General features: G+C 57.3%; 53 protein-coding genes and 1 pseudogene (1 of these 54 only partly in view). 37 read left to right on the top strand and 17 right to left on the bottom strand.

Features of this window, described 5'->3' with window-relative positions:
* From ENTCL_RS20675 to psiE, 4 genes are all read left to right on the top strand, one after another.
* Positions 1-566: the 3' portion of a YjbF family lipoprotein gene (locus tag ENTCL_RS20675; RefSeq protein WP_013368088.1), read on the top strand. 73 nt of this gene lie to the left of the window's left edge; 566 of the gene's 639 nt are visible here — the last part of the coding sequence; its start codon lies beyond the left edge, outside the window; its stop codon occupies positions 564-566.
* Positions 563-1303 carry a capsule biosynthesis GfcC family protein gene (locus ENTCL_RS20670; RefSeq protein WP_013368087.1) on the top strand — a complete coding sequence of 247 codons (741 nt, stop codon included), beginning with the start codon at positions 563-565 and terminating at the stop codon, positions 1301-1303. Before ENTCL_RS20675 ends, ENTCL_RS20670 begins: the two co-directional genes overlap by 4 nt.
* Positions 1300-3399: a YjbH domain-containing protein gene (locus ENTCL_RS20665; protein ID WP_013368086.1), complete on the top strand. Its 2100-nt coding sequence runs from the start codon at positions 1300-1302 to the stop codon at positions 3397-3399. Before ENTCL_RS20670 ends, ENTCL_RS20665 begins: the two co-directional genes overlap by 4 nt.
* Before the next feature lie 128 nt (positions 3400-3527).
* Entirely contained in the window at positions 3528-3938 is a 411-nt protein-coding gene (gene psiE, locus ENTCL_RS20660; protein WP_013368085.1) for a phosphate-starvation-inducible protein PsiE, read from the top strand.
* Between the two features lie 82 nt (positions 3939-4020).
* On the opposite strand, the gene malG is transcribed toward psiE, so the two are convergent.
* Together malG and malF are read right to left on the bottom strand one after the other, a co-directional pair.
* Entirely contained in the window at positions 4021-4911 is an 891-nt protein-coding gene (malG, locus tag ENTCL_RS20655; RefSeq protein WP_013368084.1) for a maltose ABC transporter permease MalG, read from the bottom strand.
* Positions 4912-4924: 13 nt separating this feature from the next.
* The gene (gene malF, locus ENTCL_RS20650; protein ID WP_013368083.1) at positions 4925-6454 is read right to left on the bottom strand and encodes a maltose ABC transporter permease MalF; all 1530 of its coding nucleotides are present in this window, start codon (positions 6452-6454) and stop codon (positions 4925-4927) included.
* Between the two features lie 43 nt (positions 6455-6497).
* Here malF and ENTCL_RS24205 point away from each other — a divergent pair.
* Positions 6498-6572, top strand: a pseudogene (locus ENTCL_RS24205) (hypothetical protein); the annotation flags it as partial.
* Between the two features lie 15 nt (positions 6573-6587).
* Here ENTCL_RS24205 and malE read toward each other — a convergent pair.
* Complete coding sequence (malE, locus tag ENTCL_RS20645; protein WP_013368082.1) at positions 6588-7778, bottom strand: maltose/maltodextrin ABC transporter substrate-binding protein MalE; 1191 nt, start codon at positions 7776-7778, stop codon at positions 6588-6590.
* 370 nt (positions 7779-8148) lie between these two features.
* Between malE and malK the strand changes: the two genes are divergently transcribed.
* The 5 genes from malK to ubiA all read left to right on the top strand — a co-directional run bounded on the left by malK (position 8149) and on the right by ubiA (position 13280).
* Positions 8149-9258 carry a maltose/maltodextrin ABC transporter ATP-binding protein MalK gene (gene malK / locus ENTCL_RS20640; RefSeq protein ID WP_013368081.1) on the top strand — a complete coding sequence of 370 codons (1110 nt, stop codon included), beginning with the start codon at positions 8149-8151 and terminating at the stop codon, positions 9256-9258.
* Between the two features lie 47 nt (positions 9259-9305).
* On the top strand, positions 9306-10646 hold the full coding sequence (locus ENTCL_RS20635) for a maltoporin (protein WP_013368080.1): 1341 nt from the start codon (positions 9306-9308) through the stop codon (positions 10644-10646).
* Between the two features lie 111 nt (positions 10647-10757).
* Positions 10758-11714 carry a maltose operon protein MalM gene (gene malM, locus ENTCL_RS20630; RefSeq protein WP_013368079.1) on the top strand — a complete coding sequence of 319 codons (957 nt, stop codon included), beginning with the start codon at positions 10758-10760 and terminating at the stop codon, positions 11712-11714.
* A gap of 186 nt (positions 11715-11900) precedes the next feature.
* Positions 11901-12398 (top strand): chorismate lyase, encoded by a 498-nt coding sequence (gene ubiC / locus ENTCL_RS20625; protein WP_013368078.1) that lies wholly within the window; start codon positions 11901-11903, stop codon positions 12396-12398.
* A 12-nt stretch (positions 12399-12410) separates the two neighbouring features.
* Positions 12411-13280 carry a 4-hydroxybenzoate octaprenyltransferase gene (gene ubiA / locus ENTCL_RS20620; protein ID WP_013368077.1) on the top strand — a complete coding sequence of 290 codons (870 nt, stop codon included), beginning with the start codon at positions 12411-12413 and terminating at the stop codon, positions 13278-13280.
* Between the two features lie 35 nt (positions 13281-13315).
* On the opposite strand, the gene plsB is transcribed toward ubiA, so the two are convergent.
* Entirely contained in the window at positions 13316-15736 is a 2421-nt protein-coding gene (plsB, locus tag ENTCL_RS20615; protein WP_013368076.1) for a glycerol-3-phosphate 1-O-acyltransferase PlsB, read from the bottom strand.
* A 129-nt stretch (positions 15737-15865) separates the two neighbouring features.
* Between plsB and ENTCL_RS20610 the strand changes: the two genes are divergently transcribed.
* The 3 genes from ENTCL_RS20610 to dinF all read left to right on the top strand — a co-directional run bounded on the left by ENTCL_RS20610 (position 15866) and on the right by dinF (position 18340).
* Positions 15866-16234 carry a diacylglycerol kinase gene (locus ENTCL_RS20610; protein ID WP_013368075.1) on the top strand — a complete coding sequence of 123 codons (369 nt, stop codon included), beginning with the start codon at positions 15866-15868 and terminating at the stop codon, positions 16232-16234.
* A gap of 109 nt (positions 16235-16343) precedes the next feature.
* Positions 16344-16952 carry a transcriptional repressor LexA gene (gene lexA, locus ENTCL_RS20605; protein WP_013368074.1) on the top strand — a complete coding sequence of 203 codons (609 nt, stop codon included), beginning with the start codon at positions 16344-16346 and terminating at the stop codon, positions 16950-16952.
* 68 nt (positions 16953-17020) lie between these two features.
* On the top strand, positions 17021-18340 hold the full coding sequence (gene dinF, locus ENTCL_RS20600; RefSeq protein WP_013368073.1) for an MATE family efflux transporter DinF: 1320 nt from the start codon (positions 17021-17023) through the stop codon (positions 18338-18340).
* A 33-nt stretch (positions 18341-18373) separates the two neighbouring features.
* Here the strand turns inward: dinF and zur are convergent, their stop codons facing one another.
* Positions 18374-18889 (bottom strand): zinc uptake transcriptional repressor Zur, encoded by a 516-nt coding sequence (gene zur, locus ENTCL_RS20595; protein WP_013368072.1) that lies wholly within the window; start codon positions 18887-18889, stop codon positions 18374-18376.
* A 114-nt stretch (positions 18890-19003) separates the two neighbouring features.
* On the opposite strand from zur, the gene ENTCL_RS20590 reads away from it, so the two are divergent.
* The 3 genes from ENTCL_RS20590 to pspG all read left to right on the top strand — a co-directional run bounded on the left by ENTCL_RS20590 (position 19004) and on the right by pspG (position 21066).
* Positions 19004-19492: a cupin domain-containing protein gene (locus ENTCL_RS20590; protein ID WP_013368071.1), complete on the top strand. Its 489-nt coding sequence runs from the start codon at positions 19004-19006 to the stop codon at positions 19490-19492.
* 192 nt (positions 19493-19684) lie between these two features.
* Positions 19685-20683, top strand: coding sequence for a tRNA dihydrouridine(20/20a) synthase DusA (gene dusA / locus ENTCL_RS20585; protein ID WP_013368070.1), 999 nt, complete (start codon positions 19685-19687; stop codon positions 20681-20683).
* Between the two features lie 140 nt (positions 20684-20823).
* Positions 20824-21066 (top strand): envelope stress response protein PspG, encoded by a 243-nt coding sequence (gene pspG, locus ENTCL_RS20580; protein WP_013368069.1) that lies wholly within the window; start codon positions 20824-20826, stop codon positions 21064-21066.
* 179 nt (positions 21067-21245) lie between these two features.
* On the opposite strand, the gene ENTCL_RS20575 is transcribed toward pspG, so the two are convergent.
* Complete coding sequence (locus ENTCL_RS20575; RefSeq protein ID WP_013368068.1) at positions 21246-22229, bottom strand: quinone oxidoreductase; 984 nt, start codon at positions 22227-22229, stop codon at positions 21246-21248.
* A gap of 61 nt (positions 22230-22290) precedes the next feature.
* Here ENTCL_RS20575 and dnaB point away from each other — a divergent pair, with 61 nt between their 5' ends.
* The 5 genes from dnaB (at position 22291) to ENTCL_RS20550 (ending at position 27578) form a co-directional block, all read left to right on the top strand.
* Entirely contained in the window at positions 22291-23706 is a 1416-nt protein-coding gene (gene dnaB, locus ENTCL_RS20570; RefSeq protein ID WP_013368067.1) for a replicative DNA helicase, read from the top strand.
* A gap of 16 nt (positions 23707-23722) precedes the next feature.
* Positions 23723-24802 carry an alanine racemase gene (alr, locus tag ENTCL_RS20565; protein WP_013368066.1) on the top strand — a complete coding sequence of 360 codons (1080 nt, stop codon included), beginning with the start codon at positions 23723-23725 and terminating at the stop codon, positions 24800-24802.
* A 120-nt stretch (positions 24803-24922) separates the two neighbouring features.
* On the top strand, positions 24923-26116 hold the full coding sequence (gene tyrB / locus ENTCL_RS20560) for an aromatic amino acid transaminase (protein WP_013368065.1): 1194 nt from the start codon (positions 24923-24925) through the stop codon (positions 26114-26116).
* Between the two features lie 253 nt (positions 26117-26369).
* The gene (gene aphA / locus ENTCL_RS20555) at positions 26370-27086 is read left to right on the top strand and encodes an acid phosphatase AphA (protein ID WP_013368064.1); all 717 of its coding nucleotides are present in this window, start codon (positions 26370-26372) and stop codon (positions 27084-27086) included.
* Positions 27087-27224: 138 nt separating this feature from the next.
* On the top strand, positions 27225-27578 hold the full coding sequence (locus tag ENTCL_RS20550) for an MmcQ/YjbR family DNA-binding protein (RefSeq protein WP_044612197.1): 354 nt from the start codon (positions 27225-27227) through the stop codon (positions 27576-27578).
* A 3-nt stretch (positions 27579-27581) separates the two neighbouring features.
* Here ENTCL_RS20550 and uvrA read toward each other — a convergent pair whose 3' ends face one another.
* Complete coding sequence (uvrA, locus tag ENTCL_RS20545) at positions 27582-30404, bottom strand: excinuclease ABC subunit UvrA (protein ID WP_013368062.1); 2823 nt, start codon at positions 30402-30404, stop codon at positions 27582-27584.
* A gap of 248 nt (positions 30405-30652) precedes the next feature.
* Between uvrA and ssb1 the strand changes: the two genes are divergently transcribed.
* From ssb1 to ENTCL_RS20510, 7 genes are all read left to right on the top strand, one after another.
* Positions 30653-31189 (top strand): single-stranded DNA-binding protein SSB1, encoded by a 537-nt coding sequence (gene ssb1, locus ENTCL_RS20540; RefSeq protein WP_013368061.1) that lies wholly within the window; start codon positions 30653-30655, stop codon positions 31187-31189.
* 234 nt (positions 31190-31423) lie between these two features.
* Entirely contained in the window at positions 31424-31894 is a 471-nt protein-coding gene (locus ENTCL_RS20535; protein ID WP_013368060.1) for a PTS sugar transporter subunit IIB, read from the top strand.
* 5 nt (positions 31895-31899) lie between these two features.
* Positions 31900-32682: a PTS mannose/fructose/sorbose/N-acetylgalactosamine transporter subunit IIC gene (locus tag ENTCL_RS20530; protein WP_013368059.1), complete on the top strand. Its 783-nt coding sequence runs from the start codon at positions 31900-31902 to the stop codon at positions 32680-32682.
* 1 nt (position 32683) lies between these two features.
* On the top strand, positions 32684-33496 hold the full coding sequence (locus ENTCL_RS20525) for a PTS system mannose/fructose/sorbose family transporter subunit IID (protein WP_013368058.1): 813 nt from the start codon (positions 32684-32686) through the stop codon (positions 33494-33496).
* The gene (locus ENTCL_RS20520) at positions 33496-33933 is read left to right on the top strand and encodes a PTS sugar transporter subunit IIA (protein ID WP_013368057.1); all 438 of its coding nucleotides are present in this window, start codon (positions 33496-33498) and stop codon (positions 33931-33933) included. Before ENTCL_RS20525 ends, ENTCL_RS20520 begins: the two co-directional genes overlap by 1 nt.
* A complete protein-coding gene (locus tag ENTCL_RS20515; protein WP_013368056.1) occupies positions 33923-34636 on the top strand; it encodes a GntR family transcriptional regulator in 714 nt (237 codons plus the stop codon). Before ENTCL_RS20520 ends, ENTCL_RS20515 begins: the two co-directional genes overlap by 11 nt.
* 3 nt (positions 34637-34639) lie before the next feature.
* Positions 34640-35335: a 6-phosphogluconolactonase gene (locus ENTCL_RS20510; protein WP_013368055.1), complete on the top strand. Its 696-nt coding sequence runs from the start codon at positions 34640-34642 to the stop codon at positions 35333-35335.
* 28 nt (positions 35336-35363) lie between these two features.
* Here ENTCL_RS20510 and ENTCL_RS20505 read toward each other — a convergent pair whose 3' ends face one another.
* The gene (locus ENTCL_RS20505; RefSeq protein WP_013368054.1) at positions 35364-36908 is read right to left on the bottom strand and encodes an MltF family protein; all 1545 of its coding nucleotides are present in this window, start codon (positions 36906-36908) and stop codon (positions 35364-35366) included.
* A 126-nt stretch (positions 36909-37034) separates the two neighbouring features.
* On the bottom strand, positions 37035-37316 hold the full coding sequence (locus ENTCL_RS20500) for a YjcB family protein (protein WP_013368053.1): 282 nt from the start codon (positions 37314-37316) through the stop codon (positions 37035-37037).
* Positions 37317-37784: 468 nt separating this feature from the next.
* Between ENTCL_RS20500 and ENTCL_RS20495 the strand changes: the two genes are divergently transcribed.
* The gene (locus tag ENTCL_RS20495; protein ID WP_013368052.1) at positions 37785-39371 is read left to right on the top strand and encodes an EAL domain-containing protein; all 1587 of its coding nucleotides are present in this window, start codon (positions 37785-37787) and stop codon (positions 39369-39371) included.
* Here the strand turns inward: ENTCL_RS20495 and soxS are convergent.
* The gene (gene soxS / locus ENTCL_RS20490; protein ID WP_013368051.1) at positions 39356-39685 is read right to left on the bottom strand and encodes a superoxide response transcriptional regulator SoxS; all 330 of its coding nucleotides are present in this window, start codon (positions 39683-39685) and stop codon (positions 39356-39358) included. The two genes, ENTCL_RS20495 and soxS, sit on opposite strands and share 16 nt — an antisense overlap.
* Positions 39686-39770: 85 nt before the next feature.
* Here soxS and soxR point away from each other — a divergent pair, with 85 nt between their 5' ends.
* Entirely contained in the window at positions 39771-40229 is a 459-nt protein-coding gene (gene soxR, locus ENTCL_RS20485; protein ID WP_013368050.1) for a redox-sensitive transcriptional activator SoxR, read from the top strand.
* A 107-nt stretch (positions 40230-40336) separates the two neighbouring features.
* Here soxR and ENTCL_RS23295 read toward each other — a convergent pair whose 3' ends face one another.
* Positions 40337-40621: a hypothetical protein gene (locus ENTCL_RS23295; protein WP_071841431.1), complete on the bottom strand. Its 285-nt coding sequence runs from the start codon at positions 40619-40621 to the stop codon at positions 40337-40339.
* A gap of 206 nt (positions 40622-40827) precedes the next feature.
* Here ENTCL_RS23295 and ghxP point away from each other — a divergent pair, with 206 nt between their 5' ends.
* Positions 40828-42177 (top strand): guanine/hypoxanthine transporter GhxP, encoded by a 1350-nt coding sequence (gene ghxP / locus ENTCL_RS20480; protein ID WP_013368049.1) that lies wholly within the window; start codon positions 40828-40830, stop codon positions 42175-42177.
* Positions 42178-42578: 401 nt separating this feature from the next.
* Positions 42579-45080, top strand: a complete 2502-nt coding sequence (locus ENTCL_RS23290) for an autotransporter outer membrane beta-barrel domain-containing protein (RefSeq protein WP_013368048.1) — start codon at positions 42579-42581, stop codon at positions 45078-45080.
* A gap of 94 nt (positions 45081-45174) precedes the next feature.
* On the opposite strand, the gene ENTCL_RS20470 is transcribed toward ENTCL_RS23290, so the two are convergent.
* Positions 45175-45606 carry a hypothetical protein gene (locus ENTCL_RS20470; RefSeq protein WP_013368047.1) on the bottom strand — a complete coding sequence of 144 codons (432 nt, stop codon included), beginning with the start codon at positions 45604-45606 and terminating at the stop codon, positions 45175-45177.
* A gap of 97 nt (positions 45607-45703) precedes the next feature.
* On the opposite strand from ENTCL_RS20470, the gene cadR reads away from it, so the two are divergent.
* Complete coding sequence (cadR, locus tag ENTCL_RS20465) at positions 45704-46099, top strand: Cd(II)/Pb(II)-responsive transcriptional regulator (RefSeq protein ID WP_013368046.1); 396 nt, start codon at positions 45704-45706, stop codon at positions 46097-46099.
* Positions 46100-46271: 172 nt separating this feature from the next.
* Positions 46272-47918 carry a Na+/H+ antiporter gene (locus tag ENTCL_RS20460; RefSeq protein WP_044612028.1) on the top strand — a complete coding sequence of 549 codons (1647 nt, stop codon included), beginning with the start codon at positions 46272-46274 and terminating at the stop codon, positions 47916-47918.
* 33 nt (positions 47919-47951) lie between these two features.
* Here ENTCL_RS20460 and ENTCL_RS20455 read toward each other — a convergent pair whose 3' ends face one another.
* Positions 47952-48839 (bottom strand): LysR family transcriptional regulator, encoded by an 888-nt coding sequence (locus ENTCL_RS20455; RefSeq protein ID WP_013368044.1) that lies wholly within the window; start codon positions 48837-48839, stop codon positions 47952-47954.
* Between the two features lie 102 nt (positions 48840-48941).
* Here ENTCL_RS20455 and ENTCL_RS20450 point away from each other — a divergent pair, with 102 nt between their 5' ends.
* Positions 48942-49352, top strand: a complete 411-nt coding sequence (locus ENTCL_RS20450) for a CidA/LrgA family protein (protein ID WP_013368043.1) — start codon at positions 48942-48944, stop codon at positions 49350-49352.
* Positions 49345-50034, top strand: coding sequence for an LrgB family protein (locus ENTCL_RS20445; protein ID WP_013368042.1), 690 nt, complete (start codon positions 49345-49347; stop codon positions 50032-50034). The genes ENTCL_RS20450 and ENTCL_RS20445 overlap by 8 nt, the downstream gene beginning before the upstream one ends.
* Before the next feature lie 35 nt (positions 50035-50069).
* On the opposite strand, the gene actP is transcribed toward ENTCL_RS20445, so the two are convergent.
* From actP to acs, 3 genes are all read right to left on the bottom strand, one after another.
* A complete protein-coding gene (gene actP / locus ENTCL_RS20440) occupies positions 50070-51719 on the bottom strand; it encodes a cation/acetate symporter ActP (RefSeq protein ID WP_013368041.1) in 1650 nt (549 codons plus the stop codon).
* Positions 51716-52030 (bottom strand): DUF485 domain-containing protein, encoded by a 315-nt coding sequence (locus tag ENTCL_RS20435; RefSeq protein ID WP_013368040.1) that lies wholly within the window; start codon positions 52028-52030, stop codon positions 51716-51718. The genes actP and ENTCL_RS20435 overlap by 4 nt, the downstream gene beginning before the upstream one ends.
* A 138-nt stretch (positions 52031-52168) precedes the next feature.
* On the bottom strand, positions 52169-54127 hold the full coding sequence (gene acs, locus ENTCL_RS20430; RefSeq protein ID WP_013368039.1) for an acetate--CoA ligase: 1959 nt from the start codon (positions 54125-54127) through the stop codon (positions 52169-52171).
* A 413-nt stretch (positions 54128-54540) separates the two neighbouring features.
* On the opposite strand from acs, the gene gltP reads away from it, so the two are divergent.
* The gene (gene gltP, locus ENTCL_RS20425) at positions 54541-55854 is read left to right on the top strand and encodes a glutamate/aspartate:proton symporter GltP (RefSeq protein ID WP_013368038.1); all 1314 of its coding nucleotides are present in this window, start codon (positions 54541-54543) and stop codon (positions 55852-55854) included.
* Between the two features lie 39 nt (positions 55855-55893).
* Here gltP and ENTCL_RS20420 read toward each other — a convergent pair whose 3' ends face one another.
* Complete coding sequence (locus ENTCL_RS20420; RefSeq protein ID WP_013368037.1) at positions 55894-56562, bottom strand: tetratricopeptide repeat protein; 669 nt, start codon at positions 56560-56562, stop codon at positions 55894-55896.
* Between the last annotated feature and the right edge of the window lie 99 nt (positions 56563-56661).

Genomic DNA, 56661 nt, shown 5'->3' with positions numbered 1-56661 from the left:
AGTCGCTGTGGAACAGCGTGTTCGGCGTTCCGGGCGTACAGCTGACCTATGATGATATCCGGAACATGCCGTACGCCAGCCAGTATATGCAGCTCAACGGCGGCCCCCAGCTGTTCGTCGCGCTCGCCTTTTCTGAGCAGGGCCAGCAGAAATGGATGACCCAGGATCGGGCCGTGGTCGTCACGCAGCGCGGACGGGTGGTGAAAACGCTCCAGCTGCAGGACAACCTGCTGGAGGTGACCAACCTGAACAGCGATCCGCTGGCGGCGCCGAACCGGATCGTCGATGGCGCAGGCTGGACGCGCACGATGGGCTGGACTGAACACCGGCAGGTGCGCTACGCCGTAGCCCGCTCGACGTTCCGCTGGGACGGCGCCGATACCGTGACGCTGGCCGGCGACAGCACCGCGGTTCGGGTGCTGGACGAGGCGGTCTCAACCGATGAGGCGCGCTGGCATAACCGCTACTGGGTCGACGGCGACGGCCAGATTCGCAAATCAGAACAATACCTTGGCGCGGGATTTTTCCCGGTGAAAACCCTCCTCATCAAGGCGGCAAAGCCATGAATAAACTCCCTGCGCTCTTCCTGACTCTGGGCATGGCCGCTGCGCCGTCGTGGGCCTCCGGCACGGTGGACGTTTATATGAACGGCGCGACGCAGCCGAAGACGCTCGCCGACGCCGCGCGCCTTATCGATCTCGTGGAGCAGCCCAGGCTGGCAGGCAGCTGGTGGCCGGGCGCGGTGATTGCCGCACAGCCGCAAACCGCCGTTGCCCTCCAGCAAAAGCAGGCGCTGCTCTCCCGGCTGGCGACGCTTGCCGCCCGGTCGAACGGCGACGATGCCGCCGCGATAAACGCCCTGCGCCAGCAGCTGCAGGCGGTGCGCGTCGTGGGCCGCCAGTTTATCAGCCTCGATCCGGACCAGGTGCGGGCCGGGCAGCTGAACAACCCGCCGCTGGAGGGGAAATACAGCCTGTGGGTCGGCCCGCAGCCTGGCACCGTCACCCTCTTTGGCCTCATCAGCCGCCCAGGCAAGGTGGCCTTCACGCCGGGACGCGATATCGCCAGCTATCTCGATGACGTCAGCCTGCTGAGCGGCGCCGGGCGCAGCGATGCCTGGGTGATTTACCCCGACGGGCGTACGGAGAAAGCGCCCGTTGCGTACTGGAACAAGCGCCATGTCGAGCCGATGCCGGGCAGCACCATTTTTGTCGGGTTTGCCGACGCACTGTGGACGACGCAGTACGACGAACTGAACGCCGATGTACTTCGCGCCCTCGCACAGCGGATACCTGAAGAATGATGAAAACACACGCTTTTTATAGCCTGCTGGCGCTGTGCGTGAGCGCTGCCTGTCATGCCGAAACGTACCCGGCGCCCATCGGCCCATCGCAGTCGGATTTCGGCGGCACGGGGCTGCTGCAAACGCCCACCGCCCGCATGGCGCGCGAAGGGGAGTTCAGCCTGAACTATCGTGACAACGACCAGTACCGCTTTTACTCTGCGTCGGTTCAGCTGTTTCCGTGGCTGGAGACCACGCTGCGTTACACCGATGTGCGCACCAAAAAATACAGCAACGTGGAGGCGTTTTCCGGCGATCAAACCTATAAGGACAAAGCGTTCGACCTCAAGCTGCGGCTATGGGAAGAGGGCTACTGGCTGCCGGAAGTGGCGATCGGCGCGCGGGATATCGGCGGGACGGGGCTGTTTGACGGGGAATATATCGTCGCCAGCAAGGCCTGGGGACCGTTCGACTTTACGCTGGGCATGGGATGGGGATATCTCGGCACCAGCGGCAACGTCAAGAATCCGTTCTGCAGCTACGACAGCAAATTCTGCTACCGCGATAACCGCTACAGGCAGGCGGGATCATTCGACAGCAGCCAGATGTTCCACGGCCCGGCGGCGCTGTTCGGCGGCATTGAATACCAGACGCCCTGGCAGCCGCTGCGCCTGAAGCTGGAGTATGAAGGCAACGACTACAGCCACGATTTTGCGGGTAAGATCGATCAGAAGAGCAAGTTTAACGTCGGCGCCATTTACCGGGCGGCTGATTGGGCCGACGTTAACCTCAGCTACGAGCGCGGCAACACCCTGATGTTCGGCGTCACTCTGCGCACTAACTTCAATACGCTGCGGCCGTCGTATAACGACAGCCCAAAACCGGCGTACCGGCCGGAGCCGCAGGATGCCATTCTCCAGCACTCGGTAGTGGCAAACCAGCTGGCGCTGTTGAAATACAACGCCGGGTTCGCCGACCCGCAAATCCAGACGCAGGGCGACACCCTGTACGTGACCGGCGAGCAGGTAAAATACCGCGATTCCCGCGAAGGGATTGATCGCGCCAACCGCATTATCATGAACGACCTGCCGGACAATATCCGCACCCTCCGCGTGACGGAGAACCGCCTCAACATGCCGCAGGTGACGACCGAAACCGACGTCGCCAGCCTGAAGCGCCACCTGGAGGGCGAGCCGCTCGGCCAGGAAACGCCGCTGGCGCAAACGCGCGAGACGCCGATCGTGCCGGATAAAACCGAGCAGGGCTGGTATATCGACAAGTCGCGTTTCGATTTCCGCGTCGACCCGGTGCTGAACCAGTCTTTCGGCGGCCCGGAAAGTTTTTATATGTACCAGCTGGGGGTGATGGGGACCGCCGACTGGTGGGTGACCGACCATCTGCTGACCACCGGCAGCCTGTTTGCCAACATCGCCAACAGCTACGACAAGTTTAACTACACTAACCCGCCGAACGATTCGCAGCTCCCCCGCGTGCGTACGCATGTGCGTGAGTATGTGGAAAACGATATCTACGTGAACAACCTGCAGGCCAACTATTTCCAGTATCTGGGGAACAACGTCTACGGCCAGGTGTACGGCGGGTATCTTGAGACCATGTTCGGCGGCGTGGGGGCGGAGGTGCTGTACCGCCCGGTGGACAGCAACTGGGCCTTTGGCATCGACGCCAACTACGTCAAGCAGCGCGACTGGCACAGCGCCCTGGATATGATGAAATTTACCGACTACAGCGTGAAAACGGGCAATCTGACCGCCTACTGGACGCCGTCGTTCGCCCAGAACGTGCTGGTGAAAGCCAGCATCGGCCAGTATCTGGCAGGCGACAAGGGCGGTACCCTTGACGTCTCGAAGCACTTTGACAGCGGGATCGTAGTGGGAGCCTATGCCACCATTACCAACGTGTCGGCGCAGGAGTATGGCGAAGGCAATTTCACCAAAGGGGTGTATGTTTCGGTACCGCTGGATCTCTTCACCTCCGGGCCAACCCGCAGCCGCGCGAATATTGGCTGGACGCCGCTGACCCGCGACGGCGGCCAGCAGCTCGGGCGTAAGTTCGACCTTTACAGCATCACCAGCGATAAGAGTATGAACTTCCGCTGATGCGGCGCCCTTCTCCTTTTCAGGGAGAGGGGCGTCATCCGTGCTGAACAAAATATAAGCAAAAAATATAGATATCTGTCACATTTTTGCGTTATACAGGACTCTCGCCACTGCGAATGAGGTGCTGTATGACGTCGCTATCTCGTCCACGCGTAGAGTTTATCTCCACCATCCTGCAGACGGTGCTCAACCTCGGTTTGTTGAGCCTTGGCCTGATCCTGGTCGTTTTCCTCGGTAAAGAGACGGTGTATCTTGCGGATGCGCTGTTCGCCCCTGAGCAAACCAGCAAATACGCGCTGGTGGAAGGGCTGGTGGTCTACTTTCTCTATTTCGAATTTATCGCGCTGATTGTGAAATACTTTCAGTCCGGCTTTCACTTCCCGCTACGCTACTTTGTCTATATCGGGATCACCGCTATCGTGCGGCTGATCATCGTCGATCACAAATCCCCGCTTGATGTACTGATCTACTCCGCGGCGATCCTGCTGCTGGTGATCACCCTCTGGCTGTGCAACTCCAAACGGCTGAGACGAGAGTAAAAAAATGGCGCTCCAGGGAGCGCCGAACAACAGTCACAAGTTGGGATAAGTTGAGGATAACAGTGGCATATAACGATGAGGGTTAACCTTTAACACCGCCTGCGGTCAGGCCGTTGACCAGCCAGCGCTGCGCCAACAGGAAGACGATGGTGATCGGGATAGCGGACAATACCGCGGCCGCCGCGAAATCGCCCCACAGGTAGTTCTGCGGGTTGAGGTATTGCTGCATACCGACTGCAAGCGTGTAGCTGTTGACGTCGCGAAGCAGCAAAGATGCGACCGGCACTTCGGTAATGGCCGCGATAAACGACAGGATAAACACCACCGCCAGAATCGGCACCGACAGCGGCAGCAGCACCAGACGGAAAGCCTGCCACGGCGTCGCGCCGTCCAGCGCGGCAGCCTCTTCCAGCGAACCGTCGATGGTTTCGAAATAGCCCTTGATCGTCCAGACGTGCAGCGCAATGCCGCCCAGATAGGCGAAGATCACCCCGCCGTGGGTGTTCAGGCCGATAAACGGCAGATACTGGCCGAGACGGTCGAATAACGCGTACAGCGCCACCAGCGACAGCACCGCCGGGAACATCTGGAAAATCAGCATGCCTTTCAGCAGCGTCGCCTTACCCGGGAACTTCATGCGGGCGAAGGCGTAGGCGCAGGTGGTGGACAGCGCGACGATGCCGGTGGCGGTAATACCGGCGATTTTGACCGAGTTCCACAGCCACAGCAGCACCGGGAAGGGCGGCGGCGTCACGCGGCCGTCCGCATGCTCGACGCTAAAGCCCAGCGCCAGCCGCCAGTGCTCCCAGGAGATTTGCTCCGGGATCAGGCTGCCGGTGGCGAAGTTGCCCTCGCGCAGCGAAATGGCGATCACCATCAGCAGCGGGAACATAATTGCCGCGATAAACAGCAGCAGCAGCAGGTGCGTAATGAAAAGGCGCAGCTTCTGTGATTTGGGTTGTACCATTGCCATGTTCTGTGCCTCCTCAATCAAATTTCATGCGCGTGGCTTTCAGGTTCACAATCGCCAGCGCTCCGACCAGCAGGAAGATCAGCGTGGCGATCGCCGCCGCGAGGCCGAAATCCTGGCCGCCGCCGCCTTCAAAGGCGATACGCCAGGTGTAGCTCACCAGCAGGTCGGTATAGCCCGCCGGGGTGGTGGTGCCGAGCCGGTCCGGCCCGCCGTTGGTCAACAGCTGGATCAGCACGAAGTTATTAAAGTTAAAGGCGAAGCTGGCGATCATCAGCGGCGTCAGCGGCTTGATCAGCAGCGGCAGCGTAATTTTGAAGAAGTTCTGAAACGGACCTGCGCCGTCCATTGCCGACGCTTCATACAGGTCGTCCGGAATCGCCTTCAGCAGCCCCATGCACAGGATCATCATGTACGGGTAGCCAAGCCAGGTATTGACGATGACGATCATCGAGCGGGCGGTGGTCGGATCGCTGAACCAGGCGGGTTTAATGCCGAACAGCGCGCTCAGCATCATGTTGATTTCCCCGAAGCTCTGGTTGAATAACCCTTTGAAAATCAGGATCGAGATAAACGACGGCACCGCATAGGGCAGAATCAGCAGCACGCGGTAAATCGCTTTGCCTTTGAGCGCCTCCCACTGCACGACGCAGGCCAGCACCATGCCGACGGCAACGGTCAGGAGTACGGTCAGCAGCGAAAACACCACCGTCCAGGCGAAGATAGCGATAAACGGTTTCTGAATACCCTCATCGGTAAAGACGCGCATAAAATTTTTCCAGCCGATGGTGACGGTATAGCCCGGGCTGAGCTTCTCGCCGCCCTCCAGCGCCTGGTAGTAGCCGATATCGTCGTTCGGGCGGTATTTCGCCCCGGTCTGGTTATTGGTCAGCAGACCATCAGCCGCCTGGGTGTACAGCGGCCGCGTGCCGGAAAACTGGCGCAGCGAGCTCATCACCACTTTGCTGCCGTCAGGCAGTACGGCGGTGAGCAGGTTCAGCGCCTGGCGGTTCTGGGTGATGATGCGCAGCGTCGCGCGCTCGCCTGCGGGCAGAGAATCTGCCTCTTGCAGCGTGATTTTCTGCTCGCCGCCAAAGGCAAAGGGCGCAGAAAGGAAGTTTTTTCCGCTGTCGCCGTCGGTCAACGCCAGCCGCCATTCGTGACCCGCCGGGTATAGTCCGAAGTTGAAGGATTTCCCGGCCTGATAGGAGCGGTCGAGAAGCACCTGCTGGGCGCGCTCAAAGGTGAGCTGGTTGGTGCTGCTGTAGTTGGTAAACGCGATGGCGATAGTGCAAATCAGCGGGAACAGGACGAACAGCCCCATCCCGGCTATGCCCGGGTAAACGTAGCGCCAGGCGTAGGCTTTACGGTTGGCGAAAATATACAGGCCAACAGAGCTTAAAATCAGCGTCATGATGGCGAACAGGTACTCCCCCTGGGCGTACATTAAAGCAACAAGGTAACACACCAGCAGGCCAAGCAGAGCCATGACTGACCACTTCATCGCGTCGCTTTGCCACCAATGTTTCTTTTTAATGACATCCATGGGGATCGTCCTCTACAACGGTGAAAACTTCCTGGCCGGAGATGTGCCTGATGGTGCTGCGCTTATCAGGCCTACGGTGTGGGGTAGGCCGGATAAGGCATTTACGCCGCCATCCGGCACATGCTCAGCGGCATTACTTAGTAATGCGACCCTGCGCGTCCTTCAGCGCGGCGTCGACGGTCTGACGACCGCTGGCGGCGTTGATCACGGCAGTTCGGGTGGCATACCAGAAGGCCGCCATCTGCGGGATGTTCGGCATGATTTCACCCTTCTGGGCGTTCGCCATGGTGGCGGCGATGCGCGGATCTTTCTCCAGTTGTTCCTGGTAGGACTTCAGCGCGACGGCGCCCAGCGGTTTATCCTTGTTCACCTCTTCCAGGCCCTGGTTGGTCATCAGATAGTTTTCCAGGAACTCTTTTGCCAGTTCTTTGTTCGGGCTGGCGGCGTTGATGCCGGCGCTCAGCACGCCGACGAACGGCTTAGACGCTTTGCCTTTGAAGGTCGGCAGCAGCGTGACGCCATAGTTCACCTTGCTCTTGTCGATGTTGGACCACGCCCACGGACCGTTGATGGTCATGGCGGTTTCGCCCTTGTTGAACGCCGCTTCCGCGATGGAGTAGTCGGTATCCGCGTTCATGTGTTTGTTCTTGATAAGGTCAACCAGGAAGGTGAGGCCCGCTTTCGCGCCCGCGTTATCCACGCCGACGTCTTTCACGTCATATTTGCCGTTGGCAAACTTGAACGCATACCCGCCGTCGGCGGCAATCAGCGGCCAGGTGAAGTACGGTTCCTGCAGGTTGAACATCAGCGCCGATTTACCTTTCGCCTTCAGCGTCTTATCCAGGGCAGGAATCTCTTCCCAGGTTTTAGGCGGGTTTGGCACCAGGTCTTTGTTGTAAATCAGGGAGAGCGCTTCAACCGCAATCGGGTAGGCGATAAGCTTGCCGTTGTAGCGTACGGCGTCCCAGGTGAACGGATAGAGCTTGTCCTGGAAGGCCTTATCCGGCGTGACTTCCGCCAGCAGGCCGGACTGCGCGTAGCCGCCAAAGCGGTCATGGGCCCAGAAGATAATGTCCGGGCCGTCGCCGGTCGCGGCGACCTGCGGGAATTTCTCTTCCAGCTTGTCCGGGTGCTCAATGGTGACTTTGATACCGGTGTCTTTCTCAAATTTCTTACCTACCTCGGCAAGGCCGTTATAGCCTTTATCGCCGTTGATCCAGATGACCAGCTTTCCTTCTTCAATCTTTGCAAGGGCAGAGGCGGAAAACATCATCGTGGTCAGTGCAGACAGCGCCAGGATGCGTGCGCCAGTTTTGATTTTCATATATCCCGTCCTTTATGGTGTGTGCTCGTGGATACACAGAGGTGGTTTAACGCAGCCCAGTCTCCTTAATTGACAACCTCTTTCCATCCTCCTCGCCTCTACGCCCCACCCGCGCGTTGTGTGATCTCCGTTGCATAAAATGCAGTTATGAGTTCTGGCGCACACAAAAACGCGCCGATTTTTGCCGTCTGCATCACGAATTTCGTTCGCTGCCGCGCTGTCCAGGGGCAGGCGCGCCCCTCTCATCCTCCCGTCTCCTCCCCCATCAAAAACCCGGGGGGCGGAGGATTCATCAGGCAGCTCAATCCCGCATAGTCAGCCCATCTTGAATGTTTCCGTTGGTGACAGGTTGTAACGAAGGGAGAGGGGCATGGCGAGCGTACAGCTGCGAAACGTAACGAAAGCCTGGGGGGATGTGGTGGTGTCGAAAGACATCAACCTCGACATCCACGAAGGGGAGTTCGTGGTCTTTGTCGGGCCATCAGGGTGTGGGAAATCCACGCTGCTGCGAATGATCGCCGGGCTGGAAAACATCACCAGCGGCGACCTGTTTATCGGCGAAAAGCGGATGAACGATGTTCCGCCCGCAGAACGCGGTATCGGCATGGTCTTCCAGTCCTACGCGCTCTATCCCCATCTTTCGGTGGCGGAAAACATGTCCTTCGGCCTGAAGCTGGCCGGGGCGAAAAAAGAGCTTATCAACCAGCGGGTAAACCAGGTCTCCGAGGTGCTGCAGCTGGCGCATCTGCTGGAGCGCAAACCGAAAGCGCTGTCGGGCGGCCAGCGTCAGCGCGTGGCCATTGGCCGTACGCTGGTGGCGGAACCCCGCGTTTTCCTGCTGGATGAGCCGCTGTCCAACCTCGACGCCGCGCTGCGCGTACAGATGCGCATTGAGATCTCCCGCCTGCATAAGCGCCTTGGCCGCACGATGATCTACGTCACCCACGATCAGGTCGAAGCGATGACGCTGGCGGACAAAATTGTGGTGCTCGACGCCGGTCGCGTCGCCCAGGTCGGTAAGCCGCTGGAGCTCTATCACTATCCGGCGGATCGCTTTGTCGCGGGGTTTATCGGTTCGCCGAAGATGAACTTCCTGCCGGTCAAAGTCACCGCTACCGCCATTGAGCAGGTGCAGGTGGAGCTGCCGAACCGTCAGCAAATCTGGCTGCCGGTCGACAGCAACGGCGTGCAGGTCGGCGCCAACATGTCGTTAGGCATTCGTCCTGAACATCTGCTGCCCAGCGACATTGCGGATGTCACCCTTGAGGGCGAGGTGCAGGTCGTCGAGCAGCTCGGCCACGAAACGCAAATTCATATCCAGATCCCCGCCATCCGTCAAAACCTGGTCTACCGCCAGAACGACGTGGTGTTGGTACAAGAGGGGGCCACATTCGCCATCGGTTTGCCGCCAGAACGCTGCCATCTGTTCCGAGAGGATGGCACGGCATGTCGTCGGTTGCACAAAGAGCCAGGCGTTTAAGCCACCCAATTAAAGATAAAGAAAAAACAACGATCTCAGGAGATAGAATGATGATTACTCTGCGCAAACTTCCACTGGCGGTCGCCGTTGCGGCAGGCGTTATGTCTGCTCAGGCGTTAGCCGTCGACTTCCACGGCTACGCACGTTCCGGCATTGGCTGGACCGGCAGCGGTGGTGAACAGCAGTGTTTCCAGGCGACGGGCGCTCAAAGTAAATACCGTCTTGGTAACGAATGTGAAACGTACGCCGAGCTGAAACTGGGCCAGGAGGTCTGGAAAGAGGGCGATAAGAGCTTCTACTTCGACACCAACGTGGCGTACTCCGTCGCGCAGCAGAACGACTGGGAATCAACCAGCCCGGCGTTCCGCGAAGCGAACGTTCAGGGGAAAAACCTGATCGACGCGCTGCCAGGCGCCACCATCTGGGCCGGTAAGCGTTTCTACCAGCGTCATGACGTTCACATGATCGACTTCTACTACTGGGATATCTCCGGTCCGGGCGCGGGTCTGGAAAACGTCGATGTCGGCTTCGGTAAGCTCTCTTTCGCGGCCACCCGCTCTTCTGAGGCCGGCGGCTCTTCCGCATTCGCCAGCGACAATATCCGTGATTACACCTCCAGCACCGCCAACGACGTCTTCGACGTGCGTTTAGCGCAGATGGAAATCAACCCGGGCGGCATGCTGGAGTTCGGCGTGGACTACGGTCGCGCTAACGAGCGTGATAACTACCATATGGTTGACGGCGCCTCCAAAGACGGCTGGATGTTCACCGCCGAGCATACCCAGAGCATGCTGAAGGGCTACAACAAGTTCGTGGTGCAGTACGCCACTGACGCCATGACCTCGCAGGGCAAAGGCCAGGCGCAGGGCTCCGGCGTAGGGATTGATGGCGATAAATTTGCTTACGACATCAACAACAACGGTCACCTGCTGCGTATCCTCGACCACGGCGCGATTTCCCTGGGCGACAAGTGGGACCTGATGTACGTCGGCATGTACCAGGATATCGACTGGGACAACAACAACGGCACCAAGTGGTGGACCGTCGGCGTACGCCCGATGTACAAGTGGACGCCAATCATGAGCACCCTGCTTGAAGTCGGCTACGACAACGTCAAGTCGCAGAACACCGGCGACACCAACAGCCAGTACAAAATCACCCTCGCCCAGCAGTGGCAGGCTGGGGACAGCATCTGGTCCCGTCCGGCGCTGCGCGTCTTTGCGACCTACGCCAAGTGGAACGAGAAGTGGGGCTACGACTACAACGGCAACTCCGCCTCTAACCCGAACTACGGCAAAGCGGTCTCCAACGGCTTCGACGGCGGCTCCTTTGGCCGCGGCGACAGCGATGAGTGGACCTTCGGCGCCCAGATGGAAATCTGGTGGTAATCCGTCGTTAACCTGATGTGCTGACCTGAAGAGGGGCGTCAGCCCCTCTGATTCTGGCGTCGCGTGCTATTGCCTGGCTAACGCGCCGTTCGACATTCTGAGGTGATAACAATGAAAATGAAGAAAAGTCTCGTCGCCCTCTGCCTTTCAGCAGGCTTGCTGGCCTGCGTTCCGGCAGTCGGTCTCGCGGATGTGAATATCGTTCCGCAGAACACCAGCGCGGCGCCGTCAATTCCGACGGCGGCGCTACAGCAGCTTATCTGGACCCCGGTGAACCAGGCCAAAGACCAGACCACGACGCTCGCCACCGGCGGCCAGTCGCTGAATATCGCCGGGATATCCGGCCCGGTGGCGGCATACAGCGTACCGGCCAATATCGGCGAGCTGAACCTGACGCTGACCAGCGAAGTCAATAAGCAAACGAGCGTATTTGCGCCGAACGTGCTGATTCTCGACCAGAACATGGCGCCATCGGCGTTCTTCCCGAACAGCTACTTTACCTATCAGGAACCTGGCGTGATGAGCGCCGACCGTCTTGAGGGCGTCATGCGCCTGACGCCGGCGCTGGGGCAGCAGAAGATTTACGTACTGGTGTTTACGACGCCGCAGGATCTCCAGCGCACCACGACGCTGCTCGACCCGGCAAAAGCGTACGCCAAAGGAACCGGCAACGCGGTACCGGATATTCCGGACCCCATCGCCCGCCACGTGACCGACGGCAAAGTGACGCTCAAGGTGAAAACGTCCAACGGCTCCAGCGTGCTGGTCGGCCCGCTGTTCGGCTCCTCGGGGTCGGCCCCGGTGACCGTCGGCAATACCGCCGCGCCGGCGTACAGCGCGCCGGTGGCGGCCGCGACCGCTGCACCGGTGGCCGCTGCGGCACCTGCGCCTGCGGCGAAGAGCGAACCGATGCTCAACGACACGGAAAGCTATTTTAACGCCGCCATCAAACAGGCCGTCGCAAAAGGCGATATCGATAAAGCGCTGAAACTCCTGAACGAAGCCGAACGTCTCGGTTCGACCTCGGCGCGCGCCACCTTTATCAGCAGTGTAAAAGGCAAGGGGTAACCGTCTCCCCGCAGTGCTGATGTTTAGGCCATGCCTTTCGGTGCGTCCATTCGGACGCACCCTTTTTTCTGGCGCAGCGGCAGGTGTTGTACCTCTGTTGCGCTATTGATCGTATATTAACGTTTCACCCTTCCGCGAAGGCGTTTCTACGATACAATGCGTTTAGTTATGTATCGGAGAGCCAGTATGTCACACCCTGCGCTGACGCAACTGCGTGCGCTGCGTTACTACGACGAGATTCCTGAACTCGATGCCCAGCTGCGCGACTGGCTGTTGCTGGAAGATTCCATGACCAGGCGTTTTGAGCAACAGGGTAAACGCGTCACGGTCACGCTCATTCGTGAAGACTTCGTAAACCGCGACGAGATTGCGCAAGAAGCGGCGCTGCTGCCCGTTGACGAGCGCTACTGGCTGCGCGAAATTTTGCTTTGCGCCGACGATGAGCCCTGGCTTGCCGGGCGGACCGTGGTGCCGGCGTCGACGCTGTGCGGCCCGGAGCTGGCGCTGCAGAACCTCGGGAAAACGCCGCTCGGACGTTACCTGTTTACCTCATCGACCCTGACCCGAGATTTTATTGAGATTGGCAAGCATGCAGAGCTCTGGGGACGCCGTTCCCGCCTTCGGCTGAGCGGAAAACCGCTGCTGCTGACGGAGCTGTTTTTACCTGCATCACCGTTGTACTGAGAGGAAGTAAAGATGGAGTGGAGTCTGACGCAGAACAAGTTGCAGGCCTATAACCGCCTGATGCGTACTGACAAACCGATTGGCACGCTGCTGCTGCTATGGCCCACCCTGTGGGCGCTGTGGGTGGCGACGCCTGGCGTACCGCCGCTGTGGATCCTCGCCGTGTTTGTCGCCGGCGTCTGGCTGATGCGCGCCGCGGGCTGCGTGGTCAACGACTACGCGGATCGCAAATTTGACGGCCACGTGAAGCGCACCGCCAACCGCCCGCTGCCCCGCGGCGACGTCAGCGAGAACGAGGCCCGGGCGCTGTTCGTGCTGCTGGTGCTGCTCTCTTTTCTGCTGGTGCTGACGCTTAACCGCATGACCATTCTGCTGTCGGTAGCGGGCCTGGCGCTGGCCTGGGTTTACCCGTTCATGAAGCGCTACACCCACCTGCCGCAGGTGGTGCTGGGGGCGGCGTTCGGCTGGTCGATACCGATGGCCTATGCGGCGGTGAGCGAATCATTGCCGCTGAGCTGCTGGCTGATGTTCCTGACCAATATCTGCTGGGCGGTAGCGTATGACACCCAGTATGCGATGGTGGACCGCGATGACGACCTGAAGATAGGCATCAAATCGACGGCCATTCTGTTTGGCGAAAGCGATAAGCTTATCATCGGTATTTTGCAGGTTGCCGTGCTGGCGATGATGGCGACAGTGGGCTGGCTGAGCGGGCTTAACGGGGCGTTTTACTGGTCTGTGTTCGTGGCGGGCGCGCTGTTTGTCTATCAGCAAAAGCTGATCAAAAACCGCGAGCGCGACGCCTGCTTTAAGGCCTTTATGAACAACAACTATGTCGGGCTGGTGCTGTTTATCGGCCTGGCGATGAGCTACTTCAGCTAATAAAAAGGCCCTCTCGCTGAGAGGGCCTTTTGCGTTTACGCGTCCTGCGACGCGCTCTCGATAGTCAAACGCACGTCGGAGGTAATCAGCTCCGCCAGCATCTGATAGACCTTCATCGTCTCTTCCGGCTCCGCATCGCCTGTATCGCTGATATAGCCCTCGTCGCGCAGCGTCAGCACCAGCGTGCTGAATACCGCTTTATCGAAGAACTCCGGCGCGTTGATGCCGTGCAGCACCGACAGGCGCTGCGCCACCGTGCGGCTCTCTTTTTCCAGCGTGCTGCGGTTGATGGACGGGTTAGCGCTCAGCAGCCAGAAGGTGATCGCATAGCGCTGCAGCGTCTCGCGAGCGCCTGCGGCCAGCAGCTGCAGGGAGCGGGAGTGCGACGGGTTGATCCGCACCTCGTCATCATGCAGCGAGATAAGCTCCTGGCGCTGCATTTCCGCAATCAGCATGTCGATAACGCCCGCCAGCTCCGCGGTGTCCCAGCGCAGGAACAGCTCGGCTTTCAGCATCGGATAGAGCGTTTCCACATGGCGCAGCATGCTTTCGCGGGAAATGTGGCGATGCTGGGTGACGATAGCCGCCAGCAGCGACGGCAGAATCAGCATATGCGCGATGTTGTTGCGATAGTAGGTCATCAGCACCGCCTGCTCGCGCGGCAGAATGATGATATCGCCGATGGTGTCTTTCTCGACTTCGAACTTGTTCATCTGCAGCGCGTGATCGATAAGCGCGCTGGCGGTCGCCGTCGGAACCGTGGAGTCCGTCGAGTATGGCACGTTGCGCATCAGCTGCAGATAGCACTCCAGCTGCTGCGTCAGCTGCTCGCGGGTCAGCGAACGCTGGCGGGAGGCGAGCAGGGCGGTACAGCACAGGTTCATGGCGTTCGCCGCCCCGGCGTTGTTGATACGCACCATCAGATCGGCGGCAATGCTGTTGACCGTCGGGGTCAGCCAGGCCGGACGAATGGCTTCAATCGGGTCGATAGACTCGCGCCACTCCGGAACGTGGTGGTTGAGCCAGGTCATCAGTGGCATAGGTTCGCCGAAGTTGACGTAGCCCTGGCCGAGGTTGCGCAGCTTGCTTAAGCCGCGCAGCATCTGCGGCAGGCTCTCTTTCTCTTTCGTCGCGCCGCGCAGTTCTTTGGCGTAGGTGCCCACTTCCATCACGTGTTCGTAGCCGATGTAGATAGGCACGAGGGTGATTGGGCGGGTGCCGCCGCGCAGCATCGCCTGGATGGTCATAGACAGGGTGCCGGTTTTCGGATCCAGCAGACGCCCGGTACGGGAGCGGCCGCCCTCGACAAAATACTCCACGGAGTAGCCGCGGCTGAACAGCTCGCCCAGATACTCGCGAAAAACGGTGGAGTAGAGCTTGTTGCCCTTAAAGGTGCGGCGAATAAAGAACGCGCCCAGGCGGCGGAAAATCGGCCCGGCGGGCCAGAAGTTCAGGTTGATGCCGGCGGCGATATGCGGCGGCACCAGCCCCTGGTGATAGAGCACGTAGGAGAGCAGCAGGTAGTCCATATGGCTGCGGTGGCAGGGCACATAGACAATCTCGTGGCCGTCGTGGGCCAGCTGGCGCACGCGCTCGGCGTTATGGACGTTGATCCCCTGGTACAGACGGTTCCAGGTAAAGCCCAGCACGCGGTCGGTCAGGCGAATCATCTCATAGGAGAAGTTGGCGGCGATCTCTTCCATCAGCGCCACGGCGTTTTGCTGCGCTTTCTCATGGGAGATTTTCTTGCTGCGCGCTTCGTCTTCTACGGCGCGGGCGATGGCTTTCGACGCCAGCAGCTTATTGAACAGGTCCTGACGCGCCGGCAGGCGCGGGCCTACTGCCGCCAGACGCTGACGGGCAAAGTGCATACGCGCGACGCGCGCCAGCTTCTGGGCTATCGTTTTATCAGTGCCGTGTTCGGTGGCCATCCAGCGCAGCGACACCGACGGCGAGAAGCGGACAAAGCTGTCGCGGCCAAGCCAGGTGACGGCGAAGAATTTCTGGATGCCGTTGAGTATGCGCAGCGGCGGGTTGACCTCGCCTTTTTCACGACCCGGCGAGCGGCCGAACATTACCGAAACCGGCACCATCTGCACGTCCAGATTCGGATTGCTGCGATGCAGATCCAGGTAGTCATGGAACAGCTTGATGGACTCTTCTTTCGGCGTGTACCAGGTAAACACGCGCGGTCCGCCATGGATGAAAATATGACGCGGCAGCACGGTGCCGTCGATTTCCAGCGGTTCCAGCGGGTCGGGGAGGTCGTGCGCCAGGCATTGGGCGCGCAGCGTCAGTAGGTCCGCCTTCGAGTTATACGGCAGAACGTACATAATAGGGCGTGACGTATCGAGCCCAAGCTCCGGGGCAGGTTCCGCCGGAATGGACTTGCTTTTTACCAGCACGCTTAATGGTAAATTCAGTAATTTGTAGTAAATTCGTGGCCAGCCAGACATAAACGATGTAAAGCCTCTGGTTAATCATGCAAATGCGCCGCAAGGATAACAGAAAGTGCGCAGGATTTCTGTTCTACCGCGTTTGATGCAAAGTGACATTGACGCTAAATATGAAAAAAGGGTTTTTTGATGGCAAATGATACCACCGGGCTTACCCGAATCATCAAAGCGGCAGGCTATTCCTGGCAGGGATTCCGCGCCGCGTGGAAAAACGAAGCCGCATTCCGTCAGGAGGGCACCGTGGCCGTCATCGCCGTCATTATCGCGTGCTGGCTGGATGTCGACGCCATTACGCGCGTGCTGCTGATTGGCTCTGTGCTTCTGGTGATGATAGTGGAAATTCTCAATAGTGCGATTGAAGCGGTGGTCGATCGCATCGGTTCCGAACGCCATGAGCTGTCGGGGCGCGCTAAGGATATGGGGTCGGCGGCGGTGCTGCTGTCGATTTTTATCGCCCTCATCACCTGGGGCACGCTTCTCTGGCCACATTTGCGATAAGGCTCGTGGAATTGCGCAAACGTCTGGTTTTTTATGCGTTTTGTGGTTCCAAATTCGCCGTTAACTGTATATACTCACAGCATAACTGTATATACACCCAGGGGGCGGAATGAAAGCGTTAACGACCAGGCAGCAAGAGGTGTTTGATCTCATCCGGGATCACATCAGCCAGACGGGGATGCCACCCACGCGTGCGGAAATCGCGCAGCGTCTGGGGTTCCGCTCCCCGAACGCTGCTGAAGAGCATCTGAAAGCGCTGGCGCGTAAAGGCGCAATTGAAATCGTTTCCGGCGCTTCCCGCGGGATCCGTCTGCTGACGGAAGAGGAAGAAGGGCTGCCGCTGGTGGGGCGCGTCGCCGCGGGTGAACCGCTGCTGGCGCAGCAGCACATTGAGGGTCACTACCAGGTCGACCCGGCGATGTTCAAACCCAGCGCGGACTTCCTGCTGCGCGTAAGCGGCATGTCGATGAAGGATATCGGCATCCTCGACGGCGATCTGCTGGCGGTACATAAAACGCAGGACGTGCGTAACGGCCAGGTCGTCGTCGCGCGTATCGACGATGAAGTTACCGTGAAGCGTCTGAAAAAGCAGGGCAGCGTCGTGGAACTGCTGCCGGAAAACAGCGAGTTTTCCCCGATTGTGGTCGATCTGCGTCAGCATAATTTCTCCATCGAAGGACTGGCGGTCGGCGTGATTCGCAACGGCGAGTGGCTGTAATTTCCTCCCTTCTCCGGCGGCGCTTTTCCTGGCGCCGCCGCGATTTCTGATCACCACAGGTTTTCTCCATGTCGCTGTTTACCCCTGCGGATAAAGCGTTATGGCGCCTCGCGCTGCCGATGATTTTCTCCAACATCACCGTACCGCTGCTTGGCCTGGTGGATACCGCCGTGATCGGCCATCTCGACAGCCCGGTGTACCTGGGCGGCGTTGCCATTGGCGCAACGGCGACCAGTTTCCTGTTTATGCTGCTGCTGTTCCTGCGTATGAGCACCACGGGATTAACCGCTCAGGCGTTTGGTGCGCGAGACCCTCTGCGCCTGGCGCGGGCGCTGATCCAGCCGCTGCTGCTGGCGCTGGGCGCCGGGGCGGCGATCGTCCTGCTGCGTACGCCGCTGATTGAGCTGGCGCTGCATATTGTGGGCGGCAGCGATGCGGTGCTGGAGCAGGCCAGACGCTTTCTTGAAATCCGCTGGCTCAGCGCCCCGGCCTCTCTGGCTAATCTGGTGCTGCTTGGCTGGCTGCTCGGCGTACAGTACGCCCGGGCGCCGGTTATCCTGCTGGTGGTGGGCAACGTGCTTAACATTGCGCTCGACCTCTGGCTGGTGATGGGGCTGCATATGAACGTGCAGGGCGCCGCGCTGGCGACCGTCTGCGCCGAGTACGCGACCTTCTTCATCGGTCTGCTGATGGTACGGCGGGTGATGACCCTGCGCGGCATCAGCGTGACGATGCTGAAAACGACGTGGCGCGGCAACTTCCGTCGCCTGCTGGCGCTCAACCGCGACATCATGCTGCGTTCCCTGCTGCTGCAGCTGTGCTTTGGCGCGTTGACGGTGTTCGGCGCGCGCCTGGGCCCCGATATCGTAGCGGTCAATGCGGTTCTGATGACGATGCTGACCTTTACCGCCTACGCCCTCGACGGCTTTGCCTTTGCGGTGGAGGCCCATTCAGGACAGGCCTACGGCGCCCGCGACGGCAGCCAGCTGCTGCACGTGTGGAACGCGGCCTGCCGACAGGCGGGCATTGTGGCGCTGGCGTTTGCCGGGGTCTATGCCATCGCCGGCGAGCACATCGTCGCCCTGCTGACCTCGCTTGCGGAACTGCGCCAACTGGCGGACCGCTACGTTTTCTGGCAGATGGTGCTGCCGGTGATCGGCGTCTGGTGCTACCTGCTGGACGGCATGTTTATCGGCGCCACGCGAGGGGCGGAGATGCGTAACAGTATGGCGATTGCGGCGGTGGGGTTTGCCCTGACGCTGCTGAGCGTCCCGGCGCTCGGCAACCATGGGCTATGGCTGTCGCTGACCGTCTTTCTTGCCCTGCGCGGGATGTCGCTGGCATGGATCTGGCGTCGGCACTGGCGGCGCGATAGCTGGTTTTCGTAACGGGCTGGCGGTGGCGCTACGCCGCCGCAGGCCTTAGCGCGGCTTTTTCTTAACCTGAATGGTGTGGTCGTGCCCGCAGCAGTCCTGAGAACGGCAGGCTTCCACTTCAACGCACTGCGCGCACAGGCCATGCGCTTCAATCACGTTGTGGCGCAGCGCAAACCCCATGCGGGCGGCCAGCATATGCATAATGTCTTCCACGCCCTCAGCGGCTTCCTCTTTCACCACGCCGCAGCGGTCGCAGATAAACATGGCGGAGGTATGAGACGGCTTATCGAAGAGGTGGCACAGCACATAGCTGTTAGTGGACTCCACCTTATGGACAAAGCCTTGCTCCAGCAGAAATTCCAGCGCACGATACACCGTCGGGGGCTTTGCCTGCGGCTCGCTGACTTTGAGCAGATCGAGGAGATCGTAAGCGCTGATGGCGCCCTGCTGCAGGCTCATCAAGCGTAGAACTTCGAGACGCTGCGGTGTCAGACGCACGCCGCGTTGAGCGCACAGCTTTTCAGCCTGTGCGAGCAGGTCCTGCGATGGGGTCTTTTCCATGAACGTCCTCAGATCGGTGGAAGTAAACCCTTACTTTATCATGTTATCCCAAAAACACCGAGAACCCGCCGGGTGTGCTATACCTGACGCATCTCAACATCCAGGAATAAAGTCATGAAAAGACCGGACTGTATTCGCCACTGGCGTGAACTGGAAGACGCGGATGATTCGCGCTATGCCGACAGCCGTGAGCTGATGTCCATCGGCGCGCCGCTGGCGCGTCGGCTTGGGCTGATGCGTCTTGGTATTCATCATGAGCGCCTGCCGCCGGGGCGCCGCACCTCGTATCCCCATGCGGAAAGCGACGAGGAAGAGTTTATCTACGTGCTGGAGGGGCGTCCGCAGGCATGGATCAACGGCTATCTCTGGCAGCTGGAGCCGGGCGACAGCGTCGGTTTTCCGGCGGGAACCGGGGTGTGCCATACCTTCATCAACAACACGCTGGAGGAGGTGCGGCTTCTGGTCGTGGGGGAGGCGAACAAAAAATATAACCGGATTTATTACCCGCTGAATCCGGAGTATGCCGCGACCCGGGAAGACCGCTGGGTGGATCATCCGCCGCAGTTTTTTGGCCCTCATGACGGGAAACCGTCGCGAAAGTAAGCGTGAAGGCAAAGCTGATGCCGGGCATTTCTGCAGAAATGCCCGGCTTGTTCAGGACCGGGCGGCTTTAATTCAGGTTTACCTGAGGCTGATCGGCTGATCCTGGCGCTACCTGTAGAGACGTAAATCGTATCCTTTTTGAGCCTGTGCTATAGTAGCGCCCCTTTTTTACCGGATGCTTATTACTTCGCCATGCTGCCAGAAACACAATCCCCCGTTTTTCCTGCACACCGCTTCTCTGTTGCGCCGATGCTCGACTGGACGGACAGGCATTGTCGTTACTTCCTGCGCCTGCTGTCGCGCCAGACGCTGCTGTACACCGAGATGGTCACCACCGGGGCGATCATTCACGGGAAAGGCGATTATCTGGCCTATAGCGAGGAGGAGCATCCGGTTGCGCTGCAGCTCGGCGGCAGCGATCCGGCGGCGCTGGCACAGTGCGCGAAGCTTGCGCAGGCGCGCGGGTACGATGAAATCAACCTCAACGTCGGCTGCCCGTCGGACCGCGTGCAGAACGGCATGTTCGGCGCCTGCCTGATGGGCAATGCGCAGCTGGTGGCGGACTGCGTGAAGGCGATGCGCGACGCGGCGTCGATTCCGGTGACGGTCAAAACCCGTATCGGCATCGACGATCAGGACAGCTACGAATTCCTCTGCGAATTTATTAACACCGTTTCCGGCCGCGGCGAGTGCGAGATGTTTATCATCCATGCCCGCAAGGCCTGGCTGTCCGGGCTAAGCCCGAAAGAGAACCGGGAGATCCCGCCGCTGGATTACCCGCGGGTCTATCAGCTGAAACGCGATTTTCCGCACCTGACGATGTCGATTAACGGCGGCATCAAATCGCTGGCCGAGGCGAAGGCGCATCTGCAGCATATGGACGGCGTGATGGTTGGCCGCGAGGTGTACCAGAACCCGGGCATACTGGCGACGGTGGATCGCGAGATTTTCGGCGCCAGCGCGGCCGATGCCGACCCGATCGCCGTGGTGCGTGCCATGTACCCGTATATTGAGCGCGAGCTGAGCAACGGCACTTACCTGGGACATATCACCCGCCACATGCTGGGCCTGTTCCAGGGAATTCCGGGCGCGCGGCAGTGGCGCCGCTACCTCAGCGAAAACGCCCATAAAGCCGGCGCGGACATCAACGTGCTGGAGCAGGCGCTGCAGCTGGTGGAAAACCGTCGTTAATTTTTCACCACTTAATCGTCAAATTCACCACGCCTTGCGAATATCTGCGAGGCGTTTTTCTTGATATTCAATATGTTAACTTTGGCACGGTTCTTGTAATAGCTCATCCATAAGCGATTTATCAAGGTTGGGAGAAAACCATGCTGGAGCTACTGTTTATTATTGGGTTTTTTGTCATGCTGCTGGTGACGGGCGTCTCTCTGCTGGGGATTCTCGCCGCTATGGTGGTGGCGACGGTGGTGATGTTTGTCGGCGGGCTATTTGCGCTTACGCTCAAGCTGCTGCCGTGGCTGCTGCTGGCGGTGGCGGCGGTATGGGTGATTCGGGCGATTAATGCGCCGAAGGCGGCACGTTATGAGCGTAATGACCGCTGGCGTTACTAAGGTATTGCGGGATGCGTCACAACATGAGAATTTTGCGCCGGGCGGCGTAGGCAGGTCGTCATAAATCTGTCACTATCACCGCGCTAACAAATTCATCGAGCTGTACCCTACATACAGCCGAACTATAAAAAGTAAGGGCTTCCTCCGGGAAGCCCTAAACTTTTCTATCCGCCCGTTCCTCAGGGCAGCAGCAGGCTCGAGCCTTGCGTCGCCCGGCTTTCCAGCACCTCATGGGCCTTTTTCGCCTGCGCCAGCGGGTATTTCTGCGCGTCGGCGACATCAACCCTGATAACGCCGCTGGCGATCAGCGAGAACAGTTCGTTACTGGCCTCCGCCAGCTCTTCGCGGGTGGTGATATAGCCTTGCAGGGAAGGGCGCGTGACGTACAGCGAGCCCTTCTGGTTCAGAATGCCGAGGTTAACCCCGGTGACCGCGCCGGAGGAGTTGCCGAAACTCACCATGAGTCCGCGCCGCTGCAGGCAATCAAGCGACATTTCCCAGGTATCCCTGCCCACGGAGTCATACACCACGCGCAGCTTTTTACCGCCGGTAATCTCTTTTACCCGTTCCGCCACGTTTTCGTCGCGGTAGTTGATCACCTTCCATGCGCCCGCCTGCAGCGCCCGCTGCGCCTTCTGCTCAGACCCGACGGTGCCAATCAGCTTCGCGCCCAGCGCTTTTGCCCACTGGCAGGCGATAAGCCCCACGCCGCCCGCCGCCGCATGGAACAGGAACGGCTCGTTCGGCTGGATCTCGTAGGTTTTGCGCAGCAGATAGAACACCGTCAGCCCTTTGAGAAACGACGCGGCGGCCTGCTCGAATGAGATAGCCGACGGCAGGATGGCCGCTTTATCCGCCGGCACGTTATGAACAGAGCTGTAGGCGCCAAGCGCCGACTGGGCGTACACCACGCGGTCGCCGGCTTTGATGTGCTTCACGCTGCTGCCGACCTTGCTCACGACCCCGGCGGCTTCGGTTCCCAGACCGCTTGGCAGCGATGGCGGTGGATAGAGGCCGCTGCGGATATAGGTATCGATATAGTTGATGCCGATAGCCTTATTTTCTACCTGAATCTCGTGTTCGGTGGGATCTGCGGGGGTAAACTCGACGGCGTTTAAAACTTCCGGGCCACCATGCTTGTGAAATTCAATTCGTGTTGCCATGATTCCTCCAGAAATGTGGTAATCTTTCGACCCATTCTTTATCTCGGTAACTCCATTCACTATGGCAGGAAATAAACCCTTCAACAAACAACAGACTGAACCCCGCGAACGCGATCTGCAGGTCGCCGGGTTGAAAGTACCGCCGCACTCGATTGAAGCGGAGCAGTCGGTGTTGGGCGGTTTAATGCTGGATAACGAACGCTGGGATGATGTCGCCGAGCGCGTCGTCGCTGACGATTTCTACACGCGCCCGCACCGCCATATCTTCACCGAAATGGGCCGTCTGCAGGAGACCGGCAGCCCCATCGATCTCATCACGCTCGCTGAATCGCTGGAGCGTCAGGGACAGCTCGACAGCGTCGGCGGTTTCGCCTATCTGGCGGAATTGTCAAAAAACACGCCAAGTGCGGCGAACATCAGCGCCTACGCCGATATCGTCCGCGAACGTGCCGTTGTCCGTGAAATGATCTCCGTGGCGAATGAGATCGCCGAAGCGGGCTTTGACCCGCAGGGGCGCACCAGTGAAGATTTGCTCGACCTTGCAGAGTCTCGCGTCTTCAAAATCGCCGAAAGCCGCGCCAATAAAGACGAAGGCCCGAAGAATATCGCCGAGGTGCTGGATGCCACCGTTGCGCGCATCGAGCAGTTATTCCAGCAGCCGCACGATGGCGTGACTGGCGTTAACACCGGCTATGACGATCTCAATAAAAAGACCGCAGGCTTACAGCCGTCGGATTTGATTATCGTCGCCGCGCGTCCGTCGATGGGGAAAACGACATTTGCGATGAACCTCGTTGAAAATGCGGCGATGTTGCAGGATAAACCGGTGCTTATCTTCTCGCTGGAGATGCCATCAGAACAGATTATGATGCGTTCTCTGGCGTCGCTCTCGCGCGTGGATCAGACCAAGATTCGTACCGGCCAGCTGGATGACGAAGACTGGGCGCGTATCTCCGGCACCATGGGCATTCTGCTGGATAAGCGTAATATATACATTGATGATTCCTCCGGCCTGACGCCTACGGAAGTGCGCTCCCGCGCGCGCCGTATCGCGCGCGAACACGGCGGGATTGGGCTTATCATGATCGACTACCTGCAGCTGATGCGGGTACCGTCGCTGTCCGACAACCGTACCCTGGAAATCGCCGAAATCTCCCGCTCGCTGAAGGCGCTGGCGAAAGAGCTGCAGGTCCCGGTGGTGGCGCTGTCGCAGCTGAACCGCTCCCTGGAGCAGCGTGCCGACAAGCGTCCGGTCAACTCGGATCTGCGTGAATCAGGCTCCATCGAGCAGGATGCCGACCTGATTATGTTTATCTATCGTGATGAGGTGTATCACGAGAACAGCGATCTGAAAGGCATCGCTGAAATCATTATCGGTAAGCAGCGTAACGGCCCAATCGGTACGGTACGTCTTACCTTTAACGGACAATGGTCGCGCTTCGATAATTATGCCGGTCCTCAATATGATGATGAGTAATTTCTAAGGAATTCAAATGCAAGCGGCAACAGTTGTTATTAACCGCCGCGCTCTGCGACACAACCTGCAACGTCTGCGTGAACTGGCGCCCGCCAGCAAGCTCGTTGCGGTCGTGAAAGCGAACGCCTATGGACACGGTCTTCTGGAGACCGCGCGAACGCTCCCCGATGCCGACGCCTTTGGCGTCGCCCGTCTGGAGGAGGCGCTGCGCCTGCGCGAGGGGGGAATCACGCAACCCATCCTCCTGCTCGAAGGATTCTTTAATGCCGGCGATCTGCCGGTTATCTCGGCACAGCGCCTGCATACCGCGGTGCATAACCTGGAGCAGCTGGAAGCGCTGGAGCAGGCGACGCTGCCGGAACCGGTCACCGTCTGGATGAAGCTGGATACCGGCATGCACCGCTTAGGCGTACGCCCGGAAGAGGCTGAGGCTTTTTATCAGCGCCTGAGCCAGTGCCAAAACGTGCGTCAGCCGGTCAATATCGTCAGCCACTTCGCCCGCGCCGACGAACCGGAATGCGGCGCGACCGAACGCCAGCTCGACGTGTTTAACACCTTCTGCGACGGCAAGCCGGGTATGCGTTCTATCGCCGCTTCCGGCGGTATCCTGCTGTGGCCGCAGTCGCATTTCGACTGGGTCCGTCCGGGTATTATCCTGTACGGCGTTTCGCCGCTGGAGGGCAAACCCTGGGGGCCGGATTTCGGCCTGCAGCCGGTGATGTCCCTGACCTCAAGCCTTATCGCCGTACGTGAGCATAAAGCCGGTGAGCCGGTCGGCTATGGCGGCACCTGGGAAAGCGCGCGCGATACGCGCCTTGGCGTGGTGGCGATGGGCTACGGCGATGGCTACCCGCGCGCGGCGCCGTCGGGCACCCCGGTGCTGGTAAACGGCCGTGAAGTGCCGATCGTCGGCCGCGTGGCGATGGATATGATCTGCGTCGACCTCGGGCCGCAGGCGCAGGACAGAGCGGGCGACCCGGTCGTGCTGTGGGGCGAAGGGCTACCGGTCGAGCGGATAGCGGAGCTTTCGAAAGTGAGTGCTTACGAACTTATCACGCGCCTGACGTCGCGGGTGGCGATGAAATACGTCGACTAATCCTGGCATTTACCCTCTCCGGCCTGGGGAGGGTATTCACCCCCAACATCCTCTCGATCTTCTCCCGTATCCGGTTTATTGTGGTATTCACCTGCCTTCTGTAAATCTGGAGAACCTCTCGTGTTTCAAAAAGTTGACGCCTACGCGGGCGATCCCATCCTTTCCCTGATGGAGCGTTTTAAAGACGATCCCAGAAGCGATAAGGTCAATCTCAGCATTGGCTTGTACTACAACGAAGACGGCATTATCCCGCAGCTGCAGGCGGTCGCGCAGGCGGAAGCCCGCCTCAACGCCCAGCCGCACGGTGCGTCGTTGTATCTGCCGATGGAAGGGCTGAACGCCTACCGCCATGGTATTGCTCCGCTGCTGTTTGGCGACGATCACCCGGTTCTTCAGCAGCATCGCGTCGCCACCATTCAGACGCTCGGGGGCTCCGGCGCGCTGAAGATCGGCGCTGATTTCCTCAAACGCTACTTCCCGAACTCGCGGGTGTGGGTCAGCGACCCGACCTGGGAAAACCACATCGCTATCTTTGAAGGGGCTGGATTCGAAGTAAGCACTTACCCTTGGTTTGATGCAAAAACCAACGGCGTTCGCTTCGACGCGCTGCTGGAGAAACTGAACACCCTGCCGGAACAGGACATTGTGCTGATGCATCCGTGCTGCCATAACCCAACCGGCGCCGACCTGACGGACGCGCAGTGGGATGCGGTCACCGGCGTGCTGAAGGCCCGCAATCTGATCCCGTTTTTGGATATTGCCTATCAGGGGTTCGGCGACGGTATGGCCGAGGATGCGTACGCCATCCGCGCGATTGCCCGCGCCGGGCTGCCGGTGCTGGTCAGCAACTCGTTTTCTAAAATTTTCTCGCTGTACGGCGAACGCGTCGGCGGCCTGTCCGTGGTCTGTGAAGACAGCGATACCGCGGCTCGCGTGCTGGGACAGCTGAAGGCGACGGTGCGTCGGAACTACTCCAGCCCGCCGAGTTTTGGCGCGCAGGTAGTGTCGGCGGTGCTGGGCGACGCGGCGCTGAAGGCGACCTGGATTGCCGAAGTCGAGGCCATGCGCGTCCGTATTCTGGCCATGCGCCAGGCGCTGGTCGAGGTGCTCCGTGAGGCGGTGCCGCACGGCAATTTTGATTACCTGCTCAAACAGCGCGGCATGTTCAGCTACACCGGACTGAGCGCCGCTCAGGTGGATCGCCTGCGCGAAGAATTTGGCGTCTATCTGATCGCCAGCGGCAGGATGTGCGTGGCTGGTCTGAACGCCGGTAACGTCCATCGCGTGGCCCAGGCGTTTGCTGCTGTAATGTAAGTACTCACTTACTTTCTCCTCTCTCCTGATACCCGGAGAGAGGAGCGTAAATATCCCTATAATTAGTGTGATCATCTCCGTTTTCTATAACATTGTTCCCAGATATTCCTTCCCTTCATGTAGCTCAGCGGTTAAGGTCAGAACGCTTTGTGAAAATACCGTCGATTTATACACAAAATCATTCAAGTTGCATCGAGGCGGCTTGAAGGATGACGTGGATAACAATAACGACCTGAAGATTTAGGGATTAACAATGCGCAAGATTACGCTGGCGCTTAGCGCCTTTTGCTTATTATTCACACTAAACAGCACCGTTGTTGACGCCCATGCTTCTTCGCCTTCTCCGCTGTATCCCGGGACAAATGTCGCGAAACTCGCCGAACAGGCGCCGATTCACTGGGTATCTGTCGCCCAGATTGAAAATAGCCTTGTTGGCCGTCCGCCGATGGCGGTGGGCTTCGATATCGACGATACCGTGCTGTTTTCCAGCCCCGGTTTCTGGCGCGGGCAGAAAACCTACTCGCCGGGAAGCGATGCCTACCTGAAAAACCCGGAGTTCTGGGAAAAGATGAATAACGGCTGGGATGAGTTCAGCATCCCGAAAGAGGTGGCGCGCGCGCTGATCTCCATGCACGTGAAACGCGGCGACAGCATCTATTTCATCACCGGCCGCAGCGAAACCAGGACCGAAACCGTATCGAAAACCCTGCAGGATGATTTTTTGATCCCCGCTGACAATATGAACCCGGTGATTTTTGCCGGCGACAAAGCGGGTCAGAACACCAAAACGCAGTGGCTGCGGGAGAAGAATATCAAAATGTTCTACGGTGATTCGGATAACGATATCACCGCGGCGCATGACGTCGGCGTGAGGGGGATCCGCGTGCTGCGGGCGTCCAATTCCACCTACAAGCCGCTGCCGATGGCCGGGGCGTTTGGTGAAGAAGTTATCGTCAACTCAGAGTACTGACAGTAAAAAACGGCAATCAGCAGATTGCCGTTTTTTTAATCAATGTGGTTTCACCTTTGCCCGTCTTGCTGCACACTTATCTGAATGACATCCGTGCGGGATGCGGCGGTGTGCCGCGACGCGACAAGGGGGAAAATGATGACCAATTCGGATCTATTGCAATACTGCATGGCGAAACCCGGGGCGGAGCAAAGCGTGCACAGCGACTGGAAAGCGACGCAGATTAAAGTCTCCGACGTGCTGTTTGCCATGGTCAAAGAGGTGGAAGGGCGTCCGGCTGCGTCGCTGAAAACCAGCCCTGAACTGGCGGAGTTGCTGCGCGAGCGGCACAGCGACGTGCGTCCGAGCAAGCATCTCAACAAAGCGCACTGGAGCACCGTGTATCTCGACGGCTCGCTGCCGGATTCGCAGATTTACTACCTGGTGGACGCCTCGTATCAGCAGGCGATAGAGCTGTTACCTGAACAGGTCAGGCAACAGCTTTCGGTGTGATGGCTACAGCATCGGCTTCAGGAACCGCGCCGTGTGCGAGGCTTCGCACTCCGCGACGGTTTCCGGCGTACCGGAAACGAGGATTTCCCCGCCGCCGCTGCCGCCTTCCGGTCCGAGGTCGACTATCCAGTCCGCCGTTTTAATGACGTCCAGGTTGTGCTCAATGACCACAATGGTATTGCCCTGGTCCCTGAGCTGATGCAGCACTTCCAGCAACTGCTGGATATCGGCAAAGTGCAGGCCTGTCGTCGGCTCATCAAGGATATACAGCGTCTGGCCGGTGCCGCGTTTTGACAGCTCGCGCGCCAGCTTCACGCGCTGTGCCTCGCCGCCGGAGAGCGTCGTCGCCGACTGGCCGAGACGGATGTAGGTCAGGCCGACGTCCATCAGCGTTTGCAGCTTACGCGCCAGCGCCGGAACGGCATCAAAGAATTCGCGCGCTTCTTCAATGGTCATGTCCAGCACTTCATGGATGGTCTTGCCTTTGTACTTAATCTCCAGCGTTTCGCGGTTATAGCGTTTGCCTTTGCACTGGTCGCACGGCACGTAAATATCCGGCAGGAAGTGCATCTCCACCTTGATAACCCCATCGCCCTGGCAGGCTTCGCAGCGTCCGCCGCGCACGTTAAAGCTAAAGCGCCCCGGCGTATAGCCGCGTGAACGCGCCTCCGGCACCCCGGCGAACAGCTCGCGCACGGGGGTGAACACGCCGGTATAGGTCGCCGGGTTTGAGCGCGGGGTACGGCCAATCGGGCTCTGGTCGATGTCGATAACTTTATCGAAATGCTCCAGCCCGTGAATATCGCGGTACGGCGCCGGTTCGGCGATGGTCGCGCCGTTCAACTGACGCTGGGCTATCGGGAACAGGGTGTCATTGATCAGCGTCGATTTCCCGGAACCGGATACGCCGGTGATACAGGTAAACAGACCCACCGGCAGCGTCAGGGTGACGTCTTTCAGGTTGTTGCCGCGCGCCCCGGTCAGCTTCAGCACTTTTTCCGGGTTCGCCGCCACCCGTTGCTGCGGCACTTCAATCTTGCGCTTGCCGCTCATGAACTGGCCGGTCAGCGACTCCGGTACCGCCATAATGGCGTCCAGCGGCCCTTCCGCAACCACCTGGCCGCCGTGAACGCCCGCGCCAGGACCGATGTCGATCACATGGTCGGCGGCGCGAATGGCGTCTTCGTCATGCTCCACCACGATCACGGTGTTGCCGAGGTTGCGCAGATGGATAAGCGTGCCGAGCAGGCGTTCGTTGTCGCGCTGGTGCAGGCCGATGGACGGTTCATCCAGCACGTACATCACGCCGACCAGGCCCGCGCCAATCTGGCTTGCCAGACGGATGCGCTGCGCTTCGCCGCCGGAGAGCGTTTCCGCCGAGCGGGACAGCGTCAGGTAATTAAGGCCGACGTTGACCAGAAACTTCAGCCGATCGCCGATCTCTTTCAGCACTTTTTCGGCGATTTTCGCCCGCTGGCCGGACAGCTTCATGTTGTTGAAGAAGTCCATCGCGTGGCCGATGCTCATATCGGAGATGGTCGGCAGCGCCGTATTTTCCACAAACACATGGCGCGCTTCGCGGTTCAGGCGCGTACCATCGCAGCTGGTGCAGGGGCGGTTGCTGATGAATTTCGCCAGCTCCTCGCGCACCGCGTTGGACTCCGTCTCTTTGTAGCGGCGCTCCATATTATGCAGCACGCCTTCGAACGGATGGCGGCGCACGGAGGTGTCGCCGCGATCGTTCATGTATTTGAACTCGATAGAATCTTTGCCGGAACCGTACAGCACCACTTTTTGTACGTGGGCGCTGAGGCTGCCCCACGGGGCGTCGACGTCGAATTTATAGTGATCCGCCAGCGACTTCAGCATCTGGAAATAGTAGAAGTTGCGGCGATCCCAGCCGCGGATCGCGCCGCCCGCCAGCGACAGCTCCGGGTTCTGGATAATGCGATCCGGATCGAAATACTGCTGTACGCCGAGGCCGTCGCAGGTCGGGCAAGCGCCCGCCGGGTTGTTGAACGAGAACAGGCGCGGCTCCAGCTCGCGCATGCTGTAGCCGCAGATCGGACAGGCGAAGTTCGCGGAAAACAGCAGCTCGTCCGCTTTCGGATCGTCCATATCGGCCACTACCGCGGTACCGCCGGAGAGCTCCAGCGCGGTTTCGAACGATTCCGCGAGGCGCTGCGCCAGATCCTCGCGCACTTTGAAGCGATCGATAACCACCTCGATGGTGTGCTTCTTCTGCAGCTCAAGCTTCGGCGGATCGGAGAGATCGCACACCTCGCCGTCGATACGGGCGCGGATGTAGCCCTGGCTTGCCAGGTTCTCCAGCGTTTTGGTGTGCTCGCCCTTACGCTCTTTAATGACCGGCGCCAGCAGCATCAGGCGCTTGCCTTCCGGCTGCGACAGCACGTTATCCACCATCTGGCTGACGGTTTGCGCCGCCAGCGGCACGTCGTGATCCGGGCAGCGCGGCTCGCCGACGCGGGCGAACAGCAGGCGCAGGTAGTCGTGGATTTCGGTAATCGTCCCGACGGTGGAGCGCGGGTTATGCGACGTGGATTTCTGCTCGATCGAAATCGCAGGCGACAGCCCTTCGATATGGTCGACGTCGGGCTTTTCCATCAATGACAGGAACTGCCGCGCATAGGCGGAAAGCGACTCAACGTAGCGACGTTGTCCTTCGGCATACAGCGTGTCGAAAGCCAGTGAGGATTTGCCGGAACCCGACAGCCCGGTCACGACGATAAGCTTGTCGCGTGGGATGACGAGGTTGATATTTTTGAGATTGTGGGTGCGGGCGCCCCGAACTTCGATCTTATCCATTCACCTTTCCCGGTAGAGACTCGGAATGCCTGGTTTGTTTGAAGGACAAACGGCAGAAACGGCTAAATTATGACACAGTTTGACCTGTTTGAATATACAGTATTGGAATGCATCTTCAGCGGAATTGTGCAACAATGTCTGGTTGGCGAGAGATCTCTGGAAAGAGCCTCACAGCTATTAAAATGCTGCGTGGAAATGGTACACTCACGCGTTTACACTATTAAGAAACGTATTCAGGAGACACGATCATGGCCAGCAGAGGCGTAAACAAGGTGATTCTCGTCGGTAATCTGGGCCAGGACCCGGAAGTACGCTATATGCCGAGTGGTGGCGCAGTGGCCAACATTACGCTGGCTACTTCCGAATCCTGGCGTGACAAGCAGACCGGCGAAATGAAAGAGCAGACCGAGTGGCACCGCGTTGTGCTGTTCGGCAAGCTGGCTGAAGTTGCCGGCGAATACCTGCGTAAAGGTTCTCAGGTCTATATCGAAGGCCAGCTGCGCACCCGCAAATGGACCGATCAGTCCGGTCAGGAAAAGTACACCACTGAGGTGGTGGTCAACGTGGGCGGCACCATGCAGATGCTGGGCGGCCGTCAGGGCGGCGGCGCGTCGGCAGGCGGCAATATGGGCGGCGGCCAGCAGCAGGGCGGTTGGGGTCAGCCTCAGCAGCCGCAGGGCGGCAACCAGTTCAGCGGCGGCGCGCAGTCTCGCCCGCAGCAGCAGTCCGCTCCGGCACCGTCTAACGAACCGCCGATGGATTTCGACGACGATATTCCGTTCTGATCCGCACCCCGTTAAGATTAGCAACAACGTTTTCTAAGACCCTGCTTCGGCAGGGTTTTTTTTCCCCGAAACCGCGCTTTCTGCCCGACTCTCGCGTTTAGCATTTCGAGCTCATTTTTCTTTTCTTCCCCGTATTTGATCGCCGCCTCATTTTTTAGGCGATGAAGCGATCAATAATTGAACTTGTCCGGACATCCGGACAAATGAAAAATTAAACGGCTTGGAGAATGAACAATGGTGAATATCGTGCATACCCGCTTAGATGACCGCTACATTCACGGTCAGGTCGCGACGGGATGGATCCCACACACTCAGGCGAACCTGGTGGTTATCTGCAATGATGCTGTGGCTGAAGATGAGATGAGAAAACAGTTGATATCCATTGCCGCGCCGGAAGGTGTTGGGGTTCGCTATTTTTCGGTGCAAAAAACCATTGATGTCATTCACCAGGCATCGCAGAAGCAGCATATTTTGCTAATGGCCGATAATCCGCTGGATGCGCTAAAGCTGGTTGAAAACGGTGTGCCAATCAAAGAGCTCAATCTGGGGAATCGTGCCTATTCGACCGCTCATGACATCAATGTGTACAAGTCATATCACGTTAACCATGAAGAGAAATTGGCTCTGGACGCGCTGGTAAGCAAAGGCGTGAACGTCTATTACGCCCTGACCCCTAACGACAGCAAACAGGCATACAAAGGCTAAACCACATGGAATTAACAACTGTCTTGCTCGTCGCGCTTGTTGCGGCATTTACCGGGGCTGATTCCTTTGCTGAACAGTTTCAAACCTACCGCCCGATTGTCGTTGGTTTTTTAATTGGTCTGGTATTAGGCGACGTTAAAACGGGTCTGATGGTCGGAGCGATTCTGGAACTTGTCTTCCTGGGGCAGACGGCCGCATTTGGCGGCGCCCAGCCGCCGAACATGGTTATTGGTACCGTTATTGGCGTCACATTCACCATTGTGAGCGGTCTGGACCCGAAAGTATCCGTCGCGTTGGCTGTTCCGTTCGCCATTCTGATGCAGGCCATCATGACCGCCTTTTGTACTTTCCTTGCGGTCTATATGCATAAGAACGACCGTTATATCGAAACCATGAATTTATCTGGGTTTGGTCGTACGCAATGGACGGGTCTGGGTTTAGCGTTCGTGTTGTATTTTACGGTTGCTTTCATTCCGATTTATTTCGGCGCAGAGCAAGCTTCCGGTTTCATCAAATCACTGCCTGAGTTTGTCATCCACGGCCTGAGCGTTGCCGGTGGGATCCTGCCTGCCGTTGGTTTCGCTATGCTGTTGAAAATGATGTGGAAGCGTCAGCATATTTTGTTCCTGATTGGCGGCTTTGCCGCAGTAAGCTACCTGAAGATGCCGATCCTCGCGTTAGCTATTTTCGGGGCTTGTTTCGCCGCTTACGATTTCTTTTCTCATCAATATCGTCAGCAAACCATGGCTAAAGCCGTACCAGAAACTGAAGAAGAAGAAGGGATCTAAGATGAGCGACTTTATCGACCAGACTGAAGCGCCTGAATTAACCAAAGCTGACTTAAACAAAGTATGCTGGCGCTCAATGCTATTAAACACCAGCTTCAACTACGAACGTATGCAGGCGGGCGGTGTGCTTTATTCGATGCTGCCTGCGCTGAAAAAGATTCACCGCAATCCTGACGATCTTAAGCAGTCTTTTAATCTGCACAGCGAGTTTTTCAACACCAACACGTTTGTCCCAACATTCGCCTTTGGTCTGGCTCTGGCGGCAGAACGCAAGAAAGCGGCTCCTGACGTTATTCGTAGTATTAAAATCAGTGCGATGGCGCCTATGGCGGGTTTAGGAGACTCGCTGCTGTGGGCGACAGCAATCCCTATTATTGCGGGTATTGCCGCAAGCCTGGCCAGCCACGGCAACGTATTTGCACCGTTCTTTTATCTGATCAGTTTCTTTGTTATTCAGTTTTCAATCCGGTTTGGTTTGATGCACTTTGCCTATAAAAATGGCACTAAAGCCTTTGCCAACATTAAGACCGTCTCCGAGCAGCTTTCACGCACGGCAACGATCCTGGGAATGACGGTGATAGGCGGTCTCATGGCGTCCTATATTTCGATAACGACGCCGCTAACGCTCGATGCCGGAGACATGGTGGTTAAGCTGCAGAGCGACTTACTGGATGCGGTAATGCCTAACTTATTACCCGCGCTGGTTGCCGCCACGGTGTTCTATGCAGTGAAGGTCAAAAAAGCCAAACCTCTGATGATGATTGGCATTATCACCGTGCTTTCAATTGTTGGCGCCGCTGTAGGAATTGTGTAATGAAAGTCAGCATGATTATTAGCGGCCACGGAGAGTTTTCGCAAGGGCTGCATAGCCTGGTGAAGGGAGTATTTGGCGATGTGGATAATCTTTTTACGCTTCCTTACGCATACGATATGTCTTCCGTTGTGTTCCTCGGGCAACTGGAAAACCTCGTCACCTCTCAGGATGAAGGCTCTACCGTTTTGATGCTGACTGATATGAAGGGTGGTACGCCATTTAATAAGTCAGTAGAGTTAAAACTTAAGGGTTATGACATAGAGGTCCTGACCGGTACAAATTTCAATATGGTTGCAGCGGCTATCGATGCGCGGGAGGATGCTGCGACAATACCTGAGCTTATTGAAATAGTGCTGGAACAGGGTAAGGAGTCGATATCTGCATTTGTTATGAAAGACGCGCAGATATCCTTTGAGGACACTGAAGATGGAATCTAAACATTTATTACCCAAATATTTGCAGGTTTCGGAGCTGATTCTTGAGGAAATCCGTGGCTTACAGGAAGGTGATAAGTTAACGCCGGAATTAATGCTGAAGGAAAAATACCAGTGCAGCCGTTCGACGATCCGTAGCGCAATCGCGTACCTCATCGAACGTGGCTATCTTGTGTCTAAACAGGGTATTGGGAACATCGTCACTATACCGATGCTTCGTGAAGAAGTTGAGCCCACGCTGAGCTTTACCCAGGATGTCGATAAGAAGGGGCTGGAGCATAAAACTATTATTGAGAAAGTCGATTTTATAAAATCCGGGTTTATTGCTAACGTCTTCGGCATTGCCGCAGATGAGGAATTTGCGGTTATTTCCCGGCGCCGCTATGTCAACGATTATCTGGCCGTGCTTGAAGATACCTATCTTTTAAAATCAACGTTTAATTTGCTCGATATTGGACATGTTGAACAAGTCGGTTTATATCGGGCCCTTGATGATATCGGTATGACGGGGGAGATGAGTATAAAAGAAAAACTCACGCCAATCATACTCAATGAAGAGCAAAGTAAAATTTTTGATGTGAACGAACCGACACCCATGATGAGCGTTATTCGTATTGGCTCAAATGAACATGGCGTTTTTGAATATACCGTTTCGATCACTGACGCAGGTATTCTTGAATTTACCAGAAATATGAGACGAGGTTAACTGATGCAACTGGTTCAATTAACAACCCAGGATGATGTTGCGGCGCATGTGGCGCAACAAATTGCCGAAACAATCACGGCAAAGGAAACCGCTTCATTTATCCTGGCTTCAGGCGGTACGCCGACTAAAGCCTTTGATATGGTTCCATCCATGCTTTCGCAACCCGCGAGCAAAGCCAAAGTTATTAAGCTGGATGAGTGGGTCGGCCTTAGTAAGAGCAATGAAAATTCATGCGAGCAGTATTTAGATGAGCATGTTGTTAAACCCTGGGGAATTACACCAGAAAATTACATCGCCTTTGACGGAGGGGTCGCACCGGAAGCCGAAGTCGAACGTATTCAGAATGCGATGGCTGCCGTACAGAGCCCTGACCTGTGTATTATTGGTCTGGGAATGAACGGTCATATTGGTTTTATCGAACCAAACGACGGTTTGCCGGTGAATGTCAGTAAAGTTGATCTGCACGTAGCGTCCCAATCGCATCCGATGGTATCGGGAAAGCACGATGTTAAGTTTGGTATCTCCTTAGGTTTGCAGGAAATTATGTCGGCAAAAAAGGTGATATTAATGGTCACTGGCGAACATAAAAAAGAGATCTTCGACAAACTGCTGAAGAGTAAAATTACAACATCGCTGCCTGCATCGCTTGTGAAAATTCACCCAAATGCAGAAATCGTCTTCTCTGAAGATGTTCTGTAAACCGAAAATGGCGTCGGGCCCCGTTCTCTTACGGGGCTTTTGCTTTTTCAGCCGTCAGCTTGCTTTTAGATTCCTCTGTCGCTTTCTGCTTACGCGCCTGCTCGTCCATAATGAGCCGGTAGGCGATGTAGTATTTGTAGATATTGCTGACGTAGGTCACCGTTTCGGCGCCTATCTTCTCGGCGGCCAGATGTTCGACGTTGCCAAACCAGATGTTAGGGTCAAAACCGCGTTGCTGGGTCTCTACCCGCAGGCGGGCGATGCGCGCCGGTCCGGCGTTATAAGATGCAAATGAGAAAAGCGCCTTATCGAGGGGGGTCATCGGTTCGTCGCCGTAGTACTGGTCTATCATCCAGCGCATGTATTTCACCCCGGCATGGATATTGGGGTCCAGGCTGCGAATATCACCGACTTTGAGCTCTTTACCGGTTTTCGGCATCACCTGCATGACGCCAATGGCGCCCACCGGGCTGCGGACGGACTGGTTAAGGCGTGATTCCTGATAGCCCTGGGCGGCCATCAGCAGCCAGTCTACGTCATACTGCTCGCCGTACTTTTTAAACAGCTCCACCATCGCCAGAAATTTACGCCGCTCTTTCTCCGCCGCCGCGTTTTTGACGTATTTAGCATCTTTGAGATAGCGCAGCAGAATGGTATTGCCGACCGTGCTGCCCTGGCCGTTTTCTTTAATGAAGGTATTCAGCAGAGCGAGCAGCTGCGGGTCGTCTTTGCGTACCGCCCAGGCGATGCTGGCGTTATCGCGCAGGACGATGTTTTCGTGCACCTGAATTTTTGGAAACACTTGTTTCCAGAAAAGCGCCTTGTGGCGATCGACGACGATCAGCGGAATCAGTCCTGCGCTCAGCATCTCGATAAGATCTTCATCTTCGAGCGCTTCGGGAGCGGCCTCCAGGGTCACCGGCGGGCGCGATTCTTTGGCGAAATGGGCATTCAGCGCCGTCAGGCTCTCGTAGTAGCTTGATGACGGGCGTACAAATACCGTTTTACCGGAAAGCGCCTCGAGGTTCTCCACGTCGGGAGAGGCTGGGCCAGAAATCAGCAGCTCCTTCACGTTCGGGTAGAGCGGTTCGGTAAACGTCACCTGCGCCTGGCGACCGGGGGTGATGGTGAGGTTGGCGGCGGCGATATCGCCTTTACCCTCGTTGAGCGCGGTGAAGAGCTGGTCGCGCGCAACCGGCACAAAGAGGATGCGTACTTTCAGGTGGCGCTGTTTCAGCTTGTTCTCTTTGGCGAGCTTGCTGTTCAGGCCGCGCTCAAATTCAATAAAGATGTCGTGGGTCGCGCCGCGCTGAGTGCCTTTATCGATGAAGAAAAAGGTCTTGCTGTAGGTGGTCAATACCCTGATCACCCGCCTGTCGAGCATACCGGGAAGATCCCCTTTCCAGGGTTTCAGCATATCGTTGATGTTGACTTCCAGCGTCTCACGCTCCTCTTGCTTCGGCGGTTTATCCTGCGCGGGCGCGGCGCGCACGGCGCCGACGAGCAGCAGGGCGGTGAGACAGGTAACGCTTGCGATAATGAATCGCTGCAAAGAGAAAGAGATGGCATTCATGGCGCGGCACTCCGCATGGTGCATCTTTTGAGTCTAGCCAAAACAGGGTGAGTTGTAAGGGAAAGAGAGCGCCGTAGGGGGGAACATGGGGGCAAAAAAATGCCCCCGGCAGGAGGCTATCGTTTATCAGGTCAGCACCATCGGCCATTCCGGCGGCGTCTGGTTCATCGCCTCGATCATCACGGTTTTGATGTTGCCCCAGACGGCAGCGATATCAACCAGCGTGATGCCGAGCAGGCCGGTGGCGAACCAGCATGCCGCCGCGATGCCCAGGCAGCTGCTGATGACGGCAAGACCGGCAAAATCTGATTTACGCAGCTGGATATTCAGCGTGCTGGCCAGAAACATCAGCCCGGCGCTTACCAGCGGCCAGCGCAGCAGTACGACGCTGGCGGTAATTGAAGCCATAAAACTCCCCTCTGAGAAAACGTGCCGGAGATAGCGCACGGTTGCTCCTCGGTACGAGGGGGATCGGCTATCGTTTGGCATTCAATAAGTTAATGAAACAGAGTGTTCCGTTGCATTTTAATGTGTGAACTATATCACGTTTGATGGTTTATTCACCAGCGGATTGCCGGGGTTTTTGTGCGCCTGGCAGCGGAAAACCCCCGCAATACGGACAGGGTCGGCGTCCGGGTCTGCTGCTGGCAATGTAAACAGCATGCATCTGAATTGCCTAATTAATAGCGAACTTAATGAAAACGTCGGCTTCTCTTTCAGTTTGGCTTACGGAAAAATATTATCATAATCGTCTGATATGTGTATTTTGCTGTAAAAAGAGAGTTGCTAATACCGAATGATTCATGCAACGTAATCACCTGTTAAAAAAGCATTCAGCCTGAAAGACAGGTGCGTAAATGCAGGGATTTAGCTGAAATGAATCGTAGTGCGCGACGTCAGATGCTGCGTGGGGTAGGGCTTATCACGGTGGTGCTGCTACCCGTGATGCTCGCGCTTTGGTTCGCGCAAATCCGGGCTGAGGCGGAAACGCATGCCCAGCTACGCACCTTCGCTCATCTGGTGCTGGCGAAAACGGAACACGTGATTCGTCAGGCGGATTTAGCCCGCGATGCGGCGGAGCAATATCGCGGCGATATCTGTACGCCGCAGCATCAGCAGCAGATGCTAAATATTATTCGCGGCCGTTTATATGTCGCCGACTTAATTTATGCCAGAGATGACCGGTTTTTATGCTCAACCGCCGTTCGGCCGGATAAACCCTGGATAATGCCTGCCGCCAATTACCACCGCAAACCCGATATCGCCATTTATTATTACCGTAATACGCCTTTCTATCCCGGCTATAACATGACCTATATGCAGCGGGGACAATACGTCGTGGTGATTAACCCGCTCTCCTATGGTGAAGTGATCACGGATGATGCGTCCCTGGCATTCGGCGTCTACGATACAAAAACTAATGAATTCTTCTCGAGCAGCGAGAATGCCAACCTGGCGTCATTCAAATCGCTGATCCGCGATAGCGACTACGCCTTTGAACGTCACGATCGGTTTTATACGATTGCGCTTTCGCCGCGACGTCCTATCGCTATTATTGTGTCATCGTCAAATGCGCGCTATTACCAGAACTTCCGCCATCAGGCGACGCTGACGCTGCCGCTCGGCCTGATTTGCAGCATGCTGATTCTGCTGGTGTGGTCGCGTACGCAGCAGCGGTTCAATGCGCCAAAGCGCCTGCTGATGCGGGCATTAACCCGGCGGCAGCTTTGCCTGCACTATCAGCCCATTATCGATATCAAATCCAACCAGTGCGTCGGCGCGGAGGCGCTGCTGCGCTGGCCCGGGTTTGACGGTCCGGTGATGAGCCCGGCGGAGTTTATTCCGCTGGCGGAAAAAGAGGGGTTTATCGAGCAGATAACCGACTATGTGGTGGAGTGCGTCTTTACCGACCTGGGCTTTTTCCTGCAAAACAACCCGCAGCTGTATATTTCGATTAATCTCTCGGCCTCGGATTTCCACTCTTCGCGGCTGATTTCGTTAATTTCGGAAAAGGCGCGGCAGTACCGGGTGCGGGCGCAGCAGATTAAAATCGAGGTCACCGAGCGGGGCTTTATCGACGTGCCGAAGACCACGCCGGTGATCCAGGCGTTTCGTCAGGCGGGCTATGAGGTAGCGATCGATGACTTCGGCACCGGTTATTCCAACCTGCACAATCTGTACTCGCTGAACGTAGATATCCTGAAAATTGATAAATCGTTCGTTGACACGCTCACCACCAACAGCACCAGCCACCTGATCGTCGAGCATATCATCGAGATGGCGCAGAGCCTGCAGCTCAAGGCGATTGCGGAGGGCGTCGAGACGCATGAGCAGGCCGCCTGGCTGCTCAAGCGCGGGGTGCAGTACTGCCAGGGGTGGTATTTTGCCCGGGCGATGCCGCCGCAGGCGTTTATACAGTGGCTTCAGCGCCCGGTGCAGCAGACCGTTCAGGCCGAAATCTGATGGCGGTAGTCGCTCGGCGTACGATCGAATTCGCGGCGGAATACGCGCGAGAAGGTCTGCTGCGAGACATACCCCAAATCCATCGCAATATCAAAAATCGGGCGCTGCGTGGTTCTTAGCGCTTCTGCCGCCAGCAGCAGGCGTCGCTGGCGGATATAGTCGCCCAGCGTCTGATGCGTCACCGTGCGGAACATCCGCTGCAGATACCATTTTGAATAGCCGGATTTTTTGGCGACTACGTCAATGTTAAGCGGTTGATCGATATGTTCATCAATCCATTCAATCAGCGTTTGAATAATATCGTGATGGGACATAAGCGGCCTCTTTCTCAAATCTCGATTCGTCGTTTTGTCTGCGGGCGAGTATAATTCCTCAAGTTAACTTGAGGTAAAGCGCTTTATGGAAAAGAAATCTCCCCGCATCAAAATGCTGCTGACGCCCGGCGAAGTGGCGAAGCGTAGCGGCGTTGCCGTCTCGGCGCTGCATTTCTATGAAAGCAAAGGGCTTATTCAGAGTACCCGCAATGCGGGCAACCAGCGGCGCTACCGCCGCGACGTGCTGCGCTATGTGGCGATCATCAAGATTGCGCAGCGCATTGGGATTCCGCTGTCCACCATCAGCGATGCCTTCGGGGTGCTGCCCGAAGGCCATACGCTCAGCGCCAAAGAGTGGAAGCACCTCTCGTCCCAGTGGCGCGAGGAGCTGGACCGGCGCATCCACACCCTGGTGGCGCTGCGCGATCAGCTTGACGGCTGTATCGGCTGCGGCTGCCTGTCGCGGCGGGACTGTCCGCTGCGCAACCCGGGCGATAAGCTCGGCGAGAAAGGGCCGGGCGCGCATTTTATGGATGACGAATAAAACGAAAGCGCCACAGAGGGCGCTTTCGTGTTTCCCGGTCTTTGTCTTTCACTCTATCCCGTTGGTTCACGGGAGGGTCTCCCCCGACATCAACACCCCTCAGTCGATCACATGTGGGTTGGAGGTTCCGGATTGTGCTGACACTTTAATTCTATTCCCTGAGCGTGGATTTGCCACCTGAAGCGGTGATTTTTTCGGCAAAAGTTTTCCGGCAAATGGCGACGGTTTCGTTCGTTATTTTGAACAAAAGTGTTGCCAGATTGCGCATGGACGATAACGTTTGCGCATACGTTGTCGATTTCTTCGCCGCCATCGGCGAAATTTAGCGAAATGGCGCAAACATCTGTTGAAAACGCCCTGCTAAAAGCCAGATAATCGTTTGCCTTTTTCACCCGACGCCTTTCTGACGCTGTTTTCAGTAGCCGGAAAGGCCGAAGGGTATCGTTAAAACCCGTTTTTTTCTGCGCGGAGTTAATCGTTTGCTTTTTTGCGGCTCCCCTTTGCCGCGATGTAGCACATGGAGATGACGCTTAACTGACAGTAGAAGGTCCACCACGCAGATGAACGGATGATAAAAAACTCTCAGGGGATGTTTGCTATGTCTACGCCTTCAGCGCGTACCGGCGGTTCATTGGACGCCTGGTTTAAAATTTCTGCTCGCGGCAGTACGGTTCGTCAGGAAATCGTCGCCGGTTTAACCACCTTCCTGGCGATGGTGTACTCCGTCATCGTCGTACCAGGCATGCTCGGTAAGGCCGGTTTTCCGCCTGCGGCCGTGTTTGTCGCGACCTGCCTGGTGGCCGGCGTCGGTTCGCTGGTGATGGGGCTGTGGGCAAATCTGCCGCTGGCGATTGGCTGCGCCATCTCGCTGACGGCGTTCACCGCATTCAGCCTGGTGCTGGGTCAGCACATCAGTATTCCGGTTGCGCTCGGCGCGGTGTTCCTGATGGGCGTGCTGTTTACGGTGATTTCCGCCACCGGCATCCGTAGCTGGATCCTGCGCAACCTGCCGCAGGGCGTTGCGCACGGCACCGGCATCGGTATCGGCCTGTTCCTGCTGCTCATCGCCGCCAACGGTGTGGGGCTGGTGATTAAAAACCCGCTGGACGGTCTGCCGGTCACGCTGGGCCACTTCGCCAGCTTCCCGGTGATTATGTCGCTGGTGGGTCTGGCGGTGATTATCGGCCTGGAAAAACTGAAGGTGCCGGGAGGCATTCTGCTGACCATTATCGGCGTCTCTATTGTCGGCCTGATTTTCGACCCGAACGTGCACTTCTCCGGCGTTTTCGCCATGCCGTCGCTGAGCGATGACAAGGGCAATTCGCTGATTGGCAGCCTCGATATTATGGGCGCGCTGAACCCGCTCGTGCTGCCGAGCGTGCTGGCGCTGGTGATGACCGCGGTGTTTGACGCGACCGGCACCATCCGCGCGGTGGCCGGCCAGGCAAACCTGCTGGATAAAGACGGCCAGATCATCAACGGCGGTAAAGCGCTGACCACCGACTCCCTGAGCAGCGTGTTCTCCGGCCTGGTCGGCGCGGCGCCTGCGGCGGTGTACATTGAGTCGGCAGCCGGTACGGCGGCGGGCGGCAAAACCGGCCTGACGGCGATTACCGTCGGCGTGCTGTTCCTGCTGATCCTGTTCCTGTCGCCGCTTTCCTATCTGGTTCCGGCCTACGCGACGGCGCCTGCGCTGATGTACGTCGGCCTGCTGATGCTGAGCAACGTGGCGAAAATCGACTTTAACGACTTTGTGGACGCGATGGCGGGCCTTATCACCGCCGTGTTCATCGTGCTGACCTGTAACATCGTGACCGGCATCATGATCGGCTTCGCCTCGCTGGTGATTGGCCGCATCGTTTCCGGCGAATGGCGCCGACTGAATATCGGCACCGTGCTCATCGCGCTGGCGCTGGTTATCTTCTACGCGGGCGGCTGGGCTATCTAAGTCCGACGTTTTACCTTTCGATAACGGGTGGCTTCGGCCGCCCGTTTTTGTTTTATGGTGCTGTGCGGGCCTGTCTGGCCCTGGAGACGAGAATGAATAGGAATATTGAAAACGGCTGAAATGCATTTAATGACATTCCGTTAACCGACCGTCAATTCAGTGCGATGACTCTGTGGAAGTGTTTCTCAGGGTATAATTAGTTATCTATTTAAAAATTCATTTATAGAATGTAAATATACGAATCCACAAGCGCTGGAGGGTATTTTTCTGGCCTGTAGTGGTTTAGACTCCATTCTCGTAAAGATTATATCTCAATATGGATATTATATGTTTTTTTTATATATCGGCAGCATGCTTTTTATATAACTGTTGATAGTGAATCAAATAGGGACTTGAAATTTTTGAAATCAAAAATTGTTGGATTTATTTCCGGGGCGCTGTATTACCCCGCAGCGGTATTGGCGTCAGATTATAACTCCAGGATGATAGATTACCATCTGATACTGAACAGTGATGACTCAATTTCAGGCCGTACCGTTGAGACATCCGGACGCCTTACTCTCAACGATGATGCCAGAAGTCATAATATACAAATTCATTCTGGCGGGGTGATGGAGATAAATAAAAACGCACTCGACGAGTCTTCTGTCGTCCTTGCGGGCGGGGTCCAGCATGTGGCTGGCACTGCATTAAACACCCTCATTTTCGGTGAGCAAAAGGTTTCGGGTACGGTCAGCGATACCGTAATTAACGGCGGATACCAGGCCGTTTACGGTTCAGGACGGGCAACCGGCACAACCTTAAGCAACGGTGGAACTCAATATGTAACCGGTATTGCTGAGCGGACAATCATTGAGTCTGGTAATCAGTATATTCAGTTTGGCGGCAGGGCCAGTAATACCATCATCAATGATGGCGGCGTCCAGAATGTGGATGGGGGAACAGTCACGAACACGACCATTCGTTACGGTGGTGAGATGTATATGCAGGGCGGTTCTGCATCGAATACTATCGTGGATGGGGGACTCATGGATGTCGGGGGAGAATCGACAACTGTGACAAATACCGTTGTGACTAATGATGGGGGGCTCTACGCAATCCAGGGGCATGTCACTGATACTGTTATTAACCGCGGGGAGATGGCCGTGTACTATCAGGCCTCTGCTTCCGGCATCATCATTAATGATGGAGGTCGGCTGATATCGCGCGCTTTCGTCACGGATACCACGGTTAATAGCGGAGGAGTCCAGTATGTCAATGAGGGTTCCAGTAGCAATATTACTGTCAACGAGGGAGGGGCCCTGTATTTAAATGAAGGCAGGGTAGAAAATGTGGCGCTGTCAGGACCGAACGCCAGATTCCTGATAGCGACTGATAAATATACGAATCATTATCGTACTCCCACACTTTCAGGAGTCGTGACGGCCTCGGACAGAGGACAGATTGTGTTGGGTTACGACGCCGATGCGTCTGGCGCAGATATAACGCTGAATAGCGGTGCCAGCCTGCAGCTACTAAATAATAGCGCCCTGTGCCGAACCGACTGCCTATATACGCTGAACAGCCTGACCCTGGCGGGAGGTCATGTCGCGCTTTACAACATGTCTCCGGGAGCCGTCGCCGGGTGGAATACGCTGGCGTTATCCAGTTTGTCCGGTAATGGCGATTTTTATATGCATACGGAGGTGGCGAAAGGTAAAGGCGATATTCTGAACGTAACCGGAAATGCGACCGGCGCGTTCCGGTTGTTTGTGCAGGACTCCGGAGTCAGCCCCTCTTCAGATGACAGCCTGCTGCTGGTTAAAACGGGCGGGGGTGATGCGGTGTTTACCCTTGGGAATAATGGCGGGGTTGTTGAGCTGGGAACGTGGGAGTACAGGCTGAAAGAAAACGGCGGCGGGAACTGGTTACTCAGCCCGGACCAGAAACCGGCATCACAGCCAGACCCTGCGCCGCAGCCAGAATTACCGGTAGAAAATGTAAAACGGCGCATTTCGGCCTCAACGGCCGCCGTTTTAAATATGGCGGCCGTACAGCCGCTGGTATTTGATGCCGAACTGGACAGCGTGCGGGAGCGTCTGGCAAGCGGAAAAATGGACGGGCGTGACGGCGCATTATGGATGGAGCAGCTCAATACGCGAAACAATGTAGCGACTTCGGCGGGGGCCGATTTTGAGCAGCGGCTTTCCGGGCTGGTCATAGGGATGGATCGGTATTCACAGCGTGAAAAGAGTGCGGACATACTGGGCGCTTTTTTCAGTTACTCGCACTCGAATGTCGGTTTTGCCCGCGGTGGTGAAGGCAATGTGGACAGTTTTTCCCTGGGGACCTATGCCGGGTTACAGCATGATAATGGTATCTACCTGGACGGTATTGCGAAGGTTAACCTTTTCAAGAATGGTGTTAAAGGGCGAATGAACAGCGGAGGCGCAGCGGATGGAAATTACCGTACCTACGGCGCCGGTACGCACCTGGAAAGCGGGATACGTCTGAGCAAAAATAGCTGGAATCTGACGCCATATATGGCTTTATCCGGCTTTGTGGGCAGCGACCGTGAATATTCCCTGTCTAACGGCATGCGCGCTGACGTGGATAATACGCGGATGCTGAGAGCGGAAGCTGGCCTCGGGGTGGATTACCCCCTGACGCTGGATAATGGGGTTAAGCTACAGCCGTGGCTGAAAGTTTCTGTACGACAGGCGCTTGTCGATGATAATCAGATAACAATCAATGACAGCGACCGTTTTCAGAACGATCTTTCCGGGACGCGAGGAGTGTATCAGGCCGGGATCCGCGCAAATATTACGGAGAATCTGACCGGGCATCTGAGCGCAGGCTACGGCGACGGAGCTGGCGTTCGCTCACCATGGCGCGCCGCGGCGGGAGTATCATGGTCATTCTGATTATAGCCAGCAGACCCTCCTTGAGGGTTATGCGCTGGCGTTAGAGCAGAAGTCGATGCCCGGGATAATTATTCATTCAGGGGATGATATATGATTACCAGGGGCATCCACAGCCATGATAATTCGAGTTCATCCCGTTATGCCGATTCATCATTCCGTGACCTGAACGCATTTTTGAGTTTGAAGGATAAAAACCGGCTTCATCCAGTTTGCTTTGCATCTCGGATTGGGCGGTATATCGTTGAGCCTTAAGCTCTCCGGTTTCTTTTATAATTTGCTGTATTTTTTCGCTGTTCTTTTCATTTTTTTCATCAAGCAAAGCATCGAGTTCTGATTGTTTTGCAATGATTTTTTGCTGAAGAACGAGGATTTTACTATCATATTCTGAATAAATTTTTCCAATAGCGGTCTGCTCTTCAGATGAGGTGTTTTGGTATCCTTGCGGGTTAGCGCTCGCTGTACAGGTGATTCCAAGGATAATGGATACGCTGACGGCCAGGTTAACCGCGCAGGTTTTTATATTCATAATGTGAGTCCCTTTTTACGTTTATGATTTCGACGATGCCAGCATGCACTCTGTAGTAACTGTAGAGTCAATATTTACTATAAAAGGACGTATTAATGTGAAAATAGGTGAACTTTCTAAGCGTACCGGATGCCCAATTGGAACTATTCGGTACTATGAAAAAGAGGGCTTGTTGCCTGAAACCGACCGCAATCAGGGAAATTTTCGGGTATATACCGAGGAGCACATTGAACGCTTAACCTTTATTCTCCATTGCCGCGCGCTAGAGATGACGCTCAATGAAGTTAAGGTATTGTTAAAGTATCGAGAGGATACAAATTTAAATTGCGATGAGGTCAACATTCTTGTCGATCGGCATATTCACCAGATAGAAGTTCGGGTTGAGATGCTGTCTCAGCTAAAACAGAAACTCATTGCGTTACGCAAATCATGTTCTGGGTCTCGTAAAACCGAATCATGCGGCGTTTTGAAAAAACTGAACCGCCAGCCTTAAACGTAAGCCAGACAACCGTCTCTGATGTTAAATCAGTGGGTTACATTACTCCTGTGGGCGAGTGATGCGCTTAGCATACCCGTCCTCCCGATCTCCAATCTCCCCTGGATAAGCTGAAAGGCGTATCATCATGATACCGCATAAGAAATACGACATCGCAAACAGGGATAGCATGGAAATCTTCTTCACAATACTCATCATGACCCTTGTGGTCTCACTGTCCGGGGTCGCGACCCGCGTTCTTCCCTTCCAGGTCCCTCTTCCGCTGATGCAGATTGGCGTCGGCGCGCTGCTGGCGTGGCCAACGTTTGGGCTGCATGTGGAGTTTGACCCGGAGTTGTTTCTGGTGCTGTTTATCCCGCCGCTGCTGTTTGCAGATGGCTGGAAAACGCCGACCCGTGAATTTCTCGAACACGGGCGAGAGATTTTCGGCCTCGCGCTGGCGCTGGTGCTGGTGACGGTGGTGGGGATCGGCTTTTTAATTTACTGGGTGGTGCCGGGTATCCCGCTTATCCCGGCATTTGCGCTGGCGGCGGTGCTGTCGCCGACCGATGCGGTGGCGCTGTCTGGTATCGTCGGCGAAGGGCGCATTCCGAAGAAAATCATGGGAATACTCCAGGGCGAGGCGCTGATGAATGATGCGTCCGGCCTGGTCTCGCTGAAGTTCGCCGTCGCGGTCGCCATGGGAACGATGGCCTTTACCGTCGGCGGCGCGACCGTTGAATTTCTCAAAGTGGCGATCGGCGGCATCATGGCGGGCTTTATCGTCAGCTGGTTGTACGGGCGTTCGATGCGCTTCCTGAGCCGCTGGGGCGGCGATGAGCCCGCAACGCAAATCGTCCTGCTGTTTTTGCTGCCGTTCGCCTCTTACCTGATTGCGGAACACATCGGCGTGTCCGGCATTTTGGCCGCCGTGGCGGCGGGGATGACCATCACCCGTTCCGGTGTGATGCGTACGGCGCCGCTGGCGATGCGCCTGCGCGCCAACAGCACCTGGGCGATGCTGGAGTTCGTCTTTAACGGTATGGTGTTTCTGCTGTTGGGCCTGCAGCTGCCGGGGATCCTTGAAACGTCGCTGGTGGCGGCGGAGGCCGATCCGAATGTTGAAACCTGGATGCTGTTTGCTGACGTTCTGCTGATTTATGCATCGCTGATTCTGGTGCGCTTCGGCTGGCTGTGGACGATGAAAAGGTTCAGCCTGCGCTTTTTACAGCGTAAGCCGATGGAGTTTGGCTCCTGGACCACCCGCGAGCTGCTGATTGCCTCGTTCGCCGGCGTGCGCGGGGCAATTACCCTGGCCGGTGTGCTCTCCATCCCGCTGCTGCTGCCGGACGGCAACGTGTTCCCGGCGCGCTATGAGCTGGTGTTCCTGTCGGCGGGCGTGATCCTCTTCTCGCTGTTCGTCGGCGTGATCATGCTGCCGATTCTGCTGCGCCACATCGAAGTGGCGGACCACTCGCAGCAGCATAAAGAGGAGCGGCTGGCGCGCGCGGCGACGGCGGAGGTGGCGATTGTCGCTATCCAGAAGATGGAAGAGCGCCTGGCCTCCGATTCACAGGAAAATATCGATGACCAACTGCTGACTGAAGTCAGCTCGCGGGTGATCGGCAACCTGCGCCGCCGCGCGGATGGGCGTAACGATGTGGAAACGTCGATGCTGGAAGAGAGTCTCGAACGGCGTTTTCGTCTGGCGGCGCTGCGCTCTGAGCGCGGGGAGCTGTACCACCTGCGCGCGACCCGGCAGATCAGCAACGAGACGTTGCAAAAGCTACTGCATGACCTCGACCTGCTCGAAGCGCTGTTGATCGAAGAGCAGTGAGTGCCGGTTCCCTCTCTCATGCGGGAGAGGGAATTAGCGCTCCGACAGCCAGAACCCTTCGCAGCATTTTAGCCACGCCTGGGCGCTGTGCGACAGGTAGGTTCCTTCCCGCCAGATCATCCCCAGCTGCCAGCTAAGCGTGCTGTCGAGCGGGATCCAGCGCAGGGTTTTGGCGTCCAGCCGCTGGCAAATCGGCTCCGGCAGAATCGCAATGCCCACGCCTGCCTGCACCATCGCCGCGAGAAAGTCCCACTGCCCGCTGCGCACCGCGATGCGCGGCTTGACGCCGTGCTCCGTGAACAGCTGCATCAGCTGGCGGCTCAGGGCAAAGTCTTCGTTATAGATGAGCAGCGGATGTTCGGCCAGCTGCGCTGGGCTGATGGTATCGACCGTCAGCCATTCGCCGGAGCGCGGCACCAGCACGCACAGCGGGTGGCGAAACAGAGGCAACGTCGTCAGGCCGCTTTCGTCATCCACCGGCAGGGCGGTCATCGCCAGATCCAGCTCGCCGTTCATCACCGCCTGCTGCACCGTCAGGCCGCCGAATTCGGAAATCTTCAGCTCCACGCCCGGATAGCGCTGGCGAAACAGGCCAATTGGCCCGGCCATCATCATGCCGACCATCGGCGGGATACCGAGCCGCAGCAGCCCCTTGTTGAGATGGTTGATGTCGCTAAGCTCGGCCTCCAGCTGGCGAAATTCGGCCAGAATCGCCAGCCCGCGTTCAAATACCACCCGGCCGGTATCGGTGAGCAGCAGCTTGCGCCCATCGCGGATAAGCAGGGTGCAGTTGAGTTCATCTTCCAGGTTTTTCAGCATCTTGCTGATGGTTGGCTGCGTCACGAACAGCTTCTCTGCCGCCCGGGTGAAGCTCTGCTGGCGCACCACCTCGACAAAATAACGCAGCGTTCTGATATCCATAACTATTCCTCGCAACTATACCCTTAATGATTTTAATTCATTTCAGTCACCGTCGGGGGCTCACTATACTGAGCGCCTTCACTTTTTTTGGGAATTCCTTTCATGGCTGTGGCCTCAGGGCGCGTAACGCCTGCCGTGTTTCATCATCTTCAGGTTCCGGTTCAGGTACTGCTGTATGCCGGTCTATTTATTCTGGCGGAACATCTGGTGGCATGGGGGCATCTGCCGCTGCCGGCGAACCTTGTCGGCATGGTGCTGATGCTGGCGCTGATCGTCTGCCGTATCGTGCCCTTGAAGTGGGTGCGCGCCGGGTCGCGCTGGCTGCTGGCGGAAATGCTGCTGTTCTTTGTGCCTGCGGTGGTGGCGGTGGTCAACTACGCGCAGCTGCTGATGGTCGACGGCTGGCGGATCATGCTGGTGATCGGCCTAAGCACGCTGATGGTGCTGGGGGCGACCGCCTGGGTGGTGGATAAGGTGTATCGCTACGAGCTGCGCAGGCTCAACCATGACTAACTTCCAGCTTAGCGTTCTGTGCCTGGCCATCACGCTCGGGCTCTATTTCGCCAATAAGCGGCTGTACCGCCGTTTTCGCAAGCTGCCGCTGATGCCGCTGGTGTTTACCCCGCTGCTGCTGGTGCTGATGCTGGTGTTCGGCCATATCTCCTACCAGAACTACATGGGCGAAGCGCACTGGCTGCTGTGGCTGCTCGGCCCGGCGACCATCGCCTTTGCGGTGCCGGTCTACGACAATCTGGCGGTCATTAAGCGCCACTGGATGTCCCTGTCCGCGGGGGTGGTGACCGCCACCATAGTCGCGGTCACCAGCTCCGTCTGGCTCGCCCGGCTGTTCACGCTGCCCGATGAGATCCAGCGCAGCCTCGCGGTACGCTCCGTCACCACCCCCTTTGCGCTGGCGGCGGCAAAACCGCTCGGCGGACAACCTGAGCTGGTGGCGCTGTTTGTGGTCGTGACCGGGGTGTTTGGGATGGCGGTCGGTGACATGCTGTTTATGCGGCTCGCCATTCGCGAAGGTATGGCGAAAGGCGCCGGGTTTGGCGCCGCGTCGCACGGCGCAGGAACCGCCCGCTCCTATGAGCTGGGGCCGCAGGAGGGCGTCGTCGCAAGCCTGGTGATGATGCTTTCCGGCGTGGTGATGGTGCTGGTCGCGCCGCTGGTCAGCTGGGTGATGTTCTGAAAACGCTCCCCGGCCGGAAGCCGGGGAGGCGTGGGTTAGTGCGCGCGGCCCTGGGCGATGCCCAGACCGGTCTGTGAGCGGATAAACTGCGCGCGGAACTGCTCGCGCTCGCGGACGCCCTCCGCGGAGCTATCGGTCGCTGAGAAGAACCAGATGCCGATAAAGGCGATAGCGATAGAGAACAGCGCCGGATACTCGTACGGGAAGATGGCTTTTTCGTGGCCGAGGATCTGCACCCAAATCGTCGGGCCGAGGGTCATCAGCACCACCGCCGTCAGCAGCCCCAGCCAGCCGCCGATCATGGCGCCGCGGGTGGTCAGCTTCGACCAGTACATGGACAGCAGAATGATCGGGAAGTTACAGCTGGCGGCAATGGAGAACGCCAGGCCCACCATGAAGGCAATGTTTTGTTTTTCAAACAAAATGCCGAGCAGAATCGCCACCACGCCCAGTACCAGCACGGTGATTTTCGACACTTTCAGCTCATCGCGCTCGGTGGCGCCTTTGCGGAACACGTTGGCGTACAGATCATGAGACACCGCTGACGCGCCGGCCAGGGTTAACCCGGCCACCACCGCCAGAATGGTGGCGAACGCCACGGCGGAGATAAAGCCGAGGAACAGGTTGCCGCCGACCGCATCCGCCAGGTGTACCGCCGCCATGTTGTTGCCGCCGATAAGCCCCCCAGCCGCATCTTTAAAGGCCGGATTCGCCCCGACCAGCATGATAGCGCCAAAGCCGATGATAAAGGTCAGGATATAGAAATAGCCCATAAACCCGGTGGCGTAGAACACGCTTTTGCGCGCTTCACGCGCGTCGCTGACGGTGAAGAAACGCATCAGAATATGCGGCAAGCCGGCGGTGCCGAACATCAGCCCGAGGCCGAGCGAGAGGGCGGAAATCGGATCTTTCACCAGCCCGCCAGGGCTCATAATAGCCGCGCCTTTCGGGTGAACCGCCATGGCTTCGGTGAACAGGTTGTTGAAGCTAAAGCCGACGTGCTTCATCACCATAAAGGCCATAAAGCTTGCGCCGAACAGCAGCAGGACGGCTTTGATTATCTGCACCCACGTGGTGGCGAGCATGCCGCCAAACAGCACGTACATCACCATCAGCACGCCAACCAGCACCACCGCGACGTGGTAGTTGAGGCCGAACAGCAGTTCGATAAGCTTACCGGCGCCGACCATCTGCGCAATAAGATACAGCGCCACCACCACCAGCGAACCGCAGGCGGAGAGAATGCGAATGGGACCCTGCTTCAGGCGATACGAGGCGACGTCGGCAAAGGTGTAGCGTCCGAGGTTGCGCAAGCGTTCGGCAATCAGAAACAGAATAATCGGCCAGCCGACGAGGAAGCCGAGGGAGTAAATCAGCCCGTCGTAGCCTGAGGTATACACCAGTGCGGAAATCCCCAGAAACGAAGCGGCAGACATAAAGTCGCCGGCAATCGCCAGCCCGTTCTGCAGGCCGGTGATATTGCCGCCCGCGGTGTAGTAATCGCTGCGCGAACGCACGCGTTTGGAGGCCCAGTAGGTGATATACAGCGTCAGCGCGACGAAGATCAGGAACATGATGATCGCCTGCCAGTTGGTCGGCTGGCGCTGCACCTCGCCGGTAATGGCGTCGGCGGCGTTGGCCGCCAGGGGCAGCGTGGCGGCAAGCGCCGTCAGAAGCTTTCTCATGATGCTTTTACCTCGCGCAGGACGGCTTTGTTAAGACGATCAAACTCGCCGTTCGCCCGCCAGACGTAAACGCCGGTCAGCAAAAACGAAATGACAATCACGCCAATACCGATGGGGATCCCTCGGGTGACGCTGGTACCCGGGTGCAGCGGGGTACCCAGCCAGCCAGGGGCAAACGCAATCAGCAGAATAAAACCGACATAAACAACCAGCATAATAATCGACAGAAGGGTGGCAAACCGTTGCCGTTTTTCGACTAACTCCCTGAAATGCGCGCTGTCTTCTATCTGCTGACAAATATCTTCATTCATCACAGAGTCTCCAGAGGTACAGGTAGGGGTTTTTGTAATAGAGCTGTCTATTGCCGGAGGACGACTGGCGTCTTATCCGGCCTGTAGTTGACTACCGTAGCGGGCCCGGTAGGCGTAGCGCCACCGGGCAAACTGAGGTTATGACGGCATGGTAATGGACTGCTTCTCTTCAAGCAGTTTTTCCACGACGCCCGGATCCGCCAGCGTCGAGGTGTCGCCAAGATTGCTGGTATCGCCGGCGGCGATTTTGCGCAGAATACGGCGCATGATTTTGCCGGAGCGGGTTTTCGGCAGCGAGTCGGTCCAGTGCAGCACGTCCGGCGTCGCCAGCGGGCCAATCTCCTTACGCACCCAGTTACGCACCTCGGTGTACAGCGCCGGCGACGGTTCTTCGCCGTGGTTCAGCGTCACGTAGGCGTAAATGGCCTGCCCCTTGATGCTGTGCGGAATGCCCACCACCGCGGCTTCGGCGATTTTCGGATGCGAGACCAGCGCGGATTCAATCTCGGCGGTGCCCAGACGGTGGCCGGAAACGTTCAGCACATCGTCGACGCGACCGGTTATCCAGTAGTAGCCGTCTTCGTCACGGCGCGCGCCGTCGCCGCTGAAGTACATGTTCTTGAAGGTCGAGAAGTAGGTCTGCTCAAAACGCTCGTGGTCGCCGAACAGCGTGCGCGCCTGGCCAGGCCAGGAGTCGGTGATGACCAGGTTGCCCTCGGTCGCGCCGTCGAGCGGATGCCCTTCGTTATCCACCAGCGCAGGCTGAACGCCGAAGAACGGACGGGTTGCCGACCCGGCTTTCAGCTCGGTCGCGCCCGGCAGCGGGGTAATCATGAAGCCCCCGGTTTCGGTCTGCCACCAGGTGTCTATCACCGGGCACTTCTCGTTGCCGATTTTCTTCCAGTACCACTCCCAGGCTTCCGGGTTAATCGGCTCGCCGACGGAGCCCAGAATACGCAGGGACGAGCGGTCGGTGCCCTGCACGGCTTTATCGCCTTCGGCCATCAGCGCGCGGATCGCGGTCGGCGCGGTGTAGAGAATGTTGACCTTATGCTTATCAACGACCTGGCACATGCGCGCCGGCGTTGGCCAGTTCGGCACCCCTTCAAACATCAGGGTGGTGGCGCCGCAGGCCAGCGGCCCATAAAGCAGGTAGCTATGGCCGGTCACCCAGCCCACGTCGGCGGTGCACCAGTAGATGTCGCCCTGATGGTAATCAAAGACGTATTTAAAGGTGGTTGCGGCATACACCAGGTAGCCGCCGGTGGTGTGCACCACGCCTTTCGGCTTGCCGGTGGAGCCGGAGGTATAGAGGATGAACAGCGGGTCCTCGGCGTTCACCGCTACCGGGGTATGCTGGTCGCTGGCCTTGTCGATAAGGTCGCTCCACCACAGGTCGCGGCCGTCGTTCCAGGCGATGTCGCCGCCAGTACGCTTGAGAACAATGACGTGCTCAACGCTCTTCACGTTCGGATTTTTCAGCGCTTCGTCGACGTTTTTCTTCAGCGGGATCGCCCGCCCGGCGCGCAGACCTTCGTCGGCGGTGATCACCAGACGCGAGCTGGAGTCAACGATGCGCCCGGCGACCGCTTCCGGCGAAAAGCCGCCGAAAATCACCGAGTGCACGGCGCCGATGCGCGCGCAGGCCAGCATCGCCACCGCCGTTTCCGGCACCATCGGCATATAGATAGCGACGACATCGCCTTTTTTAATGCCCAGAGACTGCAGGGTATTGGCGAAGCGGCAGACGTCGCGATGCAGCTCCTGGTAGCTGATGTGTTTGCTCTGGCTGGCGTCGTCGCCTTCCCAGATGATGGCGGTCTGCGAGCCGCGTTCGGCCAGATGGCGGTCGAGGCAGTTGGCCGCCAGGTTCAGGGTGCCGTCTTCATACCATTTGATCGAGACGTTGCCTGGGGCAAAGGAGGTGTTTTTCACCTTCGTGTAGGGGGTTATCCAGTCAAGGATGTTACCCTGTTCGCCCCAGAAGGCGTCAGGATCGGTGATGGACTGGTGGTATTTTGCCTTGTACTGTTCCGGGTTAATCAGGCAGCGTTCCGCAATCGGAGCGGGAATAGGGTGTTTATGTATTTGGCTCATGGCTTTTTTTCTCCTTGTAAGATGTTAATAATATGTCTCTAAAACGTTAATTGTAGGGGTTTTGACAGCTTTGTTTATTATTTGGGCTGCAGATCACGCATTGACTGTATCGTATGAAAATCAATCAAATGAATCTTTGAAGAGAAATAATTGCCGTGATGAATTTATAGAATTGTTTATAAAAAACTTTTTCTATAACAATCAGTTATTTTTGATGTTTGGCTGAAACTCGTGATATCCCACGCTCGCTCGGGAAAAAGCACTATTCCTAAAGACTTGCGCAGAATGCCGTACAGGTGGTACTGATACTGCGCGTTAAAAAACCCTGCAAACAAACGCAACACAATCCACCCCTGTTCCGAGGGAGCCATCCGTTTCAGGAATGGCGTTCTGTATCGAGGAAGTCTGTAGTTATGAAAAAAGCGAAAGTCAGCCTTGCCTGGCAGATTCTGCTGGCGCTGGTGCTGGGAATTCTTTTGGGGAGCTATCTGCACTACCATAGCGATAGCCGTGAATGGCTGGTCATCAACCTCTTATCACCGGCCGGCGACATCTTTATCCATCTGATTAAAATGATCGTTGTGCCGATCGTTATCTCTACGCTGGTGGTCGGTATCGCCGGCGTTGGCGATGCGAAGGCGCTGGGTCGTATCGGCGCAAAAACCATTATCTATTTCGAAGTGATTACCACCGTCGCTATCGTGCTGGGGATTACCCTGGCGAACGTGTTTCAGCCCGGCTCAGGGATTGATATGTCGCAGCTGGCGACCGTGGATATCTCTAAATACCAGAGCACCACGGCGGATGTGCAGAGCCATGCCCACGGACTGATGGGCACGATCCTGTCGCTTGTGCCGACCAATATCGTCGCCTCGATGGCCAAGGGCGACATGCTGCCGATCATCTTCTTCTCGGTGCTGTTTGGTCTGGGGCTGTCGTCGCTGCCAGCCAGCCACCGCGAACCGCTGGTCACGGTGTTCCGCTCTATTTCTGAAACCATGTTCAAAGTCACCCATATGGTGATGCGCTATGCGCCGGTGGGGGTTTTCGCCCTGATCTCGGTGACCGTGGCAAACTTTGGTTTCGCCTCGCTGTGGCCGCTGGCGAAGCTGGTTATCCTGGTGTATGCCGCCATCGTCTTCTTTGCGCTGGTGGTGCTGGGGCTGGTGGCGCGGATGTGCGGCCTGAGCATCTGGATCCTGATTCGTATCCTGAAAGATGAGCTGATTCTGGCGTACTCAACCGCCAGCTCCGAGAGCGTGCTGCCGCGCATTATTGAGAAGATGGAAGCCTATGGCGCTCCGGCGTCGATTACCAGCTTCGTGGTGCCGACGGGCTACTCCTTCAACCTCGACGGCTCAACGCTTTACCAGAGTATCGCCGCTATCTTTATTGCCCAGCTGTACGGTATCGATCTGTCGCTGGGTCAGGAGATTATTCTGGTGCTGACGCTGATGGTGACCTCGAAAGGGATTGCCGGGGTGCCGGGCGTCTCCTTCGTGGTGCTGCTGGCGACGCTGGGCAGCGTCGGGATCCCGCTGGAAGGTCTGGCGTTTATCGCCGGGGTCGACCGTATCCTCGACATGGCGCGTACGGCGCTGAACGTAGTGGGTAACGCGCTGGCGGTGCTGGTTATCGCCAAGTGGGAACACAAGTTCGATCGCAAGAAAGCGCAGGCCTATGAGCGCGAAATGCTCGGGCGTTTTGATAAGACGGCCGACAGTTAATCGCGGTCAGCCGGGCGGCGCTCAGGCGCGCCCGGCTGTTTACTCGCCGCTCAGGCGATCGAATTCTTCGCAGCCGGTATCAAACCCTTCCGTACAGCTGACGTTAAACCAGTTCAGCGCTTTTTGCTTATTTGGCGCGATAAACCCTTTCTCCCCCTGCTCAAACATCATACCCGCCCAGTATTCGGCATAGCCGGTGCGCGAAAGCGACGAGCTGTGCTTGAACCAGAAGGTGGCCTTATCGTCGTCCTGCGTTACGTTAACGCCGTTGGCGTAAATCAGGCCGAGCAGCATCTGCGCGTCGACCGCTGAGTCGCTTTCCTCATCCTCGGCGGCTTTTTGCAGCAGCGCGATGGCCTGCGGGTAGTCCGTTTTGCCCACCTGCTCGTTGACCAGAATCCGCGCGAGGATGATTGCCCCGGTTTTACTGCCGGCCTGGTTCGACTGCTCCGCCAGCTTCAGCGCCTGCGGGAAGCTGGTTTTCAGCGTCATCTGCGCCAGCAGCGCCAGCGCGTCGGCATCGCCGTTCTGCGCGGCTTTTTCCGCCCAGTAGCGGGCATGGGCTTCATCGCCGGAGCTCAGGTAGGTATCGGCAAGATAATATTGCGCGCGCCTGTCGCCTGCTTCTGCCTGGGTTTTGTACTGTGTGCCAATCTCATCGGCGTGGGCCAGTAATGGGAGAAAGAAAAGTAAAAAGAAGCGTTTCATTTTTTATCGTCGTTTAAACAGTTGCGGGCAGTATAGATGGCGCACACGAAGAATAAAACGGCTGCGTTAATGCCTTATGCTGCGCAACGACACGATTTT

Origin of the sequence: [Enterobacter] lignolyticus SCF1 (genome assembly GCF_000164865.1) — a bacterium.
Taxonomy (GTDB): Bacteria; Pseudomonadota; Gammaproteobacteria; order Enterobacterales; family Enterobacteriaceae; genus Enterobacter_B; species Enterobacter_B lignolyticus.
Note: the sequence above shows the minus strand (reverse complement) of the source record. Positions and strands in the feature narration are given on the sequence as shown.

Excerpts from the sequence above, each read along its gene's own strand:
- ENTCL_RS20590 (WP_013368071.1), top strand. The coding sequence starts at position 19,004 with ATGAAAAGACCGGACTGTATTCGCCACTGGCGTGAACTGGAAGACGCG.
- dnaB (WP_013368067.1), top strand. The coding sequence starts at position 22,291 with ATGGCAGGAAATAAACCCTTCAACAAACAACAGACTGAACCCCGCGAA.
- ENTCL_RS20455 (WP_013368044.1), bottom strand. The coding sequence starts at position 48,839 with ATGGATATCAGAACGCTGCGTTATTTTGTCGAGGTGGTGCGCCAGCAG.
- gltP (WP_013368038.1), top strand. The coding sequence starts at position 54,541 with ATGAAAAAAGCGAAAGTCAGCCTTGCCTGGCAGATTCTGCTGGCGCTG.
- ENTCL_RS20505 (WP_013368054.1), bottom strand. The coding sequence starts at position 36,908 with ATGAATGCCATCTCTTTCTCTTTGCAGCGATTCATTATCGCAAGCGTT.
- ENTCL_RS20515 (WP_013368056.1), top strand. The coding sequence starts at position 33,923 with ATGGAATCTAAACATTTATTACCCAAATATTTGCAGGTTTCGGAGCTG.
- ENTCL_RS20450 (WP_013368043.1), top strand. The coding sequence starts at position 48,942 with ATGGCTGTGGCCTCAGGGCGCGTAACGCCTGCCGTGTTTCATCATCTT.
- ENTCL_RS20670 (WP_013368087.1), top strand. The coding sequence starts at position 563 with ATGAATAAACTCCCTGCGCTCTTCCTGACTCTGGGCATGGCCGCTGCG.
- ENTCL_RS20500 (WP_013368053.1), bottom strand. The coding sequence starts at position 37,316 with ATGGCTTCAATTACCGCCAGCGTCGTACTGCTGCGCTGGCCGCTGGTA.
- ENTCL_RS20470 (WP_013368047.1), bottom strand. The coding sequence starts at position 45,606 with ATGAATATAAAAACCTGCGCGGTTAACCTGGCCGTCAGCGTATCCATT.
- ENTCL_RS20535 (WP_013368060.1), top strand. The coding sequence starts at position 31,424 with ATGGTGAATATCGTGCATACCCGCTTAGATGACCGCTACATTCACGGT.
- malE (WP_013368082.1), bottom strand. The coding sequence starts at position 7,778 with ATGAAAATCAAAACTGGCGCACGCATCCTGGCGCTGTCTGCACTGACC.
- dinF (WP_013368073.1), top strand. The coding sequence starts at position 17,021 with ATGTCGCTGTTTACCCCTGCGGATAAAGCGTTATGGCGCCTCGCGCTG.
- soxS (WP_013368051.1), bottom strand. The coding sequence starts at position 39,685 with ATGTCCCATCACGATATTATTCAAACGCTGATTGAATGGATTGATGAA.
- zur (WP_013368072.1), bottom strand. The coding sequence starts at position 18,889 with ATGGAAAAGACCCCATCGCAGGACCTGCTCGCACAGGCTGAAAAGCTG.
- aphA (WP_013368064.1), top strand. The coding sequence starts at position 26,370 with ATGCGCAAGATTACGCTGGCGCTTAGCGCCTTTTGCTTATTATTCACA.
- ENTCL_RS20435 (WP_013368040.1), bottom strand. The coding sequence starts at position 52,030 with ATGAATGAAGATATTTGTCAGCAGATAGAAGACAGCGCGCATTTCAGG.
- ENTCL_RS20460 (WP_044612028.1), top strand. The coding sequence starts at position 46,272 with ATGGAAATCTTCTTCACAATACTCATCATGACCCTTGTGGTCTCACTG.
- ENTCL_RS20575 (WP_013368068.1), bottom strand. The coding sequence starts at position 22,229 with ATGGCAACACGAATTGAATTTCACAAGCATGGTGGCCCGGAAGTTTTA.
- ENTCL_RS20520 (WP_013368057.1), top strand. The coding sequence starts at position 33,496 with ATGAAAGTCAGCATGATTATTAGCGGCCACGGAGAGTTTTCGCAAGGG.
- plsB (WP_013368076.1), bottom strand. The coding sequence starts at position 15,736 with ATGTCTGGCTGGCCACGAATTTACTACAAATTACTGAATTTACCATTA.
- ENTCL_RS20525 (WP_013368058.1), top strand. The coding sequence starts at position 32,684 with ATGAGCGACTTTATCGACCAGACTGAAGCGCCTGAATTAACCAAAGCT.
- ENTCL_RS20610 (WP_013368075.1), top strand. The coding sequence starts at position 15,866 with ATGGCAAATGATACCACCGGGCTTACCCGAATCATCAAAGCGGCAGGC.
- ENTCL_RS20445 (WP_013368042.1), top strand. The coding sequence starts at position 49,345 with ATGACTAACTTCCAGCTTAGCGTTCTGTGCCTGGCCATCACGCTCGGG.
- ssb1 (WP_013368061.1), top strand. The coding sequence starts at position 30,653 with ATGGCCAGCAGAGGCGTAAACAAGGTGATTCTCGTCGGTAATCTGGGC.
- lexA (WP_013368074.1), top strand. The coding sequence starts at position 16,344 with ATGAAAGCGTTAACGACCAGGCAGCAAGAGGTGTTTGATCTCATCCGG.
- acs (WP_013368039.1), bottom strand. The coding sequence starts at position 54,127 with ATGAGCCAAATACATAAACACCCTATTCCCGCTCCGATTGCGGAACGC.
- uvrA (WP_013368062.1), bottom strand. The coding sequence starts at position 30,404 with ATGGATAAGATCGAAGTTCGGGGCGCCCGCACCCACAATCTCAAAAAT.
- dusA (WP_013368070.1), top strand. The coding sequence starts at position 19,685 with ATGCTGCCAGAAACACAATCCCCCGTTTTTCCTGCACACCGCTTCTCT.
- malG (WP_013368084.1), bottom strand. The coding sequence starts at position 4,911 with ATGGCAATGGTACAACCCAAATCACAGAAGCTGCGCCTTTTCATTACG.
- ENTCL_RS20635 (WP_013368080.1), top strand. The coding sequence starts at position 9,306 with ATGATGATTACTCTGCGCAAACTTCCACTGGCGGTCGCCGTTGCGGCA.
- ENTCL_RS20550 (WP_044612197.1), top strand. The coding sequence starts at position 27,225 with ATGACCAATTCGGATCTATTGCAATACTGCATGGCGAAACCCGGGGCG.
- alr (WP_013368066.1), top strand. The coding sequence starts at position 23,723 with ATGCAAGCGGCAACAGTTGTTATTAACCGCCGCGCTCTGCGACACAAC.
- soxR (WP_013368050.1), top strand. The coding sequence starts at position 39,771 with ATGGAAAAGAAATCTCCCCGCATCAAAATGCTGCTGACGCCCGGCGAA.
- ubiC (WP_013368078.1), top strand. The coding sequence starts at position 11,901 with ATGTCACACCCTGCGCTGACGCAACTGCGTGCGCTGCGTTACTACGAC.
- ghxP (WP_013368049.1), top strand. The coding sequence starts at position 40,828 with ATGTCTACGCCTTCAGCGCGTACCGGCGGTTCATTGGACGCCTGGTTT.
- ENTCL_RS20420 (WP_013368037.1), bottom strand. The coding sequence starts at position 56,562 with ATGAAACGCTTCTTTTTACTTTTCTTTCTCCCATTACTGGCCCACGCC.
- ENTCL_RS20495 (WP_013368052.1), top strand. The coding sequence starts at position 37,785 with ATGAATCGTAGTGCGCGACGTCAGATGCTGCGTGGGGTAGGGCTTATC.
- malF (WP_013368083.1), bottom strand. The coding sequence starts at position 6,454 with ATGGATGTCATTAAAAAGAAACATTGGTGGCAAAGCGACGCGATGAAG.
- psiE (WP_013368085.1), top strand. The coding sequence starts at position 3,528 with ATGACGTCGCTATCTCGTCCACGCGTAGAGTTTATCTCCACCATCCTG.
- pspG (WP_013368069.1), top strand. The coding sequence starts at position 20,824 with ATGCTGGAGCTACTGTTTATTATTGGGTTTTTTGTCATGCTGCTGGTG.
- actP (WP_013368041.1), bottom strand. The coding sequence starts at position 51,719 with ATGAGAAAGCTTCTGACGGCGCTTGCCGCCACGCTGCCCCTGGCGGCC.
- ENTCL_RS20510 (WP_013368055.1), top strand. The coding sequence starts at position 34,640 with ATGCAACTGGTTCAATTAACAACCCAGGATGATGTTGCGGCGCATGTG.
- ENTCL_RS20665 (WP_013368086.1), top strand. The coding sequence starts at position 1,300 with ATGATGAAAACACACGCTTTTTATAGCCTGCTGGCGCTGTGCGTGAGC.
- malK (WP_013368081.1), top strand. The coding sequence starts at position 8,149 with ATGGCGAGCGTACAGCTGCGAAACGTAACGAAAGCCTGGGGGGATGTG.
- ENTCL_RS20530 (WP_013368059.1), top strand. The coding sequence starts at position 31,900 with ATGGAATTAACAACTGTCTTGCTCGTCGCGCTTGTTGCGGCATTTACC.
- ubiA (WP_013368077.1), top strand. The coding sequence starts at position 12,411 with ATGGAGTGGAGTCTGACGCAGAACAAGTTGCAGGCCTATAACCGCCTG.
- malM (WP_013368079.1), top strand. The coding sequence starts at position 10,758 with ATGAAAATGAAGAAAAGTCTCGTCGCCCTCTGCCTTTCAGCAGGCTTG.